48 protein-coding genes, 2 pseudogenes and 1 other annotated feature (1 of these 51 running past the window's edge) are annotated in these 57,671 nt (G+C 38.4%); of the genes and pseudogenes, 37 read left to right on the top strand and 13 right to left on the bottom strand.

Translation table 11 applies throughout. The annotated features are described in order from the left end of the window. Together ACFQRG_RS12550 and ACFQRG_RS12545 are read left to right on the top strand one after the other, a co-directional pair. A protein-coding gene (locus tag ACFQRG_RS12550; RefSeq protein WP_380966457.1) for an MFS transporter crosses the window boundary here: on the top strand, positions 1–277 show its 3' end. The gene continues 1,049 nt to the left of window position 1, outside the view; the window shows 277 of its 1,326 coding nt (coding positions 1,050–1,326); its start codon lies beyond the left edge, outside the window; its stop codon occupies positions 275–277. 162 nt (positions 278–439) lie between these two features. Beyond that, complete coding sequence (locus ACFQRG_RS12545; RefSeq protein WP_380966455.1) at positions 440–778, top strand: hypothetical protein; 339 nt, start codon at positions 440–442, stop codon at positions 776–778. A 79-nt stretch (positions 779–857) separates the two neighbouring features. On the opposite strand, the gene ACFQRG_RS12540 is transcribed toward ACFQRG_RS12545, so the two are convergent. Continuing rightward, positions 858–1,607 carry a MerR family transcriptional regulator gene (locus ACFQRG_RS12540; RefSeq protein ID WP_380966453.1) on the bottom strand — a complete coding sequence of 250 codons (750 nt, stop codon included), beginning with the start codon at positions 1,605–1,607 and terminating at the stop codon, positions 858–860. Positions 1,608–1,751: 144 nt separating this feature from the next. Then, positions 1,752–2,001 (top strand) — a binding site (T-box leader). A 56-nt stretch (positions 2,002–2,057) separates the two neighbouring features. Here ACFQRG_RS12540 and ACFQRG_RS12535 point away from each other — a divergent pair. The 3 genes from ACFQRG_RS12535 (at position 2,058) to ACFQRG_RS12525 (ending at position 5,639) form a co-directional block, all read left to right on the top strand. Beyond that, positions 2,058–3,605, top strand: coding sequence for a 2-isopropylmalate synthase (locus ACFQRG_RS12535; RefSeq protein ID WP_380966451.1), 1,548 nt, complete (start codon positions 2,058–2,060; stop codon positions 3,603–3,605). A gap of 167 nt (positions 3,606–3,772) precedes the next feature. After that, positions 3,773–4,291: a DinB family protein gene (locus tag ACFQRG_RS12530; protein WP_380966449.1), complete on the top strand. Its 519-nt coding sequence runs from the start codon at positions 3,773–3,775 to the stop codon at positions 4,289–4,291. Positions 4,292–4,460: 169 nt separating this feature from the next. Then, positions 4,461–5,639, top strand: coding sequence for an MFS transporter (locus ACFQRG_RS12525; RefSeq protein WP_380966447.1), 1,179 nt, complete (start codon positions 4,461–4,463; stop codon positions 5,637–5,639). 19 nt (positions 5,640–5,658) lie between these two features. Here ACFQRG_RS12525 and ACFQRG_RS12520 read toward each other — a convergent pair whose 3' ends face one another. Next, a complete protein-coding gene (locus ACFQRG_RS12520; protein ID WP_380966445.1) occupies positions 5,659–6,417 on the bottom strand; it encodes a TrmB family transcriptional regulator in 759 nt (252 codons plus the stop codon). A gap of 470 nt (positions 6,418–6,887) precedes the next feature. Here ACFQRG_RS12520 and ACFQRG_RS12515 point away from each other — a divergent pair, with 470 nt between their 5' ends. The 10 genes from ACFQRG_RS12515 (at position 6,888) to ACFQRG_RS12470 (ending at position 20,392) form a co-directional block, all read left to right on the top strand. Continuing rightward, the gene (locus ACFQRG_RS12515) at positions 6,888–7,718 is read left to right on the top strand and encodes a 5'-nucleotidase, lipoprotein e(P4) family (RefSeq protein WP_380966442.1); all 831 of its coding nucleotides are present in this window, start codon (positions 6,888–6,890) and stop codon (positions 7,716–7,718) included. A gap of 85 nt (positions 7,719–7,803) precedes the next feature. Further along, a complete protein-coding gene (locus ACFQRG_RS12510; protein ID WP_380966440.1) occupies positions 7,804–8,643 on the top strand; it encodes a 5'-nucleotidase, lipoprotein e(P4) family in 840 nt (279 codons plus the stop codon). A gap of 21 nt (positions 8,644–8,664) precedes the next feature. Beyond that, positions 8,665–9,600: a nucleoside hydrolase gene (locus tag ACFQRG_RS12505; RefSeq protein ID WP_380966438.1), complete on the top strand. Its 936-nt coding sequence runs from the start codon at positions 8,665–8,667 to the stop codon at positions 9,598–9,600. Between the two features lie 110 nt (positions 9,601–9,710). Beyond that, positions 9,711–10,892: a NupC/NupG family nucleoside CNT transporter gene (locus ACFQRG_RS12500; RefSeq protein ID WP_380966436.1), complete on the top strand. Its 1,182-nt coding sequence runs from the start codon at positions 9,711–9,713 to the stop codon at positions 10,890–10,892. 297 nt (positions 10,893–11,189) lie between these two features. Further along, positions 11,190–12,941 (top strand): bifunctional metallophosphatase/5'-nucleotidase, encoded by a 1,752-nt coding sequence (locus tag ACFQRG_RS12495; RefSeq protein ID WP_380966434.1) that lies wholly within the window; start codon positions 11,190–11,192, stop codon positions 12,939–12,941. Between the two features lie 418 nt (positions 12,942–13,359). Beyond that, positions 13,360–14,961, top strand: a complete 1,602-nt coding sequence (locus ACFQRG_RS12490) for an APC family permease (RefSeq protein ID WP_380966431.1) — start codon at positions 13,360–13,362, stop codon at positions 14,959–14,961. 159 nt (positions 14,962–15,120) lie between these two features. After that, entirely contained in the window at positions 15,121–15,951 is an 831-nt protein-coding gene (locus ACFQRG_RS12485; protein ID WP_380966429.1) for an aldo/keto reductase, read from the top strand. Positions 15,952–16,395: 444 nt separating this feature from the next. Further along, positions 16,396–17,070, top strand: coding sequence for a stalk domain-containing protein (locus ACFQRG_RS12480; RefSeq protein WP_380966427.1), 675 nt, complete (start codon positions 16,396–16,398; stop codon positions 17,068–17,070). 201 nt (positions 17,071–17,271) lie between these two features. After that, entirely contained in the window at positions 17,272–18,915 is a 1,644-nt protein-coding gene (locus tag ACFQRG_RS12475; RefSeq protein ID WP_380966424.1) for an AMP-binding protein, read from the top strand. A 259-nt stretch (positions 18,916–19,174) separates the two neighbouring features. Further along, a complete protein-coding gene (locus tag ACFQRG_RS12470) occupies positions 19,175–20,392 on the top strand; it encodes a M20 family metallopeptidase (RefSeq protein WP_380966422.1) in 1,218 nt (405 codons plus the stop codon). Positions 20,393–20,644: 252 nt separating this feature from the next. Here ACFQRG_RS12470 and ACFQRG_RS12465 read toward each other — a convergent pair whose 3' ends face one another. The 3 genes from ACFQRG_RS12465 to ACFQRG_RS12455 form a co-directional block, all read right to left on the bottom strand. Further along, positions 20,645–20,833 (bottom strand): hypothetical protein, encoded by a 189-nt coding sequence (locus ACFQRG_RS12465; protein ID WP_380966420.1) that lies wholly within the window; start codon positions 20,831–20,833, stop codon positions 20,645–20,647. Positions 20,834–21,131: 298 nt separating this feature from the next. Next, entirely contained in the window at positions 21,132–22,802 is a 1,671-nt protein-coding gene (locus ACFQRG_RS12460) for an ABC1 kinase family protein (RefSeq protein WP_380966417.1), read from the bottom strand. Between the two features lie 19 nt (positions 22,803–22,821). After that, the gene (locus ACFQRG_RS12455) at positions 22,822–23,145 is read right to left on the bottom strand and encodes a phasin family protein (protein WP_380966415.1); all 324 of its coding nucleotides are present in this window, start codon (positions 23,143–23,145) and stop codon (positions 22,822–22,824) included. 496 nt (positions 23,146–23,641) lie between these two features. Between ACFQRG_RS12455 and ACFQRG_RS12450 the strand changes: the two genes are divergently transcribed. Beyond that, a complete protein-coding gene (locus tag ACFQRG_RS12450) occupies positions 23,642–23,815 on the top strand; it encodes a hypothetical protein (RefSeq protein WP_380966413.1) in 174 nt (57 codons plus the stop codon). A gap of 266 nt (positions 23,816–24,081) precedes the next feature. Beyond that, positions 24,082–25,002 (top strand): S66 peptidase family protein, encoded by a 921-nt coding sequence (locus ACFQRG_RS12445; RefSeq protein WP_380966411.1) that lies wholly within the window; start codon positions 24,082–24,084, stop codon positions 25,000–25,002. 53 nt (positions 25,003–25,055) lie between these two features. Here the strand turns inward: ACFQRG_RS12445 and kynA are convergent, their stop codons facing one another. Genes kynA through kynU form a run of 3 tightly spaced genes read right to left on the bottom strand, consistent with a single transcriptional unit; the run spans position 25,056 to position 27,846 of the window. Then, positions 25,056–25,910, bottom strand: coding sequence for a tryptophan 2,3-dioxygenase (kynA, locus tag ACFQRG_RS12440; protein WP_380966408.1), 855 nt, complete (start codon positions 25,908–25,910; stop codon positions 25,056–25,058). A 2-nt stretch (positions 25,911–25,912) separates the two neighbouring features. After that, positions 25,913–26,542 carry an arylformamidase gene (kynB, locus tag ACFQRG_RS12435; RefSeq protein ID WP_380966405.1) on the bottom strand — a complete coding sequence of 210 codons (630 nt, stop codon included), beginning with the start codon at positions 26,540–26,542 and terminating at the stop codon, positions 25,913–25,915. A gap of 17 nt (positions 26,543–26,559) precedes the next feature. Next, complete coding sequence (gene kynU, locus ACFQRG_RS12430; protein ID WP_380966403.1) at positions 26,560–27,846, bottom strand: kynureninase; 1,287 nt, start codon at positions 27,844–27,846, stop codon at positions 26,560–26,562. 249 nt (positions 27,847–28,095) lie between these two features. Here kynU and ACFQRG_RS12425 point away from each other — a divergent pair, with 249 nt between their 5' ends. From ACFQRG_RS12425 to ACFQRG_RS12395, 7 genes and pseudogenes are all read left to right on the top strand, one after another. Beyond that, the gene (locus ACFQRG_RS12425; RefSeq protein ID WP_380966400.1) at positions 28,096–28,719 is read left to right on the top strand and encodes a TetR/AcrR family transcriptional regulator; all 624 of its coding nucleotides are present in this window, start codon (positions 28,096–28,098) and stop codon (positions 28,717–28,719) included. Between the two features lie 68 nt (positions 28,720–28,787). Next, complete coding sequence (locus ACFQRG_RS12420) at positions 28,788–30,155, top strand: sodium-dependent transporter (protein ID WP_380966397.1); 1,368 nt, start codon at positions 28,788–28,790, stop codon at positions 30,153–30,155. Positions 30,156–30,304: 149 nt separating this feature from the next. After that, positions 30,305–31,579, top strand: coding sequence for a metal-dependent hydrolase family protein (locus ACFQRG_RS12415; RefSeq protein ID WP_380966395.1), 1,275 nt, complete (start codon positions 30,305–30,307; stop codon positions 31,577–31,579). Between the two features lie 189 nt (positions 31,580–31,768). Beyond that, a pseudogene (locus tag ACFQRG_RS12410) lies at positions 31,769–31,981 on the top strand (GyrI-like domain-containing protein); the annotation flags it as partial. An 81-nt stretch (positions 31,982–32,062) separates the two neighbouring features. Next, positions 32,063–33,160 (top strand): hypothetical protein, encoded by a 1,098-nt coding sequence (locus ACFQRG_RS12405; protein ID WP_380966392.1) that lies wholly within the window; start codon positions 32,063–32,065, stop codon positions 33,158–33,160. Next, complete coding sequence (locus ACFQRG_RS12400) at positions 33,085–33,735, top strand: IS200/IS605 family accessory protein TnpB-related protein (protein ID WP_380966390.1); 651 nt, start codon at positions 33,085–33,087, stop codon at positions 33,733–33,735. The genes ACFQRG_RS12405 and ACFQRG_RS12400 overlap by 76 nt, the downstream gene beginning before the upstream one ends. A gap of 273 nt (positions 33,736–34,008) precedes the next feature. Further along, positions 34,009–34,158, top strand: a pseudogene (locus ACFQRG_RS12395) (GyrI-like domain-containing protein); the annotation flags it as partial. 150 nt (positions 34,159–34,308) lie between these two features. Here ACFQRG_RS12395 and ACFQRG_RS12390 read toward each other — a convergent pair. From ACFQRG_RS12390 to ACFQRG_RS12380, 3 genes are all read right to left on the bottom strand, one after another. Continuing rightward, positions 34,309–35,544 carry a hypothetical protein gene (locus tag ACFQRG_RS12390; RefSeq protein WP_380966388.1) on the bottom strand — a complete coding sequence of 412 codons (1,236 nt, stop codon included), beginning with the start codon at positions 35,542–35,544 and terminating at the stop codon, positions 34,309–34,311. Next, complete coding sequence (locus tag ACFQRG_RS12385; RefSeq protein ID WP_380966386.1) at positions 35,534–36,520, bottom strand: DUF58 domain-containing protein; 987 nt, start codon at positions 36,518–36,520, stop codon at positions 35,534–35,536. Before ACFQRG_RS12385 ends, ACFQRG_RS12390 begins: the two co-directional genes overlap by 11 nt. 209 nt (positions 36,521–36,729) lie before the next feature. Continuing rightward, on the bottom strand, positions 36,730–37,674 hold the full coding sequence (locus ACFQRG_RS12380; protein ID WP_380966383.1) for an AAA family ATPase: 945 nt from the start codon (positions 37,672–37,674) through the stop codon (positions 36,730–36,732). Between the two features lie 322 nt (positions 37,675–37,996). Between ACFQRG_RS12380 and ACFQRG_RS12375 the strand changes: the two genes are divergently transcribed. The 3 genes from ACFQRG_RS12375 to ACFQRG_RS12365 all read left to right on the top strand — a co-directional run bounded on the left by ACFQRG_RS12375 (position 37,997) and on the right by ACFQRG_RS12365 (position 40,974). Next, positions 37,997–38,500, top strand: coding sequence for an RNase A-like domain-containing lipoprotein (locus tag ACFQRG_RS12375; protein ID WP_380966379.1), 504 nt, complete (start codon positions 37,997–37,999; stop codon positions 38,498–38,500). Next, the gene (locus tag ACFQRG_RS12370) at positions 38,501–38,773 is read left to right on the top strand and encodes a contact-dependent growth inhibition system immunity protein (protein ID WP_380966377.1); all 273 of its coding nucleotides are present in this window, start codon (positions 38,501–38,503) and stop codon (positions 38,771–38,773) included. It abuts the gene before it with no gap. Positions 38,774–38,925: 152 nt separating this feature from the next. Further along, a complete protein-coding gene (locus ACFQRG_RS12365) occupies positions 38,926–40,974 on the top strand; it encodes a catalase (RefSeq protein ID WP_380966375.1) in 2,049 nt (682 codons plus the stop codon). A gap of 273 nt (positions 40,975–41,247) precedes the next feature. Here the strand turns inward: ACFQRG_RS12365 and ACFQRG_RS12360 are convergent, their stop codons facing one another. Further along, a complete protein-coding gene (locus ACFQRG_RS12360; RefSeq protein WP_380966373.1) occupies positions 41,248–42,081 on the bottom strand; it encodes a sulfurtransferase in 834 nt (277 codons plus the stop codon). 236 nt (positions 42,082–42,317) lie between these two features. Here ACFQRG_RS12360 and ACFQRG_RS12355 point away from each other — a divergent pair, with 236 nt between their 5' ends. Next, on the top strand, positions 42,318–43,697 hold the full coding sequence (locus tag ACFQRG_RS12355) for a DUF2254 domain-containing protein (RefSeq protein ID WP_380966371.1): 1,380 nt from the start codon (positions 42,318–42,320) through the stop codon (positions 43,695–43,697). Positions 43,698–43,962: 265 nt separating this feature from the next. Here ACFQRG_RS12355 and ACFQRG_RS12350 read toward each other — a convergent pair whose 3' ends face one another. Next, positions 43,963–45,438: a UbiD family decarboxylase gene (locus tag ACFQRG_RS12350; protein WP_380966369.1), complete on the bottom strand. Its 1,476-nt coding sequence runs from the start codon at positions 45,436–45,438 to the stop codon at positions 43,963–43,965. A gap of 133 nt (positions 45,439–45,571) precedes the next feature. Between ACFQRG_RS12350 and ACFQRG_RS12345 the strand changes: the two genes are divergently transcribed. The 9 genes from ACFQRG_RS12345 (at position 45,572) to ACFQRG_RS12305 (ending at position 57,178) form a co-directional block, all read left to right on the top strand. After that, positions 45,572–46,468, top strand: coding sequence for a LysR family transcriptional regulator (locus tag ACFQRG_RS12345; protein ID WP_380966367.1), 897 nt, complete (start codon positions 45,572–45,574; stop codon positions 46,466–46,468). Between the two features lie 227 nt (positions 46,469–46,695). Then, positions 46,696–47,577, top strand: coding sequence for a class A beta-lactamase (bla, locus tag ACFQRG_RS12340; protein ID WP_380966546.1), 882 nt, complete (start codon positions 46,696–46,698; stop codon positions 47,575–47,577). 674 nt (positions 47,578–48,251) lie between these two features. After that, on the top strand, positions 48,252–49,244 hold the full coding sequence (locus ACFQRG_RS12335; RefSeq protein ID WP_380966364.1) for a LacI family DNA-binding transcriptional regulator: 993 nt from the start codon (positions 48,252–48,254) through the stop codon (positions 49,242–49,244). Between the two features lie 347 nt (positions 49,245–49,591). After that, the gene (locus ACFQRG_RS12330) at positions 49,592–50,110 is read left to right on the top strand and encodes a cyclophilin-like fold protein (protein ID WP_380966362.1); all 519 of its coding nucleotides are present in this window, start codon (positions 49,592–49,594) and stop codon (positions 50,108–50,110) included. Positions 50,111–50,131: 21 nt separating this feature from the next. Continuing rightward, positions 50,132–51,307: an MFS transporter gene (locus tag ACFQRG_RS12325; RefSeq protein WP_380966360.1), complete on the top strand. Its 1,176-nt coding sequence runs from the start codon at positions 50,132–50,134 to the stop codon at positions 51,305–51,307. Positions 51,308–51,800: 493 nt separating this feature from the next. Beyond that, entirely contained in the window at positions 51,801–53,051 is a 1,251-nt protein-coding gene (locus tag ACFQRG_RS12320; RefSeq protein WP_380966358.1) for an oligosaccharide MFS transporter, read from the top strand. A gap of 59 nt (positions 53,052–53,110) precedes the next feature. Then, complete coding sequence (locus tag ACFQRG_RS12315; protein ID WP_380966356.1) at positions 53,111–54,571, top strand: glycoside hydrolase family 32 protein; 1,461 nt, start codon at positions 53,111–53,113, stop codon at positions 54,569–54,571. 226 nt (positions 54,572–54,797) lie between these two features. Then, positions 54,798–56,252 carry a sigma-54 interaction domain-containing protein gene (locus ACFQRG_RS12310; RefSeq protein WP_380966354.1) on the top strand — a complete coding sequence of 485 codons (1,455 nt, stop codon included), beginning with the start codon at positions 54,798–54,800 and terminating at the stop codon, positions 56,250–56,252. Between the two features lie 341 nt (positions 56,253–56,593). Continuing rightward, the gene (locus ACFQRG_RS12305; protein ID WP_380966352.1) at positions 56,594–57,178 is read left to right on the top strand and encodes a cysteine dioxygenase family protein; all 585 of its coding nucleotides are present in this window, start codon (positions 56,594–56,596) and stop codon (positions 57,176–57,178) included. The last annotated feature ends 493 nt before the right edge of the window (positions 57,179–57,671 follow it).

Below are 57,671 nucleotides of genomic sequence, written 5' to 3'. Positions count from 1 at the left end.
TGCTTTGGCATTCCTGCCAAGTTCGTTGTTTTGGATTATCATCCTTGATACCGAAACGGTTAAAGCCGGAACCTATACCGGCCTTATGCATTTCTTCTCAAACATAGCGGCGATCGTCGCGCCGACTTTGACAGGTGTTCTAGTTATGGATTACGGTTATTCGGCTATGTTTATCGCGGCATCGATTGTCACTCTTATTGGTGCGCTAGTCATGTTTTTTGTAAAACCGGGACATTCGGTAAATAACAGTCAGGTATTGAAAAAAGCTGATTTATAGAAATAAGAATAACAAAGGAAAAGATTGAGGGGTCTCCCTTGATCTTTTTTTCATGTTTTACGGTTTGGCTTGTTCTCCACACTGATTATTTTTGTCTGCGCGGTTATCGCGTTTGCGTTGTATCTGCTGTCATTAGTGGAACAATTGACTGGATGGTGGGGTGTGAAATTACACTTTTTTCATTTACCTTATTTGAGTGATGGGCCAGCCATCGAACAGCTGTTAATCACTTTTATTTTAATGATGCATATGTGTTTTCTAGGCTTTACAGTAAGCAGCTTGTTGCAGCGTTTTGGCCGCAATGGCATGTATGTTTTATCCATCGCTGCCCTTCTATTTTTCACCATCATAGGGTTCCTATGTACGTATTTTCAATGGTGGGGAAATATTTTAGGTTGGCTAAGTTATCATTCCGTTTTCTATATTATGATGTGGACGATACCAGTTATTGTTATCTATATGATCGCATCGTATTGCCTGCCTCGTAGAGCAACCTTGTGACAAAAATTGAATGATGCGAAATTTAAAATGAACGTAGGCGTCCAATTTAATTTGGACGCCCTGTTTTATAACAAAAAAATTAATAGTTAGATGCAAATGCTTCAGCGGCAATACAAAGATAATAGGAAAGTCCAGTTGCTTGAGCCTCAAGCATGTTGCGGTGAAAATCATCATTTAGAAAAAATCGTGTTGTTTGTGCGAAGCTTTCGGCAGTTGTCTCGTGGCCATGATGAGTTAAGAAGTTGATGTGCTGATGAATAAGTGTTTGCACTTTCTTATCATCGAACTTTAATCCGTCATTAAGTCCTTGAGCCATTCCGTTCATAAAACGTTTAGCTTCAATTGCCGATTCATTCATTGATTGAACATCAATTGAATTTTCCTTAAGCAAATCGTAGTCGTAAGTTTCCTTTAAATATTGATTTTGTTCGGATAACGCCTCAGTCCACTCTTCTTTACTGTCAAAGCCTTTAAACATTGCAGATTTGTCCATAACTTCTCCTTTCGCGGTGTGACTAATCGACTCATCAATTGTCTGTACTAAGCGCTCTAATCTCCGCATGCGTGAAAGAAGCAGCTTTTTCTGGCCAGACAAAATTAATAACCGATCCGGCTCACCGTCTAATATTTGCTTAATTTCTTTGAGGGGAAAGTCGAGCTCCCGGTAAAATAAAATCTGCTGTAATCGTTCCAGTTCTTTTATGCCATACAGACGATATCCGGCTTCGCTTACCTTGCATGGCAGTAAAAGGCCAATTTTATGATAATGATAAAGGGTTTTTATCGTTACGTTTGCCAGTTCTGAAAGTTCTTTTACCGTATAGAGCATTTGCATTCACCTCACTTATGACTTTAAAGGGTGACCTAAGGTTGGAGTCAACCGTTCATTTGAAAAAATGATAAGAAAATGATTTCTTTATTATTGACAAAAGAAAGAAAGACTTATAAACTTGTTAGAAAATAAGAACAATGGCTAATAGCAATGAAGAGGAGTAATATAAAGGCCCTTATTATCCAGAGATCGATACGTTTGCTGAGAGTATCGTAATAATCCTTTATCACTCGCCTTGGAGCTGAATCTCTGAAATGAGCAGTAAGAGATAACCGTCTAACACCCGTTATTGTGTTTGAGTTTCGGATACTCAATGAGACTGTATACTGTGAGGTATAGAGTGAAAAAGGGTGGTACCGCGTTAGGAATTAGAACTCCTGTCGTCCCTTATGCAATTGCATAAGGAGATGGCGGGGGTTTTTTATTTTCATAAGAGGAGGAAACGATATGAAGAAGATTCATGTATTTGACACAACACTTAGAGATGGTGAGCAATCCCCTGGCGTTAATCTTACGACAGATGAAAAGGTGAAAATTGCCCTTCAGCTTGAGAAACTCGGTGTGGATCGGATCGAAGCAGGATTCCCGGCTTCATCACCTGGAGAAATAATAAGCGTTAAGGAAATATCAAGACAAGTAAAAAATGCAAGTATCGCTGCTCTATCAAGGGCAAATAAAAAAGACATTGAAGCTGCAAGAGAAGCGATAAAAGGTGCGGCAACACCTTGCTTACACATTGTTCTTGCAACTTCACCCATACACCGTAAATATAAACTAAACATGACTAAAGAGCAAGTGCTGGAAACAGCAGAATCAGCCATTCGTTACGGAAAGAAATACTTTGATAACTTGGAGTTTTCACTTGAGGATGCAAGCCGGACAGAGATCGATTTTATTTACGAGGTCGTTCATATGGCGATTAAATCCGGTGCAACGGTCGTCAATTTGCCTGACACAGTCGGTTATGCATCTCCAGAAACCTTCGGGACAATGTTTAAGAAAATTAAGGAAAATGTCCCCGGCGTTGAAAATATTCTATTAAGTACTCATTGTCATAATGATTTGGGAATGGCAACGGCTAATACATTAGCTGCAATTTATAATGGCGTAGATCAAATCGAAGGAACTATTAATGGCATTGGCGAAAGAGCGGGAAATACAGCCATTGAGGAAGTGGCGCTCGCCCTCGAAATGCGAAGCGATATTTATCAAGCGAAAACAGATATCGTGTTGAACGAAATCTATCCAACAAGCCGAATGGTCAGTAAATTGACTGGCATGATGGTACAGCGTAATAAAGCCATTGTCGGCGACCATGCCTTTTCACATGAATCCGGTATCCATCAAGATGGTATGCTCAAAGAGCCAACGACTTACGAAATTATCCGCCCCGAAATGGTTGGCGTTTCATCAAGTACACTTGTATTAGGAAAGCATTCAGGTCGGCATGCCTTGAAAGCAAAAGTCCGCCATTTAGGATATAACCTATCCCAACAAGAACTAAATGAGCTTTTCCAGAAATTCAAAGCGTTAATTGACAAAAAGAGATATGTATTGGATGAAGATATTCGTTTGTTGATTGATGAGCAATATGTGAATGAAGAAAGCATGTTTACTTTATCTGATCTTTCTATCGCATATCCAGGCAACGAATCTGAAATTACGGTTGCTTTAACAGACAGGCATCAACAGACAGTCCAAACGACAACAAGGGGAAATGGTGCAATTGACGCCCTGTTTCAGGCTATTGATCAATCTATCAATACTGAATTTATCCTTGAAGATTATAAGATCCAATCAAATAGCGCGGGAAAAGATGCCATTGGAGAAGTCCATGTCATTTTAGATAATGATGGGAAAAAGTATAGAGGAAGGGGCTTTGATACAGATATTATAAAAGCGAGTGCGAAAGCTTATCTTGCTGCGGTCAATCGTTTTTATGAGGAGCAGGGAAAACAACCAATAGAAAGTAATGCTTATAAGTTTTCGATATAAACAACAAACGTTTTATGCAAGATTGCTAATCATTGATAAATTTCCGCCGATTGTAAAAATACCCCTTCACTTAATCTGTTATTATGAGATAATCATAATAACAGATTTTTTTATAACTATACAATTTTCCGAATATATAAATTGTTAATCCAAGGAGGGAATTTCAAATGAAACATCAGGCATTACAACAGTATGATTATCATTTATGGGCAAATAAAAGGGTTTTTGAGCATATCAAGGAATTGCCAAGTGACATTTACCATAAGGAAATTCAAAGTGTGTTTCCTTCCATTTCAGAGGTGCTGGTTCATATTTATACCGTCGATACTTTGTGGTTAAGCGTGATGTCCGGCGAAAGCTTTGATCAAATTAAAGCATTGGTAGAACGTCTCCAAGGGGAAACCAAAGGTAAGACTATCGAAGAAATGGAGACAATGTTTTCAGGCATATCCAAACAGTACAAAGCGTTCTTTGACGGTCAAAAGGATTTGGACAAAGAAATAACTTGTGAGCATCCTCAATTTGGACGGCTGGAAACCCGTTTGTCTGAATTGGTCCAGCATGTTGTTAATCATGGTACATATCATCGGGGGAACATCACTGCGATGCTGCGGCAATTCGGCTATTCAGGAGTCCCAACCGATTATATCTTTTATTTGTATGAAGTGAATTTAAAAAGCCTTTAACTGAATAACTATATTTTTAATCAAAAAGATGTTTACTAGTCGGTAAGCATCTTTTTTGATTTAGGTAAAATATTGCCTCCAATTTTATCCTCTAAATAAATATTTGATCTTGTGATATTATGTTCAAAAGGTTACTATTATAGTGGTAATAAAATAGAGGGGGTATACAGTGAATTTTAAAGTCTACATTCTAGCTATAGCTTCATTTGTTGTTGGGACAGTCGAATTGATTATTGGAGGAATATTAGATTTATTAGCTAAGGACTTGCAAGTTTCTATAAGTACGGCAGGCGGGCTTATTACATTATTTTCAATCGTATTTGCAATTTCTGCACCAACTCTGTTAGCGATAACTTCAAAAATAGAAAGAAAGAAGTTATATGTTTGGTCATTATTTATCTTTTTCATCGGCAACGTTATTTCATCATTTAGTCCTAATTACTCAGTATTGGTGCTGGGAAGAATTATATCTGCATCGAGCGGGTCTCTTATCGTTGTTTTATCTATCACAATGGCTTCCGCCGTTGTTAAAGAAGAATATAGGGCGAGGGCAATCGGAACAATTTTTATGGGGGTCAGCGGATCACTTGTATTAGGCGTTCCCCTTGGATTAGTGATCGGCAATGCGTATGGATGGCGTGCGCCATTTATTTTAATTTCTATTTTGACATTAATTTCAATGATTGGTGTTTTGGCTTTTCTGCCTAAGACACCGGCAAAACCAACAATACCGTTGCGGCAACAATTAATTACGCTGAAGCAGCCGAAAATAATCAGTGCCCAATTAACAACAGTCTTTATGCTAACGGGACATTTAACCCTGTATGCTTACTTTACGCCTTTTTTAAAAACGGTGTTACATTTAAGCGCCAATTGGGTGAGCATTGTTTATTTGATTTTTGGCATATCGGCAGTAATGGGCGGAGGCATTGGAGGATGGGTTTCTGATAAGTGGGGTGTTGTAAAAAGTATTTCAGCTATTATTCCGACGTTTGCTTTGATTATGTTCATTATTCCATCATCGACAGTTTCGCTTTATCTGTTTTTAGTCGTTATGGTGATTTGGAGCATGTTAAGTTGGGCGCTTACACCGGCTCAGCAAAGCTATCTTATCAAAACCGCACCTGAATCTTATGAGATTCAACAAAGTTTAAATACATCTGCATTACACATAGGAATTGCGCTAGGTTCGGCAATCGGCGGCTTTGTTATAGAAAATCATTCTGTTTTATATAATGCTTGGACAGGCGGCTGTTTTGTCCTTATCGCTTTTATCTGCGCTGTTTTTTCTATTACAAGAGCTTCTGGTTCTTTAGCAGCCTCCCCGCAACAAAAGGAATCTGCATGACATGATGCAGATTCCTTTTTTAAAACCTTAACCTCTTAATAATATTTCTAATTTCTTTATCCTTTATTAACAAGTCGAAGTGCTTTTCAGTAATATGAGCGAGGGCGACATCATGATAAAAGAATTCAGTAAATATCTTGACGAACGGCGTGGACATTGTCTTTATGGCTTGCCAGGATTCGCCCTCAACACCTGCGAAAATGACATCTCTATCATCGGTGATGATTAATCGGAACCGTTCTAATATTTCATTTACTTCAGTTGGTATCAGAACATGGATGTTCGATAATTTTGTTTTTAAATCACCGACTACAAGGCCTTCAATATCTACACCGTTTTTTTCTTTTTCCTCTAAAATAGGCAAGTATTCTATAAAATCGTCCTTCCAGGCTGAGATACGAATAGACTTTTGGGCATCCTTAATGAGTTGTTTGCTTTGCGCCTGAATCGAGGCATCAACCTTTAAACTCCAGACGCGGTCATCTGTATATAATTTCTTAGATGTATTTCGCTTTAAATGATTAATATTGTCCTGAAATTCTGCGGTTAACTTTTCGATGGCAAGGGGTAAGGGTAATGCAGTATAGAGCTTTTTCTTTTCCGACACAGAGTCTAATACCATCCCTTTTTCGATCATACGGGACAGAACTTCGTATATTTTTGCTTTAGCAACACCGGAATATTTAACAATTTTAGTGGCGTCTAATGGTTCCTCACTAGACACGAGAACTTCATAAACTTTGCTTTCATACTGTGAAAAACCGAATTTTTGTAACATATTTTCTCCTATCCGTCATCATACGATTAGAGTCGTCTATCAAATATAATAAATCAAAATTAAAACCAATTCCAATTTAAATAAAACTCTAAGGTTCATATTCTTTACAATCAGAAACAAAGCCTAAAAACTCATCGAAAAATTTCGATTTTTTATTGACAAGGATTAAGGATTAGAGGTAATCTATAAAAAAGTTACTTGTTTAGTGGTAACTAAATTAAAAATAAATTAGCTATTATTAATAGTGCTCTTATTAATTGGAGGTGATTTTCGGAAAATATGTAACCGGTTACTTTTTTTACACCTTTAATTTTATCGACAGCCTTTATTTGTATTTTAAACGGTTTTAATTTCAAATTTCGTTCTATGAATCTAAAACTACTAAGAATTATAAGTGGTTTTAACTGTACTAAAGTTTAGTGAAAGCGATGCCGCTTTTGAGAACGCAAATGAGGAGGAGAAAATAAACAATGAAAAAAATTGCTGTGTTAGGTGCAGCCTTAATTTTAAGCTTTTCTTTAACTGGATGCAGTACCCAATCTCAAACAAGTGCCCAAGCTAAGCAGCCGACAAAATTATCAACTGCTCAAAAAATTGCTGAAGAAGATGTGATGTCTATTGACTGGTATCAAACGTCAGGTGAAGCTAAGGCGCTATACCATCAAGGATATAACATTGGAAAAATGAAATTAGATGAAGCTTTAAAAAAGGGTACAAAGAAAAAGCCTGCTATCGTGCTTGACTTGGATGAAACAGTATTGGATAACAGTCCTTGGGATGCATTGAAAATCAAAACCGGAAAAGATTTCCCATACAAGTGGAATGATTGGGTAAATGCTGCAAAAGCAAAAGCAGTTCCAGGTGCGGTGGACTTCCTAAACTATGCTAATAAAAAAGGTGTCGATATCTATTACGTTTCTGACCGTTCAACAGATCAATTAACTGCGACTATTAAAAACTTAAAACGTGATAATATTCCACAGGCAAATAAGGATCACATCATGCTAAAAAGCAAAAATGATACAAGTAAATACAGCCGTGATGATCAAGTAGCCAAGAACCATGATATTGTCTTGTTCTTTGGCGATAACTTATCAGACTTCCCTAACTTTAAAGGGAAATCGCTAAAAGACAGAAATCAGACTGTAGAGGATCAGGAAAGTAAATTCGGTGACAAATATGTCATTCTGCCAAATCCAATGTATGGGGATTGGGAGAGCGCACTGTACAGTTCTAAAGATCCAAGCAATTCAGAAAAAATAAAAGAACGTAAAGATCAACTTAACTATTTTCAGCCATAAAAATGAATAATGTGTAACCGGTTTCCTGCTGTCTAACTTAAAGAGTAGGAAAATTGATTTAATAAAGGAATAAGGAGGCGAAGTGATGAAAATCAGGAAAAAGTTTTTAAGTATGAGTACAGTTGCAGTAATGTCTTTTTCTCTAATGGCAGCAGTTAGCACGCAAGCTCATGCACAAGAGTATTCTTCAAACTCTAAAGAACAGGCTACTAAAACATTTGCCGAAGAGCCTGTAATGGCCGATGCTTGGTTTCAAACATCAGGAGAAGCGGAAGCGCTGTACTACCAAGGGTATAATATTGGCAAGATGAGACTGGATGCGGCTTTAAAAAAGGGTACAAAGAAAAAGCCCGCTATTGTCCTCGACTTGGATGAAACAGTTTTAAACAACAGCCAATGGGAGGCACTGTTAGTCAAAACAGGAAAGGGGTATCCATACGAATGGGATAAATTTATGAAATCAGCAGATTCAACGGCCCTTCCTGGAGCGGTCGATTTTCTTAAGCACGCTGATAAAAAGGGTGTTGACATTTACTATATTACTAACCGTGCTGAAAAATATTTGGAGCCAACCATCAAGAACCTACAAAAACTTGGCATTCCGCAGGCAAATAAAGACCATGTATTTTTACAAAAACCTAATGAGCATGGGAAACAGTCCCGACGCGCTCGTGTTGCCAAGGATCACGATATTCTATTGTACTTTGGCGATCAGTTAACTGACTTCCCGGGTTTTGATGGAAAATCTCTTAAAGATAGAAATGTTGCTGTAAATGAAGATGGAAATAAATTTGGTAATAAATTTATTATCTTCCCGAACCCGATGTACGGTAAGTGGGAGGATGCGTTGTACGGTTATAAAAACAAGAGTGTAAAACAAAAGATAGAATTACGCAAAGATCAATTACAATATTTCAAACCATAAGCTGGAAAGGAAATGAAAATAATGAAGAATGTTATTTTAGATGTGGATACTGGGATTGATGATGCACTAGCTCTCTCATATGCTGTTCATTCTCCAGAGTTAAATATTTTAGGTGTCACGACTACTTTTGGGAATATATCTGCTTCGGAGGCAACAAGAAATACTTTACAGCTATTAAAGGTGCTTGGTGCTGAAGATATTCCCGTTTACCAGGGTGTCAATCAAACTTTTGCAGGGCATGAACCTGCTGATAAAGCAACCTCGATTCATGGGGAAAACGGGATCGGCGATGCTCAGTTACCTGCCGCGGATAAAAAGGCAGAAGACATGATTGCCCATGATTTTATTATTTCTTCTGTTCATAAATATCCCAATGATATCACAATAATTACAACCGGGACTCAAGGGAACTTGGCAAGGGCGATTCAAAAAGATCCTCAAATTGTTCATTTAGTAAAAGATGTTATCTTAATGGGCGGCGCTGTGACAGTTCCAGGCAATATTACCCCTTACGCCGAGGCAAACATTTACCATGATCCTGAAGCGGCGCAATTTACTTTCCAATCCGGCATTCCAATGACATTTGTTGGCTTAGATGTCACAATGAAAACATTGCTTAAACGGACTGTATTGGACGAATGGCGAGAAAAAGACACGCTTCTTTCCCGTTCTTTAGCAGATATGTGCGATTTCTATATGGACGCTTATGCTAGAAACAATCCTGAATTAAACGGGTGCGCACTGCATGATCCATTAACAGTCGGTATTGCTATAGACCCTTCGTTTGTGAAAACTAAAACAATGTCCGTCAATGTTAAAACAGAAGGTGCAGAAAAAGGGCAAACAGTCGGCATTGAAAATCCGGAAGGGAACATTAAAGTGTGTCTTGAAGTTGATGTTGACAGGTTCGTAGAGCACTTTCTGGATTGGGTTTGTCTAAGTTTGATTAAGAATTGATATAGACAACTGACAATACGGGATAAAAAATAATAGAATCCGAGTTTTTCATGCCTTTCTAAATGAGATAAATAAGTCTTTGAGAACTTTATTTTATCAGGGGGATCTTTATGAAATACGTTATGTTTATCGTAGGTTTACTTGTTGTATACCTGCTTGCGCTTCTTGTAAGCACTGATCGAAAAAAGATAAAATATAGACCAATTATTGTCATGATTGTTATTGAATTAGTTCTTTGTTTTATATTATTAAATACGAAATTCGGTGCATTTATTGCAAAAGCTTTATCTGATTTCTTCGCGAATTTGTTAGCAACTGCCGGAGCGGGGATTAACTTTGTGTTTGGCGGGCTGGCCAATAAAGGACAAGCACCTTTTTTCTTAAATGTATTACTGCCGATTATTTTCATAGCGATCATCATTGGCATTTTACAATACTTTAGAATTTTACCGCTTATTATCAGGGGCATTGGCTGGTTATTAAGTAAAGTCAATGGATTAGGGAAATTAGAGTCTTACAACGCTGTTGCTGCAGCCATCGTCGGTCAAGGGGAAGTGTTTATCACTGTAAAGGATCAACTAAGCAGGCTGCCGAAAAATCGTTTATATACACTTTGCGCCTCATCAATGTCAACGGTATCAATGTCAATTGTCGGTTCATATATGAAAATGATTGAACCAAAGTATGTTGTAACCGCAATTGTTCTTAACTTGTTCAGCGGATTTATTATCGTTCATATTGTTAATCCGTATTCAGTAGATAAAGAAGATGATATTTTAGAAATTAATGAAGCAGCGAAAGAATCATTCTTTGAAATGTTAACAGAGTATATTTTACTCGGGTTTAAAATGGCGGTTATCATTGCCGCGATGCTGATTGGTTTCGTTGCGCTCATGGCCGCGATAAACAATATTTTTTCGTTTTTCTTCCATATCACGTTCCAGCAAATTTTAGGTTATATTTTCTCACCATTGGCATTTGTCATGGGGATACCTTGGCACGATGCTGTACAGGCAGGCAATATTATGGCTACCAAGCTTGTCACAAACGAATTTGTTGCTATGATTGATTTAACAAAAGTTCAGCATCATCTGTCCGCGCGTACAATTGGCATTATTTCAGTATTTCTTGTTTCATTTGCAAATTTCTCGTCCATTGGGAACATTGCTGGTGCAACGAAAGGGATCAGTGATAAACAGGGGAATCAAGTGGCCCAATTTGGCTTGAAACTTCTGTACGGCGCAACATTGGTCAGTGTATTATCAGCAATCATTGTAGGCGTTGTTATATAAAGGGTATATCTATTATTTTGGCTATTGCGGGTATGATTCACTTTGAAAGCAATATATCGCTTCAACATCATATCCGCAATACTATGTATAGGAAAAATTAATCCAATGTACACAGTTTATCAATCTAAAATTAATAGAATTCCTTAAAATATATATTGAGAAAGCCTTGCAATAAATATTTTGAATATTATTATTGGCGAAATATTTAATTAATATATTAAACTATTATACTATCGTATTTATTAGATGCTATTGGTATCTATTAAATAAATAAATATTGACTGGGGGAAAAGAAGAGTGAAAAAAGTATTTTTAGCTATTTTACTTGTATTTTCACTGTCGGCTTCACCTGCTGTATCACATTTTACAGCACATGCATCTGCACATTCACATGGGCATGAGCATTCGAAAGGGAACAACAAAAAAGATGTTGATTTCCAAATGCTTGCTGTTAACGACTTTCACGGTAATTTGGATACTGTTGATGATGTTGATGTCAACGGCAAGACCTATACAGTTGGAGGTGCTGCCTATTTGGCAACACACTTAAATCAGGCGGAAAAGGATAACAAGCGCCAAGCCAAAAAGGAAGGGCTTAAGTCTGATACTATTCGCCTTCATGCAGGAGACCTTGTCGGTGCTAGTCCGCCGATTTCTGCATTGCTTCAAGATCAGCCGACAGTAGCGGCTTTTAATGCGATGAAATTTAAAGTCGGCGTTCTCGGAAACCACGAATTTGATGAAGGGATACCAGAGTTAAAACGTCTTTTATATGCGACTAGCGTCCATCCTAATGTTAGAAAGTATACAAAAGGCTTTAATTATCATTACAAAGGCATTGACAAAGACTTTGATTGGTTATGCGCAAATGTCGTTGATAAAAAGACAGGAAAACCAATCTTCCCGCCTTATACCATTAAAAAGGCCGGCGGTGTAAAGGTTGGATTTATCGGTATCGATACGCTGGAAACTTTACAAACTACTTTACACAAAAATATTAAGGATTTTAATTTCCTTAATGAAGCAGATACAGTAAATAAATATGTGAAGGTATTACATAAGAAAGGGGTTCACGCGATTGTTGTTGACGGTCACATCCCTGCGGATAACAAAGACGGGCAAATTGTCGGTGACGCTGCAGATTTAGCCAAGAAGGTCAGCAGTGATGTTGATGTTATTTTTGCGGGACACAATAACACCAATGTCAACGGCTATGTAGATGGAAAATTAATTGTTGAAGATCTTAAGTATGGAGAAGCTTACGGTGATGTGAGAGGGAAACTTAATCCTAAAACTCAAGACTTTGTAAAAGGATCCCTTAAAGCGAACGTGGTTCCAAATACAAGAGATGTCAAACCAGATCGTAAAATTCAAAAGATTGTCGATCAGGCAAAAACCATTACCGATAGAGTAACACAAAGCGTTATCGGTTATACAAAAGATGGTGAGACAATTGGCAAAAAGAATCCAAGAGAAGGTGAGGATCCTTTGGGAGATCTCGTTGCCGACAGTCAACGCGACGCGACCGGAGCACAAATTGCCTTAACTAACTCAGGGGGCATCCGGACTGGACTAGTGCCGAAAAAGAATGACAAAGGTCAGTATGAAGTGACATGGGGTGCTGCATACTCCGTTCAACCGTTCGGAAATCAATTGGGCGTTTATAATTTAACAGGCGAACAAATTAAAGAAGCTTTAAACCAACAATGGCAAAATCCTGATGAAATGATGTTTATGCAAGCTTCAGGAATTAAATATACTTATGTCGACGGCAGCAAAGTCCCGGACTGCAAGCAAAAATATTGTGTTAAAGATATGTATCTTGCTGACGGGACAAAAATGGATATGAATAAGACTTATACTCTAGCATTAAACGACTTTTTGGCCACTGGCGGAGATGGCTTTACCGCTTTTGAAAAAGGAAAGTTAGTAAATCAACCTGGTATAGACGATACTGATGCGTTTATTAATTACATTAAAAAGTTAACCTCTGAAGGTAAAATGATCGATCCAAAAACCGACGGGCGTGTAACACAGGTTGATGCGTAAAAAAGACCTATCGAAAAAAGAGGATATCAATTGACTAGAAGAGCCCCTAAATAATCTGTTATTTGGGGGCTCCCTCCTTTTTCAACATATATTTAAAAAGATTTAAGCGAGCTAATTTCCAAATATTTTTCGACTTTATTAAAAAAAATTAGACAGCGTTTTCAAAAATTATGTTATAATAGTAATAAAGTATTGTAAGAAAATAGACACATATTTTAAAAGGAGAGGTTGCAAAGCCGGGATTTCATAAAGGTAGTTTATATAACAGAATATTAATTACCTTGATAATATTTTACCATTCTTAAGTCCTTCAATTATTAATATCATCATAATATTTACATTTATCTGTTTAACCTATGGCTTACTCACACAATAACACCATTTATTTAGATTTGTTATAGAAAGGAAGAACCTGTATATGAAAAATAATATGCGACGGGACATAGGGACCTTTGCGTTGACTATGACCGGTATTGGTTCAATTATTGGTTCAGGCTGGCTCTTCGGAGCATGGAAGGCCGCAAAGCTCGCCGGTCCTTCAGCTATTTTTGCTTGGGCTATTGGAACAATCATTATTTTGCTGATTGGTCTGACATTTTCAGAACTGGGCTCGATGTTTCCAGAAGCAGGCGGCATGGTTCGTTACGGTCATTATACACACGGCTCGCTCGTAGGTTTTATTGCCGGCTGGGCCAACTGGATCGCGATTGTTTCTGTTATTCCGGTTGAAGCGGAAGCCTCAGCCCAATACTTAAGTTCCTGGAACTTTGATTGGGCTCACAAGTTATATAACGGCACAGAATTGACGGCGCCGGGACTTTGGATAGCTGCCGTTTTAGTTGTTGTTTACTTTTTGTTAAACTATTTCACTGTTCAACTTTTTGCACGGGTAAATACCGCAATTACTATATTTAAATTTATTATTCCTGGATTAACAATTATTGGCTTGCTTATTGCCTCTTTTCACGGCAGCAATTTTACGTCTCACGAAACAGGCGGATTTATGCCATTCGGCTGGTCCGGCGTCTTTACGGCGGTTGCTACATCGGGTATCGTATTTGCGTTTAATGGATTCCAGAGTCCGATTAATATGTCAGGTGAAGCACGCAATCCGAAGCGTTCAGTACCGATTGCCGTTATTGGGTCAATCTTGATTGCAGGTGTTATTTATATCCTTTTACAAGTGACTTTTATCGGTTCTGTAAAACCAAGCATGATTGCTCACGGCTGGGGAAATATTAATTTAAATTCACCATTTGCTGACTTGGCAATGGCCTGGGGATTAAACTGGTTAGTACTGTTGCTGTTTGCTGACGCCTTCGTTTCTCCATCGGGAACTGGTATGACTTATACAGCTACAACAGCACGAATGATTTATGGAATGGAGAAAAATGGATACTTTCCAAAAGTTTTTGGCAGAGTTCATCCGAAATTAGGTATTCCGCGCCCAGCTATGTGGTTTAACCTTGTTGTTTCGTTCATATTCTTATACTTGTTCAGAGGTTGGGGTTCACTTTCCGAGATCATTTCGGTAGCGACAGTTATTTCTTATTTGATTGGTCCGATTTCTGTTATTACGTTGCGCCGGGTTGGGTCTAATTTAGACAGACCGCTAAGATTAAAAGGCATACACATTTTGGCTCCGATAGCCTTTATTGCCGGTTCAATGATGCTTTATTGGTCAAGATGGCCGCTGACTGGCGAGGTTATCATCGTTATGCTGATAGGTTTGCCAATCTATTTTTACTATCAAGCGAAAGCGAAATTCAAAGGATTTGCTAAGCACTTTAAAGCAGGACTTTGGGTTATCGTATATCTGTTATGGATGATGCTTGTTTCCTTTATCGGCGGTAAGGAATTTGGCGGATTAGGCATTATTCCGGCCGGTTGGGACTATGCGGTTATCGCCGTTTCAGCATTAATTTTCTATGTATGGGGAATTAAGAGCGGCTGGAAGACACCGGAAATTGAAGAGAAAGAACGGGAAAGTGAAGAAAGCCCGCAAACAAATATGATGTAATCAAAATGCTCCGCAAAATGCGGGGCATTTTTTCTGCATAAGCACTTTTCTTGAATTCCTATGGTCATATGTTATGATAACGCCTAAAGAAAGAAGTTAAATATTCCATTCTAACTATCGAGAGATACATAAACCATATCGAAAAAGGAGGCTATAGAAATGGCAAATAGTATAACAGATGTAACGACATTATCTAATGGTGTAAAAATGCCTTGGTTAGGATTTGGTGTCTTCCAAGTCGAAGAAGGTGAAACAGTTGAAAGCGCAGTTAAACATGCTCTTAAAACGGGGTATCGCAGTATTGATACAGCCGCTGTTTACGGAAATGAAAAAGGCGTGGGCAACGCGATTCGAGAATCTGGTATTGAAAGAGATAAATTATTTGTTACGACGAAAGTGTGGAACAGTGCTCAAGGTTATGATTCAACACTTCAGGCCTTCGAGGAAAGCCGTGAGAAGCTTGGGCTTGATTATGTAGATCTATACTTAATCCATTGGCCTGTCGAAGGAAAATATATAGATACGTGGAAGGCTATGGAGAAGCTGTATCATGAAGGGAAAGTCCGGGCTATTGGTGTCAGCAACTTCCATGAGCATCATTTGCAAGATTTAATGAAAAACACGGAAGTAAAACCAATGGTTAATCAAATCGAGCTTCATCCGCATTTAAATCAGGAACCATTGCGGAATTACTGTAAGGAAAACGATATTCAAGTGGAAGCATGGAGCCCATTAGCGCAGGGCAAGGTACTTTCTGATTCGGTCATTACAAAAATTGCCGATAAATACGGCAAGAGCCCGGCACAAGTGGTTATTCGCTGGGATTTACAGAACGGTATTGTTACGATTCCAAAATCAGTCACCCCTCACCGTATCGAGGAAAATGCCAATGTGTTTGATTTTGAGCTGACAAATGAAGAAATGAATCAAATCAACGCGGTAAATAAAGACGAACGGACCGGACCGGATCCGGATAACTTTGATTTTTAATTGGTGTAAATAGGAAGGAGTCAGGCTGCAATTAGAGGCCTGACTCCTTTTTTAATACGTAGGGAAAGTATAAATTGGCAGCGATGTTGTCAGCTCGACGAAGCAGCCAATTTTAAGTTCCTAGTATAAGGGGAACTATGCAGTTGCCTGCGCCCTAAGGCTTGGCACCAGCTAAGTTTTCTTTATTAAACGTTTGATTAAATTGTTTTTCTTGATTATTTTTCTATATTAAAAAACGTTATGCGTTTGCAGTTAGTCATTCCTTAGTTAATAGCAAGATGTTAACTGGAAAAACGGATAATTATATAATAAATCTTTAAAAATAGTTATAAATAAATAGGATGAAAGTCTATTTTATAAACATATTTCAAATTTACTAAAACTAAAGTATAATTTTATTAACTATTCATACATATTTAAAAAATAAATATGAGGGGAAAGAGAATGAAAAAGAAATTAACGATTTCATTGATTTTATCTGTTGTTTTGTGTTTGACTTTTTCCGCGGGGGTATTTGCAGCGACGAAGTACAAATTAATTGTTGATGGAAAGGAGAAAAAAACTGAGGTAAGAATGATCAATAACACAGCCTATGTTCCTTTAAAACAATTTGCCTCAGATTTAGGTGCCAAAGTCAGCTACGACAGTAAACATAAAACCTATAATGTAACGAGTAAGGACTATAAGCCGCCTGTGAAAACAACAAAAAAAGTCTATTCAGTAAAAGTAAATGGACAGTCGGGGCCGATGAAAATTAAAATATCAAAAGTAACCTTAGATCCAGCCTATAAGTATGATAAATATTCATCGGCCATCAGAGCTGTTGTTATGGACGTTCAGGTAGAAAACACATCAAAAAAGACGATCAGCTGGTATCCGGATCAGGGGATTATGGCATTAAATACGAAAGAGCAGGTCGATAATGCCATTCTCTATTCAGACGAATTAGGCGGGGATTATCATGGTCAAGTCGTTAAAAAGGGAAGAATTGTTTTTAAAGTAAAAAGCGATTTAAATAGTATTAAGAACTTTAGATATTATATCGATGGCGCAATGGATAAAAAAACATTGGATTCTGTTGGCAAAGATATTACATTAAACGTTACATTAAGAAAATAATAATCGTTCCCGCAAAAGTTTCTTGCGGGAATTATCATTTATAAGAGAAAAACTTCTTTTCAGACACCATGGCGGAGTCGTTAAACCAGCTTATAGCCGTTAACTGAAAATTCACAATTATAATTGACTTAAAGTGCCTTATACCGTAATATAGTTCCAAAAGGCTGCATAAGCAGTTTAAGAGTTTTTAAGGAGGGTTTTATGATAGCGCATACAATGGATGTGACGTTAGGTCAATTGCTTGAGCAAATAGCAGAAAGACAACCCGATCATGATGCTGTTGTTTATCCTGATCGGGGCCTGCGTTATTCCTATAATGTTTTTAATCAGTTATGCAGAGAAACCGCCAAAGGTTTGATGAAACTTGGCATTAAGAAAGGCGAACATATTGCTATCTGGGCAACAAACTGTCCGGAATGGGTGACAACTCAGTTTGCAACTGGCAAAATGGGTGCTGTCCTGGTAACAGTGAATACGAGTTACCGTGTAACTGAACTGGAATACCTATTAAAGCAATCTGATTCGACAACACTGATTTTAATGGAATCATACCGGGGAACGTCCTATATTGATATGCTATATGAAATCGTACCGGAATTAAAAAAAGCGGAACCGGGAAAACTTCAATCCAAAAAGTTTCCATATTTAAAAAATGTAATCGTTCTTGGAGAAAGAAGATATCCTGGCATGTTCATGTGGTCTGATATTTTAAAATTAAAAGAAGAAGTCAGCGATGCTGAACTGGACAAAAGAATGGCATCGCTTGACCCGGACGATGTCATCAATATGCAGTATACATCGGGAACAACCGGTTTTCCGAAGGGTGTTATGCTGAGCCATATCAATTTGGTGAACAATGCTGCGAATATTGCGGAATGCATGAAACTCACTGCAAAAGACCGGATGTGCATCCCAGTTCCATTTTTCCATTGTTTCGGTTCAGTGCTTGGAACGCTCACATGTGTGACTGCAGGGGCAACAATGGTGCCGGTTCAGGAGTTTGATGCAAAGCAGGTTTTAATGGCGGTTCAAAAGGAAAAATGCACAGCGCTGCACGGTGTACCGACAATGTTTATCGCTGAATTAAATGACCCTGATTTCGATAAGTATGATTTGTCTTCTTTACGTACGGGTATTATGGCGGGTTCTGTTTGTCCAATTGAAGTGATGAAGGCAGTAGTAGAAAAAATGGGAGCGCGCGAAATCACCATTGTCTATGGCCAGACTGAATCTTCTCCAGGCATTACGCAAACGAGAACGGATGATCCGCTTGAAATAAGAGTATCGACGGTTGGCCGCGCCCTCCCGAATGTCGAGGTTAAAATAGTAGATCCGGTAACGAAAAAAGAAGTCTCGCATGGTAAGCGGGGTGAGTTATGTACCCGCGGTTACCACGTGATGAAGGGTTATTATAAGAATCCTAAGGCAACCGCTGAGGCGATTGATGAAGAGGGATGGCTTCATACGGGTGATCTTGCTATTATGGATGAAAATGGATATTGTGATATTGTTGGCAGATTGAAAGATATGATTATTCGCGGCGGGGAAAATATATATCCGCGGGAAATTGAAGAGTTCCTTTATCAGCATCCGAAAATTCTCGATGCACAAGTTATCGGTATACCGGATGAAAAGTATGGGGAACAGGTTATGGCCTGGATCAAACTGAAAAAAGGACAAACAGCAACAGCAGAAGAGATACGGAACTATTGCCTTGGGAAAATTGCAAGTTACAAGGTTCCGCGCTTTATTGAGTTTTGTGAAGAATACCCGATGACTGCTTCCGGGAAAATTCAAAAATTTAAGTTGCGTGAACTGGGCAGAAAACTTGTTAAACATCATTAAGTCAATATTAAGGGAGATGCCAAATATTAAGGACCCAAGGAATTTAAAGGGGTCCCTTTTTTGGTTATTCAAAAATTGGCAGTATAGAAACCCCATTACAAAGGTTGAAAATTGTCCGATAAGTGGTAATATAACTATAGTTATTAAAACTATTAAAAGAGTTGTTCCTTTGAACTTCGAGTAAGTGGAAGCTCGTCATAAACTAGTAGATTAACATATTATCTGAAGATTAATAACATCAAAAAGGAGCTGGATGAAAGTGGAAAGGTTATATGAACAGTTAGATAATATTTATAACGAAATAGTAGATATTCGCCGGTATCTTCACCAAAATCCGGAATTGTCTTTCGAAGAGGTCAACACTTCTAAATATATTGCTGATTATCATAAACAGTTAGGTCATGAAGTTCGGACCGGTGTAGGAGGAAACGGTGTTGTAGCTACTCTAAGGGGAGAAAAAAGCGGGCCGACTGTTGCATTAAGAGCTGATTTCGATGCTCTGCCTATTCAAGAGGAAAATGATACGCCTTATAAATCAAAAGTGGACGGAGTTATGCATGCATGCGGCCATGACGGGCATACGGCAACATTGTTAGGACTGGCTAAAGTATTAAATAGTATGAAGGATGAGATTGAAGGCACTGTTGTGTTTATTCATCAACATGCTGAGGAGCTTCCGCCGGGAGGCGCTATCGCAATGATTGAAGACGGTTGTCTTGACGGCGTCGATGTTATTTTTGGGACACACCTGCAGGCTCAAAACCCTCTTGGTGAGATCGGGTATCGCTCTGGAGCCCTGCAAGCTGCACCTGACTGTTTTGATATCAAGATTCAGGGAAAAGGCGGACATGGCGCTAGCCCTCATGAGACAAAGGACAGTATTGCTATTGGAGGACAGTTAATTAGCAGTCTTCAACAAATTGTCAGCAGGAGAATTGACCCATTGGATTCAGCTGTCGTATCTGTTTGTAATTTTGTAGCCAAAAATCCTTACAACGTCATTGCCGACAGTGCGGTATTATCCGGTACTGTAAGAACGTTCAAAGAGAGTGTCAGGTCATTTATTGAAAAGGAAATTGAAAAAATTGTAAAAGGTGCATGTCTCGCAGCAGATGCTTCATATACCTATAAATATACACGAGGGTATCCGGCAACTGTTAACCATCCGGAAGAGACAGAATTTGTGGCTGACCTTGCTAAGTCGGTACCGGGCGTAAAGGTAGTAAGAGAACATGAGCCAATTATGGCCGGTGAGGATTATTCTTATTATTTGCAGCATGTTAAAGGGACTTACTTCTTTACTGGTGCGCAAAATCCGGAATGGGAAGAAACATTCCCTCATCATCATTCGAAATTTGATATTGATGAACGGGCACTTTTGATAGCCGCTAAGGTTCTCGGCAAAGCGACGTTAACCTATTTGAAAAACGGTTCGGCAAACTTAAAATCAAAAGAAAGCGCCGTTCCAAGATCATAGGTGGAAAATATTTAGGTTAAATGAAGAATTCAGGAGGAAAGCTGTTGTGAAGCGTTTGCGCTTAGTAACAGTTTTTCTTTTTTTGCATTTTAAGAGGGTTACCCGCTTTAAAAGGGTAAAACAAAGACTTTCACTATTAGACTTAGCTACAAAAAATAAAAAGTGTGTAACCTTAAATGATTTTACTTAAAAGGCTACACACTAACTTTGATCGATATTTACTTTCTTATACACAAAACCATCCTCTCAGAATTAAGCAATATCCGGATACTTGACGCCTTTGAATTCTACATTAACGAAGGATGACTTTTCTTTCTCATATTTTTTGCTTAATTGTTGCGCTTTATCAAAGGCTTCAAACATGTGCTTAGATTCAATGACTTCATTCCATCGGACAGGATGGTCATTATCTGTTTCGAATAAAAACACATACTGTTTCATTTATATCACCTCCTAAAAAATCTATATTATATTAGGCAATCTATAAAGTAATATCAATCTGTTGTTATTCATTATACTTAGCTGTGCCATCAATGTAAACCCTTTCAAAAAAATAACGTTGACAAATTTGTTACGATTGAATTATGCCTTGATTTTGCTTGTCCTTTAAAGAAAACTTGCCTCTGCGTCGAATTTTCATCTGTTCTGCAAATTTATACTTAAAATATTATAAAAAAGGCGTACTGTGAACGTTAAACTCGTCACAGTACGCCTTTTATGTTTGAACCGTTTGACTGATTCAAAACCTTCCGGAGCGAAAGATAGAGAAAATTAACCATAGGAACATGAGAATAGCAATAACAACGGCTATACCGATCACCGGGACATTGGATAAAAAGGTATTGCCAAACGTTGAGGCAATAATTAAACCGACAATAACAATGCTGAAAGCGAGCAGAGTGACACTGAATGATATTCTGTTGCCTATCCTGTCGAGCCTTAACAGCAATTTATCAATTTGCGGCAAATTCATTTCAAAATGGGTTTGTCCTTTGTTTACCTTTGTCAATGTATGCCTAAGCTGTTTCGGCAATTGAAAAATGATTGATGCAAGTTCAGTGATTTCAACCCATTTTGTAGGTAAATTTTTTATTGGATTGACACGTTCTAATAACAGCTTTTTTCCATATGGTTCGGCCAGATGAATCAGGCTCAGCTCTGAATCGAGATCGGTAATGAATCCCTCGATGGTCATTAATGCCTTGCCAAGCATTGTATAGTCTTTCGGGATGGTAATTCTGTTTCTTTGCGTTGTATTAAAAAGATCTGCGATGGCATCTCCAATATTAATTTGACTCATCGGAATATCATAATATTTATCCTTTAATGCATCAATATCATTTTTAAGTTTATTTTCGTCAATATCATGGGGCATATTGGCCATTCTTTGAACAGTATGTAAAAGGGTATCAGTGTCTTTACTCATTAAACCAATGATTAGAGATGCAAAGTTTTCTTTCATTTCATTGCTTAAAACGCCAACCTGGCCAAAGTCGATATAAGCAATTTTGTTACCCGGTAAGAAAAACATATTTCCGGGATGCGGATCTCCGTGATAGATTCCCTTAATTAAAACTTGATCTAAAAAAGAGTGTACCAGGCGTTCGGCAAGAAGCTTTTTATCAAATTGATCAGATGATAAATCCTTTAATTCAATAAACTTTTTCCCATCGATATATTGGGATGTTAAAACTTTCTTTGTCGAGTAGTCCCAATAGATAGAGGGAATGATGATATTATCATTATTCTCAAACATCTGTCTGAACTTTTCAGTGTTTCTCGCTTCTTGGGAATAGTCCATTTCATTTCTGATAGCCAAGGCAAGTTCGTCAACAATGTCTCTTAATTGATAGTGTTTTGCCCAAGAATAACGGCTTTCAACAAGCCGGGCTAAGTCTCTTAAAATTTCAACATCAATGTTTACCTGATCTTCAATATTAGGACGGCGAACTTTAACAACGACATTTTCACCGGATCTTAACGTTGCCTTATGCACTTGTCCTATTGAAGCAGCGGCGAGGCATTCTTCATCAAAGGTTTCGAAAAGGTCTTCACAAGGAGCGCCAAGTTCTTCCTTGATGATTTGCTTAATGACGGAACTATTAATGGGTCTTACCGCGTCTTGAAGCTTTTCTAATTCCTTTGTCAGCGAGGCGGGTATCATGTCCCTCCGAATACTTAATAATTGTCCGAACTTAATAAAGGTAGGCCCGAGTTCTTCCATTGATATTCTTAACCGTTTCCCGAGCGGCTGTGCATTCCCTTTATTTAAATCGGATTCTATTCTTTTCGGGAGGGACAATAAGTGAAATAGGCCGACTTCCTTAACAATATACCCGAACCCGTTTTTTACGAGAACCGTTGTTATTTCCCGGTAGCGGTTCATGTGCCTCATTCTTCTCATGATCATGATTCTCACCTACAGCTGTTTAGTCCTCTTTATTTGTATTTTGAATGATTGTATCCAATTTCCTTTCCAATGCTTCTAAGCGTTCGTTCATTTCATTCATATCTTCCCTACTGACAAAACCGATTTGCTTTAATGAAGATGTGATTTCTTTGCGGAATTGTTCGTTCCATTCATTTTGCTTGCCTTTTCCTTTCTCTTGGAGCTCGCTGAGAATTCCCTTTGCTTCCTGAGGCGCAATTTCTTTCTTTTCGACGAGGTCATTGACGTATTTTTCAACTCTTTCTTTACTCGCTACGGCAGCGCCTAATCCGAGAAAAAAGCCTTTTTTCAGTAATTCATTCATAACTGTCATCCTTTCAAATTGCTTTTAGTTATCTATACCCGAAAATGGTATGCATTTATCATACATTTTTTGTAAAGTTAATCAAAACTATAAGAGGGATTTATTTTCTAAAAGACGACTCATTTATTACTTTATTTATAGAAGCTGTTTTAAAGAACGGGTTGTTTCATCTTTCTAAATGATCATTTTCATTATTATTTTAAAGTTTTTACAAATTAACTGATAAATAGTATTATAGCAACAATTGATTTAATTGTGGATGATGTCAAAAGTACTAAAAATTCATTTTATCCTAATAAGAATAATTCTATGCATGTTTGCTGTAAATTTGGGCATAAGTTTGCAGACAAAAATTCTGAAGAAATATAGGATATTTTGTTCTTTTTGAAACGAAATTGAAATTTATCTAACGCTAATTTAATTTAAAGTTACGGACCCAATAGGGTTTAGGAAGCCGAATTTATCAAATATAGGAAAGAGTGAAAGGAGCAATGTTTTGAAATCAATCATTCTAATTTTTCTCATAATCATTGAGGCACTTCTTGTAATTGTTCCTGAATATGTAAGAAGTAAAACTGGAATGAAAGTAAAGCATAAAAAATCTTGGCTGCTTCTAGTGTCTATACTTGCTCTGGCCATTGGGGTGCTGCTGGCAGCTTGTATTTCTTAAAATATAATGCATTATAAAAATTTATTATTGCTCTTTCGAAAAAAGATAAGATCATTTTTTAGTTATAGAAGTGTCATTTTTACAATACATTTTCTATAAGAGATATTTAAATAATCCGGGAAAAAGGTGATGAAATGAATTTACATATGCACGTATGCGCCGGTCTTATTTAATGACGCATCACCAACTTCTCGTTGCAAAGCAGCAATGAAGCTTTCAAGCGATTGCTTGGCTTTGCACCTTTTTCGGAAGGGAAGGTACAACTTATGGCAACACCGCCGCCTATTTTAAAGCCAGGTGATACTGTAGGCATCGTAACGCTGGGAAGTCCATTAGAGGCTGCTACCATAAATGCGCGAATTGATACGCTGAAAAAATTAGGGTTTAATGTGGTATTAGGCCAATATGTATATTCCCGTAATGGTTTTCTTGCCGGGACTGATCAGGAACGTGCTTATGATTTGATGAGCATGTTTGCCAATAAGCAGGTTAAAATGATTTTGCCGTCAAGAGGCGGAGAGGGGGTTGCCGGCATTCTCCCTTACCTGGATTACAACCTCATTCAGGCGAATCCTAAAATTGTTACAGGCTACAGTGATATTACTGTATTACAAAATGTATTGTATCAATACACAAATCTTATTACCTTTCAAAGCCTTTTGCTTATAGACTTCACGGAGTATGCGCCTCCTTATAATTATGACGAGTTTTTTGCCGCGACCTCAACAATATACTACCGGCACATACATAATCCGGCGGGAATACCATTAGTGAGCAGAGTGCCAGGCAATGTCACTGGACCGATTGTAGGCGGGAACCTTACGTCATTTGTTGACACATTAGGAACACCCTTTGAGATCGACACAACAGGTAAAATACTATTTTTTGAAGAAACCCATGAACCTATTAATAAAGTATACAGGTTATTGAACCATCTTAAGCTGGCCGGGAAGTTCGACGATTGTATTGGTATTATTATGGGGGAATGTACGGGTTGTCAGGTTTCTTACGGCAAGTCATACGATGATTTGATAAATGAGTTTGTTGTTCCGCTCGGCAAGCCGCTTATGACTAATCTTACATCTGCCCATGGGACTTATAAAGCAGCAATACCTATAGGGGCAATGGTTAATTTGGATACACAAAATAATACAATAACTGTGCTTGAGCCGACTGTCAGTTTATAAAAAGGGTTAAAACGATTGACTTAGCAATCGTTTTAGCCCTTTTTCTCTACATACTATAATTTTGTGCGCAGATCCCAAAGTTCGGGGAAGAAGCGGTGATCAAGGACTTTTTTTAGATAATTGACGCCTGATGAACCGCCTGTTCCGATCTTGTGGCCGATGATTCGTTCCACTGTTTTCATATGACGGAAACGCCATTGCTGAAACCAGTCTTCTATATCGACGAGTTTTTCCGCAAGCTCATAAAGATCCCAGTATTTTTCCACGTTGTTATAGACTTCAAGCCATGCCGCTTCAACAGTTGGATCCGCCTGATAAGGCTCGCTAAAATCTCTTTGCAGCAGGTCCGGGTTAATCGCAAAACCTTCTTTTGCGAGGGCATGAATAGCTGCATCGTATAAGCCGGGCGCATGTAAAGCTTTATCTAAACGTTGATGAAGTTCAGGATCCTTTTTATAAATGGCAAGGACATGCGGTGTTTTATATCCAAGGGCAAATTCTATCATTCTATATTGATACGATTGAAATCCGGAAGCTTGGCCGAGCTTATCCCGAAACTGGATATATTCTGACGGAGTTAATGTCGATAAGACATCCCAAGCCCTTATGATTTGCGATTGAATTTTAGACACACGGGCAAGCATTTTAAAAGCTGTTGAAAGATCACCCTTTTGAATGGATTCAATGGATGCATTGACCTCGTGAAGAATTAATTTCATCCATAGCTCACTGACTTGATGAATAATAATAAAGAGCATCTCATCATGGTGTCCGGATAGTAGCTTTTGGCTTGATAAAAGGCTGTCTAAATGAAGGTATTCACCGTAGGTCATGCGGTTAATAAAGTCAGTATGAATACCTTTTTCGGTTACTATTTTATCATTATCTTTGAAGCTATTTTTCGTCATAGTCAGTCTCCTTTTTGAATCGGTTTGATCACAGCGCGGACCGGACTTCCGTCAGCGGCTTCCAAAGGCAGGGGCTGTGCGATAAGTTCATAGTCGCCTGGCTCCACATGATCAAGCACGACATTTTCTAAGATGTGAACTCCATGATTGAATAGTGAGTAATGGGCGGCCATATCTTTGCTGTCAAGAGGGTCTACCGACGGCACATCAACACCGATCAACTGGATGCCTTTTTCTTTAAGAAACGGCCCTATGCCTTCTCGTAAATAAGTAATCTTATTTGGAAAAACATAAGGATTAGACGGTGCTGTCCGTAAAAGCAGACGGCTTGTGCCTGCTAAGTCATAGTTTGCCAGCTCTTTAGCTCCGATACTTTTATGTTGGGACACATCAATGATTCGTGCAGGACCGATATAAATGTTAATATCCAGGTCAATGACTTTCCGCCCTTCATTGTCAAAATGAAACGGCGCATCGATATGGGTTCCTGTGTGCAGGCTCATCGTTATTTTTCCGATATTGACTGATCCGGTTTGTTCTTTTGTCCAGGCCGCTTCATAGGAGAAAGGTGTGTCATCAGGCCATGTCGCAATATTATTGTTTAATGGCTGTGAAATGTCGATCCACTTCATGCTGTGATTACCTCCAATTAAGCGACAACATCTCTTGTATTTTCGAACTTTTTATATTGTTCTTCTACCATAATCTTCTTGAGTATTTGAACGGTATTCCAGACCTCTTCAAAAGTATTATAGAGAGCAATAGGTGCAAGACGAATGCCGTTTGGCGCACGAAAGTCCGGGATAACATTATTTTCCTTTAATGCTTTACAAATGCGGGCTGCTTCTTGATGTTCTAAATAAATATGCCCTGTCCGCCGGTCATCTTCAAGCGGGTTTCCAATTGTAAAGTCCATGTCTTTTAATTCATGTGCGATAAGATCCATCATGTATTGTGTCATACTTAGAGACTTCTGACGGAGCCGGTCAAGACCTGCTTCTTTAAAAATTTCTAAGGAGCCAATTAAAGGCGCAAGACTAAGCAGATGCGGGGTTCCCATTTGGTAGGCGCCTGCATCATCGGCAGGGGTCAGTGTATGCTCCATATCAAATTGCTTATCTTTATTGGAGCTAAACCAGCCTGTAAGCCCGGGTGTGCGATGGAAATGTTTTTTGTTAACATAAAGTCCGGCAACGCTTCCCGGCCCGCCGTTTAAATATTTGTAATTACACCAAAAAGCAAAATCAACATCCCATTCAGTGAACTGATGAGGGATCGAGCCGATCGAGTGACACAGGTCAAATCCGATCAATATACCGCGCTTGTGGGCTTCCTCAGTCAGACGCTTCATATCAAGGATTTGCCCGCTTCGGTATAAAACGCTTGGCAGAACAATAAGGGCTATATTTTCTGTCATCGCAGAAATGATATCTTCTTCGTTTAGAGTTCGCCCATCACGGCTCTTAACTTGGACGAGATGCTCATCAGGGTCATAGCCTTTAAGCTTCACTTGGCTTTGAAGTGCATAAATATCGGTAGGGAATGTTAATTCATCAGCAAGAATTTTTGTTCTGGTTCCTTCAGGCTCGTAAAAAGTTGACACGAGTTGATGCAAATTAACAGTGGTGGAACCGCTTACAACAACCTCATTAGCTTCGGCGCCAATCAGCGGAGCAATTAAATCCCCTAAACGTTCAGATAAATAGAACCATGGATGCTCTCCTTTGGTCCAGCCGTCAATACCAAACTGTTTCCACGAATCAAGAATTTGCAAAAGAGAAGCCTCGGCGCGTTTGGAAAGTAAGCCTAATGAATTGCCATCTAAATATATCGTACCTTCTTTTACATAAAATTCATCACGGAATGAAGCTAACTCGTCCTCTTTATCTAATTGCAGTGCATATTGATAAGATGGATCAAATGTGTAAATCCCCATAAAATCAACCCTTTCTTTTTTTGTTGGGGTCTGACCCTGTGAACTGTGGATAATGTTAATAATGTGGATAACTGTGTCAGACCATGAAGAAGGATAAGGTAAAGTGCAAAAAGCCCCCTAGTACAAAATATTTGCTGAATTCAATATACTATGAAAGTGACATGATGTCAATGACTCCATATCATTGACGCTGTATCATTTTTTGCCTAGAATAATCAAAAAAGTCACTTTTTAAAAAGGATGAGTAAAATGAATAAAGAAATTGAGCAACCCTCAACAAGAAAATTAAAATCCATTCAAACAAAAAATAGACTGCTGGATGCCGGTCGTGATATATTTATCAAATACGGCTTTCAAAAAGCTACAATCTCACAAATTATTAAACAAGCGGAAACAGGATATGGTACAGCGTATGTCCATTTTAAGAATAAAGATGATATTTTAATCGTGCTGATGGAAGATGTCATGGATCGATTTTATGTGATTGCCGAACTGCCGTTTAAGCCAAAGACAAAGCAAGAAGCGTGCAATCTGATTCAAAAGCAAGTACGTTTATTCCTGGAAATGGCTAATAATGAACAGCCGATGATGCAGGTGATTGAAGAAGCTATCAGGATTTCCGGGGACGTTTATAACAAATGGCGATCCATTCGGGAGCGATTTATACAGCGAATCGCCAAAGACATCGCCTATTCTCAAAAAAATGGACTGGCCCGGCTCGACGTGGACAATGACCTTGTCGCCCGGGGATGGTTTTATGCAAATGAAATGTACTTATGGGATATTGTCAGAAATGAAAACTCCTCCACTACAGAGGACATTGTTCATAACCTGACCGAGATATACACAAGCGGGCTATATTTTGGGGTCTGACCCTGTGAACTGTGGATAATGTGGATATTGTTAATAACTTAATAAGCCCGGATAAGGAGGAGATAAGATTGAAGCAGCAAAGAGAGCAATGGTCATCAAAATTAGGCTTCCTTATGGCGGCGGCCGGATCCGCGATTGGGTTAGGCGCGATCTGGAAATTTCCTTATGTTGTAGGAACAAGCGGCGGCGGGGCATTTTTTCTCATCTTTTTGTTGTTTACACTTTTTATTGGATTACCGATGCTTTTAGCGGAATTTATCATTGGCAGAGGGTCGCAAAAGGATGCAATAACAGCTTATCGTACGTTTGCACCAGGCACCCGCTGGGACTTGATCGGAATAATGGGGATTATATCCAGTTGTATCCTCCTTGCCTTTTACAGTGTAGTCGGCGGCTGGATTATCATATATCTTGTAGAAGCGATAAGCGGCCGTTTATCTGGTTTGGACAAGGGTGAATATAGCCATCTGTTTAACAGCTTGATAGCCAATCCAACCGTTGCCGTCGCAGCCCAGTTTGTATTTATGCTTATTACAATTCTTATTGTTGCAAAAGGTGTACAAAAGGGGATTGAACGGGCAAGCCAAATTATGATGCCTGCTTTATTTATCGCATTTATTATTCTGATCATTCGTTCCTTGACTTTAAGCGATGTCGGGGAAGGCATTAAATTTTTCCTGTATCCTAACTTTTCCAGCCTTTCTTCTAAGGCCATTTTATATGCACTGGGCCAATCATTCTTTGCGTTAAGTGTCGGTTTCTCTGTTATGGTCACGTACAGTTCATATTTATCGAAAAAGGAAAATTTGCCGAAGTCAGCGACAATCATTGTTATCATGAATATATTTATTTCACTTTTAGCTGGTCTGGCCATTTTTCCGGCTGTTTTTTCGTTTGGATTTAAACCGGCAGCCGGCCCGGGTCTATTATTTGTTGTCCTCCCCGCGGTATTTGACAAAATGCCGTTTGGTATGGTCTTCCTCGTCATCTTCCTTTTGCTGTTCTTGTTTGCTACCTTTACTTCCGCATTTTCATTATTGGAAATTATTGTTGCTGCTATTACCAAAGGAGACAATACAAAAAGGAAAAAGGTGACTTGGATCACGGGAATGATTATTTTCATCATCGGTATTCCTTCTGCATTATCATATGGTGTATTAAGCGATTTTAAGATATTTGGTAAAACACCATTTGATCTGTCCGATTATCTTTGTTCTAACATTTTACTGCCGCTCGGCGCTTTGTCCATTGCAATTTTTACCCCTCTAAAAATTCCGAGGAAGAAATTGTGGGAGGAGTTTAAAGCAGGCATGACGGGCGGGAGGCGCTTGTTTGCACTTTGGTTTTTACTGATCAGATACATTGTACCGATAGCCATTATCATCGTCTTTTTAGATGTCATAGGTGTATTTAAATGGTTTGGACTTAATTTTTAAGAAAATATAATAGTAAAAGGTGAGCATATATTAAGACTTATAATATGTTCACCTTTTTTTAATCTATCAAACCCTATTGTTTCCCGACTAATTAAAATAGTATAATTAAATTAAACTAGTCTGAAAATATACAATGGAGGCATGTAAAAATGACATATACATTAATTAAAAACGGAACGTTAATCGATGGCAACGGCGGACAACCATTAGCAAACGCAGCAGTATTAATCAAAGATAATCGAATAGAGGCTGTTGGAAAGCTGAGCGAAATCAAACAGCCGGATGAGGAAGTTGAGGTTATTGATGCACAAAATGGCTATATTCTTCCTGGGTTTATAGATACTCATGTTCATATGATGATGGATCAATCCAATCTGCAAAAAAGTCTTTCAACCCCTTTTTCGATGAATTTCTACAAAGCTCTCGGACATATGAAGCGTACTATTAATGCAGGTGTCACTTCAGTACGTGACGCTGGATTTACGGATGTCGGCGTTAAAGAAGCTATTGATCAAGGCTTGATTCTTGGCCCGCGTATGCAAGTCAGTATTATCCCGCTTACAATCACAGGAGGGCATGGGGACTCTTGGACGCGTTCCGGGATTGATTTAACGAGGTTGAGTTATCCTGGTATGCCGGATGGTATTTGCGACGGACCGGAACAAGTTCGCCAAAAGGTTAGAGAAGTATTGCGTGCGGGAGCAGACATCATTAAAGTTCATGCAACAGGCGGTGTCATGAGTCCAACTGACCATCCGGAATTCACGCAGTTTTCCCAAGAAGAGCTGGAGATCATGGTTCAAGAGGCTGCATTCCGCCGCGGCATTAAAGTTATGGCGCATGCTCAAGGGGCAGAAGGTATTAAAAATGCAGTTCGTGCCGGCATCCACTCTATTGAACATGGTATCTTCTTAGATGATGAAGCGATCGAATTAATGCTTGCGAAAGGCACTTATCTCGTTCCGACGCTGCTTGCACCTGTAGCAGTGCTTGAAGCAGGTGAAACCAGCGACGATATGCCTGAACACGCGCTTCAAAAATCCCGTGAAGTCATTGACTTTCACCGTGAAAGTATTGCCAAAGCATATAAGTCCGGAGTCAAAATTGCCATGGGTACGGATGCCGGCGTCATGCCGCATGGAACAAACTTGCGAGAATTAAATCTCATGTGTCAAATAGGCATGTCGCCAATGGAAGCTATCGTTGCGACAACAAAAGTTGCCGCTGAATGCCTTGGCTGGGATGACAAATTAGGTACTGTTGAAACAGGAAAACTGGCAGACATTATCATTACGAAAACTAATCCGATAGAAAATATCAGCTCACTTGAGGATACGAATAATATAGTAACAGTTATTAAGGACGGCAATATTGAAAAAGATCTGTTAAAAGAAACAAGCGGTCAATCAGCTTATTTGGTTTAAACAGTTTACTTAACTTAAATCGATTGGTTATTAGTTTAACAGGGATTTCTACAAAAAAGCAGAGACACTCTCTGCTTTTTTTCGTGAATATTTACATTCTTAAAAGATAACTCCTGCATTTTCCATTTTAGACTTTTAAAAATGTCATTTACGAATTAACCTTATGCATATGGATAGCCCCTGCAACATCACTATATTGGTGTAGCAACAACCAAAGAATGTCCCGTTAATAATCTGGCGGTGCTGGAAGTACCAGCCTTAACATGGGCTGTATTCGAAGCGAAGGGGTCATTTCATGATACACTCCAAGATATATGGGGACGTATTTATCATTTAACCGAGAAGATCCCTTCCTCAAGCTTTGCTAGGTGGGGGATGAATCGGATGTTTTGGGGCTTTTGACATTCCTTTCTTGCCTTTGTTTGCTGTATCATCTATAATAATCCTAAGGGTTAGAACATATGTTCCCATTGGGAGGCAAAAATGAAAAAGACTTATTTTTCGAAAAGAATCTATAAAAACGAGCTGTCTTGCTACCTTATTCATGAATTAAATGGTGTCCTGCAAACATTCAACCATGCCAAGCGTTTTGCGTTCCATACTTTGGTCCGGGAAAAACGTTGGGACCGTCAATTAAATAAAGAAAGTCTACATCAAGTGTTAAAGAAAAAATTTGGCCTGAATGATTACTATGCCAATAGTGCCCGTCAAGAGGCTGCGGCTCTCTTCACGGCTTTAGCAGAGTTACAAAAATTATATACCAAACAAACGGATGAAAAAATAAAAGATATAAAGAAAAAATTAAAAAAAGAACGAACAAAACTAACAAAGTTTTTTAGAGTCAAGGACAGTTTAATCAAAGGAAAACTTCATCTGCCTAAAAACAGCCCTTTTTTGAAGATAAACAATATAATTGCCCTTCCTTTAAAGAATGAAACCCAGATTTGGTTAAATGATTATTTGTTTGAACACCAGTATCTTGATGTTCAAATTAAACATACAAAGTCGCGGATCGGACGTTTAGTCTTTCGTCTCTACCGTCTGGAAGAAAGGAAACAAAAATATAAAACTCATATACCCAGTTGCGTATTTGGCGGTAAAAAGTTGTTTAAGTCACAATTTACTATAGAAGAATATCAACGAAACCATGAAAAATGGCAAGAAATCTTTCATCAAGCACGGACGAAACAAATGATGATTTCTGGCCGGAAGGATGCCAAATCTGGAAATTTTGTTTTCCAGTACAATATAGAGAATCAGGCATTGCACTTCACCTCAATTAGAGGTAAAGCTTTTACTATCCCGTTCGTTTTGTTCCCGTATGGACAAGAGATTATCAACAACGTGATTTTAACCCAACAAACCTGTAAAAACAAAAAAAAATTGATGGCAAACCAATCTCTTGGTCAATTGAAGATCACAGAGACTACTATATTATTAAATGTTTGGTTGAGGTTATACCCAACCCATATGTTAATTTCAGTACTTCTGATGGCGTTATCGGCGTGGATTGTAATGTTGACCACTTTGCTTGGGCTGACCTCACAAATGACGGCAACTACCTTGAAAGCGGAAAATTAAAGTTTTCTATCAAAGGTAAAACAAGCGGTCAAATAACAAAAATCATAGAAGCCAAAGCCATCGATTTAGTCGATATAGCCGTTCAAAAAAACAAACCCATTATTCTCGAAACTTTGGATACGACGCTATCGAAAACGGGTAATAGATATGCCAATAAGAAAGCGAACCGTTTAAAGAGTCTATTTGCCTATAAAAAGATGATCATTGCGGTCACGAGCCGTGCAGAAAAAATGGGCATCGATGTGATTCAAGTTAATCCGAAATATACGTCCGTCGTCGGGAAACTGAAATATATGCGCAAATTTGGTATATCTATTCATCAAGCCGCCGCATTCACTATAGGAAGGCGAGGTCTCGGATACAAAGATAAACCACCAAGGATCTTTCATCAATATATCGATCGTCATAATATTCATCATTGGCGTCATTGGCACACGTTAAACAAAAAGCTAAACGTTCGAACTCATCTTTTTTACACACTTTTCAATGTCAATACCCCTCATCAAAGTATTAACCTGCATGATCACAATCTCACAGAAAATGAACGCAAAAAATTATTTAAGGCATTAGCTTGATATCAAAGCACCATTGTACCAGTCTTTTACTCTAGTCGCCGGAGCAGATGGCTATTCTAGGAGCTGGGTGCATTATAATGAGTGCTGTATGAAACCTCTATACTTATTTGAAGATGGTGAACCTTCTTGTGCTTGCTTAAAAAGAAGACACAAACTGGTCATTCGAAGAAATACGTCGGATAATAGGTATGGTTGTACCCTCTTGTTGAACGGAGGGGGTTCCAAGTTTCTCTAACTGGAATCTCCCACCTCAAGCTAGGCTAGGTGGAAGTAGTTCAATCCGAATGGTTTCCATCCTCAAATTATGAACAAATAGAAGGTCCTGAAATTCTGTGGAATGAGAATAAAGATATAACATCACCGACTTTTAAGAGCGAAATATGGATACCGATTGTAAAAAGCAATAATAATCAATGGACTTAGATGTAATAAATAAGTTTTGTATCGGCCGTTACGCTGACTTTGACACTATCAAATTGAATATCGAAGCGTTAATTATTTAATGAAGAAACCGATTTCCCTTAACTTTTGGGGAATCGGTTCTGTCCAATTGGTGAGCGGTACCTCAAAGGATTATTTATTCCCATTCACATGATTCGTTTCAATGTTTATCTGATTTTTAAAATCCTCTTTCATCTGTTTTAATGTCGCGTTATAATCGACCAATTCCTCTTTAGTCAGCTCTTTTCCGCCATATCGTGTTTTATCATAGAAGTCTTTCACGCTGCCTGATGATCTTAAAAGACCGGTCCGACTTAACCATTCATCAAGTGATTCATGCGAATAGCGCCCTAACCCAATCTTGCGAGCAAAGTTTTGCATCTTATACATACCTAATCTGACTGGATCTTTGGGAGGGTGGTGGCGTCTTTTTCTATTTATAGACCGTTTCTTTACATCTATATTAATGGTGTCACCAATCAAATGACTGTGTGCATTCATCTGTCCATTATCCAAAAGCAGTTTTCGTTTCCTAAGAAAAAGCATAATGATTATAGCCAAAGCGATGAGTACACCAATAATCATCCAAGAAAGGTAACTTGGCGGATGGTAGGCTATCACATACCGTTTGATCAACATCGGATTGTCACTAACGTGTAATACTTGCTTGAGCCTTTCTTCCTTTTCCTTAGAAACAAACGGTGTCACCAACCAATTAAACAAGACAGATGTCCCTTCAATAATCAGAAAAGCTATCCCTTTGACGAGGAACTGAATGACGGCAATCAGCACAGTTTTTAAAACGAGCACGAGACCCGCAGCTGCCAACGCTACAAAGAAGAAACCTAGCATAAACAAAGGCAGTCCTTTAGACATACCGCTCATTTGGTTTTGGCATGCAATTATCAAAGTCGTTGTTAAAAATTGAAAGGCTAAAAGAATGATAAAGACGAATCTGTGATGAAAAGCGCCTTGAACGAGAAAGTGAATAAATAAATAATAGAAAATGGCTAAGACCGTATAGCCAAAGAACAGTTGCCAAATAGATGCTGATGTTTTCTCTGCAAATAATCGAATCGATCGAAAGTAAAAAAGAACGCCGATAATTAAAGTAAGCAAAAGGTGAAAATCAAAAATCACGTATCCCACGATCATAGGTACTAAGGCTATTCCAAAATAGACAGCCATTGAAACGCTTGGAAATTTCTTTCGTACCAAAGTAAATAATATGGCATAAATAACCGCAAGTATTAGTAATGGTAAAAACAGCTGCCAATGTCCGCTATAAAATGGCACAAACAACGTATAAATAAAAATCCACTCAAAAATAACAGCCGCCCACAAAAAGACAGATTGATTATTTCGCAACTGCCTCTCCCCTTCCATAAAGCGGGGCTAGCACCGGAGAACCCTCAATACTATTAACCTTATAAATGACATGACCCCTTTTCGACCATTTTCTATAAAAGAGGTGATTTTTATCATGATCATTTCCCATATAAAACATCATAATGACCCTTTTATCGATCATAGCTTTATCGATTTCATTCATCGCTAAATTGACCTTCGTCCGGATTTGACCCAGATTGATAAAAGCAAGCAAATCCCAGGCTTTGATAAGCTGTTGAATACCGGAGTCTACAGGGATTGACACCGTCTCACCGGACCCTTTTATTTTGATATTCACGAACACATTATAAGTCATTCCCCGATTCTCAGCGAATTGGATCATAAAAGCAGCTATTGACAGCTGTCGTTCTAAGTCCTCTTTAGCCATATAATTGTAGTTCGGTTCAATGAGCAGAATGATTGTCCATGTCATGCCAATCACTTTTTCAAACAGCTTCGTTTGTAATTGTCCTGTCCTGGCACTGGCTTTCCAATGGATATACCGAAACGGGTCGTTGAAAGAATAATTTCTCGTTCCCATTAGTGCTGTATGATCATTATAAATGGAGCCAGCCATAGGCAGCTTTCCTTCGACTGCCAGCATCATGTTGGTTAATCCCCTAATAGCAAGCGGTCTTGGGTGGACAATGACCTCTTTTTTCACCAATTGGTTGAAAAATAGGTTGGCAGATATAAGATTAAAAGGATCTTTTATGGTGACTTCCAAGGTCCTTATCTTAGCAATCCCTCGTTTTTTCGCTATCATAGGCATGGTCATAGTGATCTTTTCCAATGGACCCAAAGAAAAATCCGCTGTGAATTTTGTGCCATTCTCCGCATCTTCTTCTCCTATTTCGACTGCACCGTCCAAGGCAATCCGGCATTTAGCATAAAACAGAGGCAGTCTTGCCCCATTGACAAAAGTGAAATGAAGCTGACCATGATCACCTTGCATGAGTCTAATCTTCTGTCTATCATTTACAAAAAGCAGTTTGTTAATGATATATTTAAGGTACATCCTCGGAACGACACCCAAAATAACCAGACAACTCCCCGCAAAAAAAAGGCTCGTATATTGGAGCAGAATAGCACAAATCATTGCTCCGAAACCAACAAAGTACATGAAAGTTATCATCTTGGGATATTGTATGTATCGATGCCAAGTCATTTTTTTAAAGCTCTATCTTCCAGCGGTACTTCGATTCTAGTTAATATGTTCTCAATGATTTGACGTTTTGTTGTTCTCATCTCACCTTCCATCGTTAATACTAACCGGTGTGTCAGGACATAAGGTACCATTTTTTTAATATCTTCAGGTGTGACAAATTCCCTTCCCCGGGCAAAGGCTCTTCCTTGGGCTGCTTTCATCAGTGCCAGTGTTCCTCTTGGACTGACACCCGTTTCCACAAATTCTTCTTCTCTTGTCGCTTGAACAATAGCAAGCAAATAGTCTTCAACCACATCTTCAATATGAATATGCCTTACCTGTTCCTGCAAGGTTATGATATCTTGTAGTTCGAACACCGGTTTTACGAGAGTTAACGGTTCTTCGGTTCGATGAATTCTCATCATCTGTTTTTCTTGATCCGAGGTTGGATAACCCGATTGTATTTGAATAAAAAAACGATCCATTTGCGCTTCAGGCAATGGAAAAGTCCCTTGTGATTCGATTGGATTTTGCGTCGCGATAACCATAAATGGCTTGGGCAGCGGAATCGTTTCCCCCTCAATCGTCATTTGCTTTTCCTCCATGACTTCAAGCAAACTTGACTGTGTTCTAGGTGTTGCCCGGTTAACCTCATCCGTTAATAAAATATTTGTCAAAACCGGACCCGGCTTGATTTCAAATTCTTGTGTTTTCGGATTAAAAAATTGAATGCCGATAATATCCGTCGGAAGAATATCCGGCGTTAACTGAATCCTTTTGAATACGCCGTTAATTGATTGTGCCAGTGTCTTGGCGAGCATTGTTTTTCCCGTACCCGGTACATCCTCCAATAAGACATGCCCGTTGCAAATAAGGGCAATCATTAACATTTCAACTGTTTCTTCTTTACCCACCAAAACTTGACGAACATTATTTTGCAATCGTTCCAGACTTTCTATCATCTCTTTGACCCCCATATCAAAAGAACATCCATAATTTATTGGTTTCGTCACAGAAAAAAGAAAATCCTTTGTAAAATTCGTTTTTTAATACACAATCTTCCAGATATAGGATTAGGACTTCCAACAGATGTAACAAATAAGTTTTGTATCGGCGATTACGCTGACTTTGACATCAACAAGTTGAATATCGAAGCGTTAATTATTTAATGAAGAAACCGATTTCCCTTAACTTTTGGGGAATCGGTTCTGCCTTTCTTCAATCCTGAATCATTTCTTTGTTAAGAATTCGTTTTTCTTGTATACTTTTCACGAGGTGACAGTAATGAAGTGGATTCGTTTGCTTTGGGTTGCTTTGCTTACTGTTGTAATAATAAGCGGATGTAACCCAACTGTTGTAAAACATAGTGAAAATAGTAAGACTCAGCATGTAAGTAACAATATTCTTGATGAGATGGAAGGAAAGAATGGACATACTTTGGAAAGGCATGCAGGCAAGTCAGACAATGAACTGGAAGATCGGCTTCACAGGGATCGCCATATTACAGCTGCCAGTACATACTATAACAAAGAAACAGCGACCAAAGCTGTTCAAGATACCCTGAGAGTTCATGATAGAGAAATCAATCATTGGCTTTACAAATCGCACCGTAATCGTCTTGTGTTAAAAACCCATCATTCTTTTGCGGCAGGGAAATCGGTACTCCGGTCAGACATGCGTGTCCATGACCATTTGCATGATACATTAACAGTCTTGCAAAAGGATCCTTCCAGTAAGCTAAAGTACAAAATTATAACTTCTTATCCAATTGTAAAGGGAGGGAGTTAGATGTATCCTGAATTTCAATATTTTTTGGAAGCGTATTGTACACAAAGTATAGAGACGGAAGAAGTATGGGACGTCATCGGCCAATTTAAGAAAAATGAAAATCCGGAAGTTCAAAGGTCACTGCTTGCTGAATGTCAAGAAATCTTGAATCATGGTGACTTGGCGGCAGCGAGAGAGATGATTCAAGAACACGGATATAGGCAATTTTCTGATGAGAAAACGACAAACTGGTTAAAACATATTGTAAAGAAACTGCAAAAGGAAAGGGCGTGAATTAATTCACGCCCTTTCTTTTTTTAAATTGTAAAATTTGAGATTAGATCTTTGAAAGGGGTTATTTTAAATCATGAAAAATTCAGTTTGATTTAAATATTATAAGGGAAGCAGTATATAGTAGGAGGCTATAATACAAGGAGGAAATTCATATGAAAGAGGAACATAAAGTCAATGAAAATAGCAAAATGGCCCAACTGGAGCAATTTAGAGCTGATGATAAAAGAAAAAAATTGACTACTAATCAAGGTGTGAAAATTGCAGAGGATGAGTTTTCATTAAAAGCTGGTGAACGGGGCCCAACTTTAATGGAAGACTTTCATTTTCGTGAAAAAATGACTCATTTTGATCATGAAAGAATTCCGGAGCGTATCGTCCATGCCCGCGGCTTTGCGGCTCATGGAGAATTTAAGTTATATGAATCAATGAAAAAATATACGAAGGCAAAATTTTTGCAAGATCCTTCTGTTAAAACGCCTGTCTTTGTACGCTTTTCAACTGTTGCCGGGTCTAAGGGATCGGCTGAGACAGTCAGGGATGCCCGCGGTTTTGCTACGAAATTTTATACCGAGGAAGGAAACTATGATTTAGTTGGTAATAATATGCCGGTCTTTTTCATTCAAGATGCCATGAAGTTCCCTGACTTTGTACATGCTGTCAAACCGGAGCCTCATAACGAGATGCCGCAAGCAGCAAGTGCCCATGATACCTTCTGGGATTTTGTAGCCAATAATCAAGAGTCGGCTCATATGGTGATGTGGGCAATGTCGGATCGGGCCATTCCGCGCAGTTTCCGGATGATGGAGGGATTTGGTGTTCATACTTTCCGTTTTGTTAACGAAGAAGGGAAAGCATACTTTGTGAAATTTCACTGGAAACCTGTGCTTGGGGTGCATTCACTGGTATGGGATGAAGCACAAAAGATATCAGGAAAGAATCCGGATTTTCACCGCCAGGATTTATGGGAATCTATTGAAAGCGGCGATTACCCGGAGTATGAACTGGGTGTCCAAATCATAGATGAGGAAGATGAATTTAAATTTGATTTTGATATTCTTGATCCGACAAAATTATGGCCTGAAGAAGATGTACCGGTAAAAATTATTGGGAAGATGACATTAAACCGTAATGTTGACAATGTGTTTGCGGAAACGGAGCAGGTTGCTTTTCACCCAGGCCACGTCGTTCCGGGTATTGACTTTACAAACGATCCATTGCTGCAAGGCCGTCTCTTTTCTTATACTGATACACAGTTAATACGTCTCGGCGGTCCAAATTTCCATGAACTGCCGATTAACAGACCAGTCTGTCCTTTTCATAACAATCAACGTGATGGATACGGCCGTCAAACTATTAATATAGGACAAACAAGTTATCAAAATAATTCACTTGCCCAAAACTCCCCATCTCCGGCAAGTGTTGAAGAAGGCGGATATGAACATTACCAGGAAAAAGTAGAAGGCCGTAAAGTCCGGAGGCGAAGTAAAAGTTTTAAAGATCATTTCTCCCAAGCGACAATGTTTTGGAATAGTATGAGCAAACCTGAAAAGCAGCATATTATTGATGCCTTTAGTTTTGAGCTTGGAAAAGTTAACAATCAATCCGTTCGCCAGCAAGTTGTTGATATGTTTGCAAACGTTAGTTTAGAACTAGCAACCGCATTTGCTGAGGCTATTGGTGCCAATCCTCCTAAAGAGGGAGGTTCAAAAATAATGAAATCATCACCGGCGCTTAGCCAAGATCATACAGTCAAAAGGCCGGAAACACTTAAAGTCGGTGTTATTATAGGAAATGGATTTAACACCGCTGATGTAACAGACATCCTAAAATCTTTACAAGCAAAGGGAGTTTATACTGAAATAATTAGTGAACAGCTTGGTAAAATAAAAGGATCTGATGACGGGGAATTTGATGTCAATCATACATTCTTAACGGGAGAATCTGTCTTATTCGACGCCCTTTATGTTGTCGGAGGGAGCGGCGTAAGTAAAAAATTCCGTCAATATGCATCTTGCTTCATTCATGAAGCATATCATCACTTTAAGCCAATCGGTGCTACACACGAAGGAGAAAAGTGGCTGAAAGCTGAGGGAATAAAGAACAGTCCGGGTGTAGTCATTGAAAAGGATATAAAGGGATTTAAAGAGAGTTTTCTTGATGCAATTTCTGCTCACCGTCATTGGGACAGACAAGAGATTTAAATAAAGTGAAACTTCCACCAGTGGGGTTTTTGTTCATCCCCACTGATGGTTAGTAAAGCTGCTATCAAGTTTTGAAGCGGGAGTCTTACGGACGCTTGCACCGTGATAAAATAATAAGCTGACGCCAAAAGGCATTCTTATGCATCTTTTGGCGTCAGCCTCTTATATTAGTTTGGAGTTTTTAAAGTTTGGAAGATACAGATTGTATATTGTCTTATTAGCCAGATCTATAACATTAATAAAGGACAAAAGGAACTGCCCGGGATCTTAAACTTATTTATCTATTGGCACACCTATCATGCTGCCCCACTCTGTCCATGATCCGTCATAGTTTCTGACATGATTGAATTTAAGAAGTTCATGTAATACGAACCATGTGTGGGAGGATCTTTCTCCAATACGGCAATAAGTAATGATAGGTTTGTCGGAAGTGATTCCTTTTTTGGCATATAACCTTTTAAGTTCCTCACGTGATTTGAAGGTGCCATCCTCGTTAGCAGCTTCGTTCCATGGAATGTTCACGGCTCCCGGTATATGCCCGCTGCGTTGCGCTGTTTCATTCATACCGCTTGGGGCTATAATTTCACCGGTGTATTCTTTCGGGCTGCGGACATCAACGAGTAGTTGAGAGTTTTTAACGGCTGTCAAGACATCAGGCTGCAAAGCTCTTAGAGAAAGATCAGCACTTTTGGCTTGATATTCAGCAGGGGTTATTTCGGGTACATCGAGTGTATAAGGGCGGTTTTCCATTTCCCATTTTACCCGTCCGCCGTCCATAAGTGCCAAATTTTCATGACCGTAAAGCTTTAGCTGCCAATAGGCATAAGCGGCAAACCAATTGTTGTTATCTCCGTACAGCACAATAGTCGTATCTGGTGAGATGCTGGAACGGCCTAACAACTGTTCCATCTGTCCGCGATCAAGAATGTCTCTTCGTATTTGATCGTTTAGCTGAGTTGTCCAATTCCAAGCAATTGCCCCTTCAATATGCCCGGAATCATATGCATTTGTGTCAACATCTACTTCCACCACTTGCACATCAGCATCATTTTTGTGCTCTTCAACCCATTCAGTTGAGACAATAGGGCTCTGTAAAACTTCAACCATCTTTTAAAAGCCTCCTTATAAATAAACTCTATAGTGTCTTTTCCACAATGCAACTTTTACTAAACATATTTCATCTCCCACATACCCTTTACCCGCTAAAGCAATAAAAGGATAGAGTCTGAGACAAGCTATTAACTCCGTGCAGTAAAAATAATTGAAGTTTTATTAAAAAGCTGCAAGGGAAAATATTCTATGAATAGTTAATATCAACAGTTAAATAGATAAGGAGGGTGAAAATGTTGAGGGACGGGATTTTACCGTATTCAATAAAAAAATACACGAATATGTCTAAAAGGGAGCGGTGGCATGAGATTTATACAAATCTTTGGTTTACACCCATTCTTTATGCCTTTCTTTCATTTATATTAATTGCGGTAACAATGATGTTGGACTTCTCATTTGGAGCGGGACAGGCAGTCTCTCCATTCTTATCGGTCAGTTCTCAACTGACCAATACGATTGTCAGTACGTTGACAACAGCCATATTGTCAGTTTCGACGTTTACTTTTAACTCAATTCTTGTTGTATTTACGACCTTTTCGGGGCAATTTTCTCCCCGAGTGTTAAAAAATTTCATCGCAAATAAAGCGACACAAAGGGTATTGGGAATATTTACTGGGAGTTTTCTTTATGTTGTCATTTGTTTCTTTTTTATTGACACTCAAAGTACATCAAAGTTTTTCACCATTCCATTGACGGCTATCTGTTTGGCGGTTTTATCGGCGGGTACTTTTATCTTTTTCATTAACCATTCAGTGAAATGGCTGCAGGTTAACCATATGACTGAAAATATGAAGGCAGAATCGGTCAACATTATTCAAAACTCATTACAGCAGGAGCTTGATCCTTATCGTGTTGAAGAAACTGATGCTATCAGTGCCGAATTTCCGGAATGCCCCGGTCATCAAGTCGTCGCGCCACGATCAGGTTACATACAAGTTGTAGATTTTATCAACCTTATTGAGGAAGCTAAGAAAGATAACCTTCTCATTAAAATGGAGGTTAAAGTGGGAGACTATAATTATGCTTCCACCCCGATGTTAAAATATTGGAAGAAAGATGCTTCAACTGTCGATGAATACAAATATCAAAAGTTAATCAGTGTAGGTAAACATCAGACCGAAATTCAAGACATTGAATTTAGCATTAATAAGTTAGTAGAAGTTGCGATCCGTTCATTAGGTAATAATGATCCCAAGACAGCTATTAATACAATCTATCAAATTGGAGATCTGTTGGTACTTATATCACAGATTGGGTATTTTGCACCTTACTTAAAGGATAAATGCGGTGAGCTTCGGATCATTTTAAAAGATTTAAGTTTTGAAGATTACTTGCACGTTGGCTTTGGCTGTATCCGTCACTATTCAAGAGATAATGTGCTTATTACAATTGAAATGCTTAAGGCATTGAAATTAATGGCACAGTCAATTCATCCTAATCATTATCAATCACTTTGGGATTTTGCTGCCGGAACTGCGGAAGGCCTTGAATCAGATTGGTTATTCAATTTTGATAATCGGTTGTTTTATAAAGCTCTATTTGATTTAGCGGAGATTACTAAAAATGAGCATGAATATAAAAAACTCAAACAAAAGGTATCTTGTGAAGTATGATTGATCAAAATTTCCCTCTTCTTCAAAGTGACCGAATTATTTGGCGGGATAATTTAGAAGGGGATAGCTTTATTTCCCTTTTTGTAAAGCCTTTTTTCACTCATAAAATGGCTCATCCGCGGATTTTCCAAAGAATACGCTTGTAATTCCAACTAGATAGATTAATAATTTTAAGCGAGTTAAAATTAAAATTTAAAGGGCTTCCTTAAAGGAGGCCCTTACTTCTTATGCTCTCCGAAAGCTGCTCTAGAATTAGACTCAATTATTAAACATCATAACCATATTCCTTCCAATTTTCAATGATATGATGACGTAAATCTTCTGGATAACTTCTAAATGATGCTTCAATAGGCTGCTCATCTTCAGTCCACTCATTTAAAGGCAGTAAGCAATTATATATGACCTTTGTTGTAAGTGCTTCTTTCTTTTCCTTTTCATCAAGGTATGCAACAAGCGGTAAAACTTTTTGGTTAGGTATATCTATTCTTTTATCTGGACGTTGACGGGTAGCTAAGGCCCACACAACTTGATTAATATCACTAGGATCAATATCATCATTTACAACAATAATTTTTGGGATATATGAACCGCCTCTGGAAGCGAAAACCGTCTCACCAATGGCACGAGCCAGCTTTTCACTCTCATATCCAGGTTGACGATGGTCTGCAGTGACAACAAGCCAGTGTACGGCAGACTCAATCGGAATAAAGCAGTCTTTTACAGGCAATCCTTGGTTTCGCAGCTCAGATTGGATGCTGGCAGCAATAGCGAAACCCCAATTGGTGTTATTTTCCTCTGGAGGCATGCCGGCGACAACGACTGGCATGATTGGATGATTTCGGTGTGTCATAGCCGTAGCGTGAAAGCGGGGCACATGTTTTCTTTGTCCAACCCAGGTATAACCGCCGTATTCACCCATAGGACCTTCAGGAATCATATCTCCCAGGGAGACAGTGCCTTCAATAACAATCTCACTTGTGGCGGGTACTTCCAAATCACTTGTTTCGCATTTGACAACTTCGATGGGCTCGCCATACCAGCCTCCGATCATTTCACCTTCGTTAACATGATCAGGAAGCGGATAGCCGGCGATCATGGCAATTCCAGGATCTACACCAAGACATAAGGCAAACGGCATCTCTTTCCCTATTGATTTCCATTCTCTATATATCTTCCCTATATGTTGAGATGGAACAAGAACGCCTGCCATTGTTCTGGGGCCGTCCAGCATAACACGTGTAATAGACCAGTTTACCCAAGAACCATCAGGTGTACGGACGATTAGAATCCCATAAGTATTAATATAACGCCCCCCATCACCAACATGAATAAATGGTACAGGTAATTTGGTTAGGTCAATCTCATCATTAAAGAGTTTGTTTTCCTTACACTCACCATCTGTAACTAAACGAGGGGAAATTGGCTTAACGTCAGGGAGATGAGACCATGCTTTGACCAGCTCCGCGGCAGTCGAATTAATCGGTAACCCAAGGGAAAGAGCCACTCGTATAAATGGATGTTCTTTGTTTGGACTCATTCCGACAGGGGCCCCTAATACCTCAAATCCAGGGATGCTGTCTTTCACGGATTTAAAGAGTGGTGCTTGTGCAGGCAGTTCATAGGCGCGCCGAATAATAGCACTCATCTCTAAATGCCAATCTACTTCCTGATTGACAATACAAATTTCTCCATGTTCTTTTAGGATTTCCACGTATTCACGAAAACTTTTAATAGGTTTCATATTCTAAGAACCTCCTTGTTAAAGCTATAACACCTCCTTTTTATGATACATTTAGATCGTGTTATATGTACAATATATAAAATAATAGGTAAATATATAATATATATATAACCTTTAAAGAGAGGTTGAGACCATGGATTTAAAAAAGCTTGTCTATTTTGTAACTATTGCTGAGGAAGGACAAATCACACGGGCTGCAAATCGGTTGCATATTGCCCAGCCTCCGCTAAGTATGCAATTGAAATCTTTAGAGGAAGAGCTCGGAGTCGTTTTAATTAAACGGGATAAAAGGGGATTCGAATTAACACCTGCTGGATTAACCTTTTATAAAAGAGCCAAAGAGGTTTTAAATGCGATTAATGGCATGGTAACAGAGGTAAAAGAGGAGCAGGATGGCATTAGAGGCAAACTGTCTATTGGTACAGTCATGTCTTGTGTACCCTACCTTCCGCCGCTGTTAAAAAGTTTTCAAAAAAAATATCCTGACGTTTCTTTTCAGCTTTGGGAGGAAGATTCCCGGAGAGTAGAAGATCTTCTGCAAAGTAAACAAATTGAACTTGGTATTGTAAGACTGCCTTTACAATCTCAAGACATTAAAAATATAAATAACCTTTCCATGTATCCTTTGCAATCAGACCCGCTTGTAGCAATTCAGCCGCCTGATTGGCATATTTTTAAGGATAAAGCTATTTCTATTAAAGAATTAGAAAATCATCCTCTTTTGGTACTGCATGGTCAAGGTGATTATAGTGTTTTTCATAAGTTTGTTGAGACATGTAACATCCATGGATTTAATCCGAAGATAATTTGTGAAAGTCCAGATGTGGCAACATTGATGAAATTAGCGGATTCAGGGATAGGAATTGCTATTGTTCCTAAGGTAGCCGTAGAATTAAGACTGCAAGAATCATTATCCTGTGCCGAAATTATGCCCCATATAAATTCAGATACTGCACTCATATGGATAGAAAATCAATATATGTCCAAAGCTGCACAAAACTTGAAGGAGATTATAATCAATTTATTTTAGAAAATCGGTTTTGGTTGGCATATAACAACGCATATACCAAATAAGGAACATATTGGCTGAATTGAATTTTAATATTATCCTAAACTATTATAAAAGGGTGAGTTTTTTGATAAAGTTTATACTGTGTACCCATTTAAATATTTTCAAGATGCAAGAAGGAGGTTAAGATTTTGGGAAAATCGTATCATACTATCTTCAGCGTACATAAATTTAAATTTGTTCTGCTTATGCTTTTAATAACACTCATCACACTCACAGGTTGCACGAAGGAGGGCAAATCCTCTGTTTCCCAGTCAAAAAAGCCGAACCAGACGACTTCGACTAATCAAAAGTTTGCTCAACTCGAGAACAAGTTTGATGCACATCTAGGCGTCTATGCCGTCGACACTGGTACGAACCGGACGGTCGCTTACCGGCCTGATAAACGTTTTGCTTACGCATCTACTTACAAGGCGCTGGCAGCAGGCGCAGTGCTGAAGCAAAACTCGATTGACAAACTCAACAAGGTCATCACCTACTCCAAGAATGACTTGGTCTCGTATTCACCCATTACAGAGAAACACGTAGATTCGGGTATGACCCTAAGGGAAATCTGCGAGGCTGCTGTCCGAAATAGCGATAATACTGCAGGGAACCTTTTATTGCGGCAACTGGGCGGCCCTGATGGATTCAAAAAAATACTGATGCAGATCGGCGATAAGGTGTCCAAGCCTAAACGTTTCGAGACAGACTTGAATGAAGCTGTCCCGGGAGATACCCGTGACACAAGTACACCTAGAGCACTTGCTGCCGACCTTAAAGCTTTCACAGTTGGCGACGTGCTCCCAACTGATAAGCGTAAGATTCTTGCAGATTGGCTGCGGGGGAACGCCACTGGAGACAAACTAATCCGTGCCGGCGCTCCTAAAGGCTGGGAGGTCGGCGATAAGTCCGGAGCCGGAAGCTACGGAACGCGAAATGACATTGCCGTCGTTTGGCCGCCGAATAGAGATCCCATCGTTATCGCAATCTTGTCCAGCCGCGATACGAAGAATGCCGCTTATAATGATGCACTTATCGCTCAAACCGCTAAGGTCGTATTCGACGCTCTAAAAACGAATGGCAAATAACCGAGCGTAACATCTCACCTTAATATCAAATAAAAGGGTACAAAACGGAAAACCGATTCTTTAAATAAAGGAATCGGTTTTTATAATAGTCTTATTAGGAGTAAAAAGCCTGCTGTACACATTAGGAATGACTCCTTTATACTTAAGATAGTCGTGTTGTACAGTTAACGATTGTGGATGGAAAAGTTGTTTTTGATCATACGGATCATTAATTGAAACATAATAAGAAAATATAAACGGAGGATTCCAAAACTGTGGAATCCTCCGTTGTATTTGAACGGGAATTAACTTGGATTGGTCAGCCTATCCAATAGATTCAAACATTTACCGACAGCGGTTTCTTCTGATATAATGTTTCCTATAATTAGTGAATCTCCTTTTGCGGGGTTTTTTGCCTATATCCCTGCATTAGGAGTTTTTTAAGTATAATAAAGTGAAGCTTCCATCAGTGGGGGTTTTGTTCATCCCCCACTGATGGTTAGCTGAACTTATCGGGATGTTAGCGAAGTTGCTACTTGAACAAACTTCGTGCAATTTGCGACGAGAAGGCATTACTTACCTGAATAAGCGACGGTTGCACCGGGATAAAACATTCCATTAAGTATTGTTATCGAAATAAAAGTGACTTTAGATATTTTAATAAATAGCAATCAAAAACAGGAGTTTTGTTCACAATGAAGCCAACTATTAAAGATATAGCCCGATTAGCCGGAGTTTCTCCAACAACCGTTTCACGTGTTCTGAACAAACGGGGATATATTAGTCAAAAAACGATTGATAAAGTAAATGAGGCTATGAAAGAACTTAACTACTATCCTAACGAGCTGGCACGATCCCTCTACCATCAGCAAACATATTTTATTGGCTTAATATTTCCGACGACAAGCAATCCTTTTTTTGGAGAACTCATGTTTCATATTGAAAACGTTTGTGCATCCCTGGGATATAAAGTTTTATTGTGCAACAGTTTAGGCTACGCCGATAAGGAACGCAGCTATTTAGAAATGCTGCAGAGAAATCAGGTCGATGGCATTATAGTAGGCGCACATAACAGCCAAATTCAGGAATATCAAAAAGTAAATCTGCCAATTGTTGCGGTTGATCGCTATCTCTCCGACAAAATACCGGTTGTAGCTTCAGATAACTATACTGGCGGAAAAACGGCAACGAAGTGGCTGTTAGATCAGGGATGCAAGAAGATAATCTTTATTACCGGTTCGCTAAAATTAGAGGCCCCCGCAAACAAACGGCGCGATGGTTATGAAAACGTAATGAAAGAAGCGGGAAAAACCCCAATGATATACGAATTGTGTGAAACTCTTGTTAGTGACAGCCGTATGCCAATGATTCAAAAAAAGATTCAAGAAATATTTCATGAGCATCCGGATGTGGACGGCATTTTTGCCAGTGATGATTTAATTGCGTCTATTGTTTTTTCAGAAGCAAAAAGAATAGGAAAGAGACTTCAGAAGGATCTGAAAGTTGTTGGATATGATGGGAGTGAAACGGTGCGTATTTGTTCACCTTATCTGACAACTATTAAGCAGCCAATTAAAGAAATAGCTGAGAAAGCCGTTCAGATTCTCATTCGTCAAATCAATGGTGAAACCAATGACCTTGAGAAAGAATACTTATTACCTATCGAGTTGATTGAGGGAATTTTATAAAAATAGTGGAAAGTAACTTGCAGGTTAGTTAAGGTGAAAATATTCATAATGTTAATTCTATATTAAATAGAAAAAGGAGAATACATCTAGTGTTTAAACTAGGTGTATTCTCCTTTTGTCTTAATATATTCCGCAATTTCAATTATCAGCAGCACCCGTAATGCTTCATAATATATATGTTTAAGAAATACCCACAAGGCATATCTTGATATAAGATATAAGCATTTGCTATATGCAAAAACCACGCTAGAATAAATAGCAAAGGAGTTAGTAACAGTTTCAAGATAATCCCTCTTTATTTATGTTATTTTCCAAGCAATTATGAGTAAAAATCAGGAGGCATATTGATGGGAAAAGGGTTTAAATGGATACTCTTGTCTATAATGGCCACTTCAATGCTTCTTACAGCTTGCGGCGGCAGTAATAATGAAAAAGGCACTAAGAGCAATGATACTGGAAAAATCATTGAGAACACTAAAAAATCCGAGGTGGAGAAGATGAAAACCATGAAAATTACGGTTGGCAGTAAAGTGTTCACAGCAAAGCTTTATGATAACAAAACAACACGGGCATTAATTTCACAACTGCCAATGACGGTCGATATGACCGAGTTGAATGGCAGAGAAAAATATTACCATTTGCCGAAAGATTTGCCCGTCGAATCGACTGAACGGCCAGAAACAATTCATGCGGGCGAGATTATGTGTTGGTCTTCAAATTCTCTTGTGCTTTTTTATAATACGTTCTCCAATTCGTATGGCGGGTACGCCAGGATTGGTTATATTGAGGATGTCTCCGATCTTGTGTCTTCCCTGGGCAAGGGGAATGTAAAGGTTACGTTTGCCATCAGTAATAAACAAAAATAATTGAAGATAGGAGTTATTTTTTTGTCTAAACGAAATAGTTTACTTATATTTATATTGACCATAGGGGCTTTCGGAATCATAAATACTGAAATGGGAGTTATAGGGATATTACCCTACATTGCTGATCACTTTCATATCAGTGTATCTAAGGCCGGGTGGATGGTGAGTCTCTTCGCACTTACTGTTGCAATATCTGGCCCAACGATGCCGTTATTATTTTCGGGGATAAATCGTAAGAAGGCAATGTTATTTGTACTTGGTATTTTCGTTTTAGGTAACATTGTCTCCATATTCACATCTAACTATGCCATTGCAATCATTGCGCGTGTGATTCCAGCCATTTTTCATCCAATCTATTTTTCGGCAGCTTTTACAATGGCAGCTAACTCAGTTCGCAAGGAAGAAGCTCCAAAAGCTGTTTCGAAAGTTTTTATTGGAGTATCTGCGGGCATGGTACTTGGTGTACCAATCGCAAGTTTTCTTGCAAGTGCAGTTTCGTTTCAAATATCAATGTCATTTTTCGCCATCGTGAACGCTGCAGTATTTATAGCTACTTTAGTTCTTTTCCCTTCTATGCCTGTTAAAGAAAGACTTTCTTATGGAAAACAGTTAAGCGTATTAAAAAAAACAATTACTTGGCTTTCCATTGTTGCTGTCATTTTACTAAATTCAGCAATATTTGGGGTTTATAGTTATCTTGCTGAGTTTCTTAAAGCCGTTACGAATACCTCTGGGACATTAATTAGTGTAATGTTAGTCATATTCGGCGGGGCAAATATTATTGGAAACATTGTGGCAGGGAAGTTACTGACTAAAGATGCCAACAAATTTGTAATATCTTTTCCTTTTGCATTGGGAGTCGTTTACATCATTTTATTCTTATTAGGACAATTTACTTTACCTATGGCTATTATTACTTTAGTTTGGGGAATATTGGCTGGTATAGGAACTAATATTAATCAATATTGGATTACGTCTGCAGCTCCAGAAGCTCCTGATTTCGCTAATGGATTATTTTTATCATCCGTTAACTTAGGCACAACATTTGGTACAGCTGTAGGTGGATTATTTATTTCAGAATTAGGTACACAATACGTCGTATTAGTAGGATTATTATCGTTGATATTAGGGTTGGTATTTATTTTACTAAGAAATTACATGCAAAATCCTGCCCATGCAAAGCAATTTTCTAGATAATTCAACATTCCCTAAGAGCTTCTTGTTCATTATTGATTTATTAGATTCCTAGGGTAAGGAAAAATCCGCCCTAGCCAAGGATTAATATATGGTCAGACTCAGTTGCCGACGGCTTGTAAAAAGTCGTAATCATAATCATAGATTTGCAAAATCCCTATCATTGATATATAAAAGTTTTGGTCTGATATAATCTTTCTAATCCCCTTCTTCCTTTTTTATACATATGGGGTGAAATCCCTTTTCAAGTTGACCGAAATATGTCAACCGGTTGACATATGAAACCGGTTGACATATAATATTTTTGGGAGCGCTGCCAAGTTATTTTATGTGTGAATAGAATTTTACAAACATTTAGAACTGTAACAACTTATCTTATGAAAATGTAATCTTAAACATAGTTTTTCTCTTTTTCTTAATATTGCTTGTAACCGATTACAATTTTGTTTCAAAAATTAACGGTCAATTGCCTTTAATAAGGAAGGAGCAAAAAATCATGAATTTGTTCAAAAATAAAAATTATTGGTTTACATCGGGTTACCTGTTTTTCTTTTTTGTTGCCTGGTCAGTATGGTGGGCATTTTATGCTATTTGGTTAAACAGGACGCTTGGCTTAACAGGTGTACAAACAGGAACATTATATTCGATTAATTCAACAGTGACTTTAATATTTATGCTTATTTATGGGGTAGTTGGGGATAAACTCGGAACAAAGAAAACGTTAGTGTGGTTTCAGAACATTCTTTTAATGGGGACCGGACCATTTCTAATCTACATTTATGAACCGTTATTACATTCTAATTTCTTACTCGGTGCTATACTTGGGGCGGTTTATCTAGGTGCAGCATTTATTGGAGGCGTTGGTTTTCTTGAATCATATTCAGAAAAGTTAAGCCGCAAATTTCATTTTGAATTTGGTGCGTCTAGAATGTGGGGATCTCTTGGATATGCAATTGGCGCATTTATAGCAGGCATTTTATCAAGTTATAACCCCCACGTGAATTTCTGGCTTGCTTCGGCAGCTGGTTTTGCTTTCTTCCTTATTAATTGTTTCTATAAAATTGAAATGAGTAAAGAAGAAAAAAAGGAAACATCCGCTCTTAATTTAAAAAATATTGTTAATACATTTAAACTTAGAAGATTCTGGTGCTTAATTATTTTCTTATTTGGAACATCATGTATCTATACAATTTATGATCAACAATTATTTCCGATTTTTTTTACTAAGCATTTTTCTGATGCAAGTACGGGTGATAAGTTCTATGGATATCTTAACTCTTTCCAGGTTTTTGTTGAATCAGCTATGATGTTTGTTGCTCCGTTTATAGTTAATAAGCTTGGGGCAAAGCGTTCACTTACATTAGCCGGTATTATCATGGGCTCGCGTATTGCCGGATCGGCATTAGTCAGCAGTGTTATTGGGTTATCTTTGATTAAGCTATTGCATGGATTTGAAACCCCGATTTTGGTTGTAGCCATTTTTAAATATATCGTACTTAATTTTGATTCAAGATTATCGGCAACGATTTATTTAATTGGGTTTCAAATTTCTGGACAAGTAGGGGTTATCGCCTTTTCATCCTTGATTGGCTCTTTATATGATAAGTCAGGATTTAATGTAACATTTCTTATTATCAGCTCGGTTGTCTTTATATTTACCATCTTTTCCGTCTTCTTTCTAAGTAAAAATAAGAAGATAGAAAAAGAGATTCAAAATAGTGCGGGGAACAAAGTATCTGCCGTTTAAATATGGTTTGTATAAATTTTTAGATAGTTTTTGGAATTAATATTGGGAGATGAAATAAAATGAAACTTAAACAATTGGCAAATGCAAATGATGCCGTAAGTGAGGCAGCAAAAAAAGTAAATCCACGCTATCGTCTTGGATATCATATCATGGCACCGGCAAACTGGATCAATGATCCGAACGGCCTTATCCAATTTAATGGAGAATACCATGTTTTCTATCAACATCATCCTTATAGCGCGGATTGGGGTCCAATGCACTGGGGGCATGTTAAAAGTAAAGACCTCGTTCATTGGGAGCATTTGCCTATCGCGATAGCTCCTGAAGATAACTGTGGATGTTTTTCGGGCAGCGCGGTTGATAATAATGGGGAGCTAACATTAATCTATACAGGCCATCACATCTTAGATCAAGAAAAAGATCTTTTCTATGAAAATCAAAATATTGCAGTCAGTAAAGATGGCATTCATTTTGAAAAATCACATAAAAATCCTGTTATTGCCGCACCGCCGGCTGACAGTTCCCATCATTTCCGGGACCCTAAGGTTTGGAAATATAATGACAAGTGGTATATGGTGGTGGGAAATTCGACGAAGGACGATGTTGGAAGGGTTATTCTATACAGTTCTTTAAATTTAAGAGAATGGGAATATATCGGTGTCCTGGCACAAGGTAACGAGAATCTTGGATATATGTGGGAATGCCCGGACTTCTTTGAGTTGGATGGAAAATATATATTAATGTGTTCTCCTCAAGGTATTGAGTCAGATGGGGATTTATATCAAAACCTTTTTCAAACGGGTTATTTTGTTGGTGATTATGACTACGAAACAAACGAATTTATATACGGTTCATTCACAGAATTAGATCATGGACATGATTTTTATGCTGTTCAAACATTCCTTGATGCTAAAGGCCGCCGCATTGCCATTGGCTGGATGGATATGTGGGAGTCAAAAATGCCAACGAAGGAAGATGGATGGTGCGGGGCCTTAACATTGCCAAGGGAACTAAGATTAGGGGAAAATAACAAGATCTTAATGAATCCGGTAGAGGAATTAACTTTATTGCGTGAATCTGAGCATCATGTGTGTACAAACCAATCTATTAACGGAAGTTATCTAGTTGAAACAAAAGATAATCTTATTGAACTAAAAATAGATTTTGACATGGCAAAAACAACTGCTCATACTGTAGGTTTGAAGATACGCAGCATTAATCAGGAAGAGACTTTATTATTTTATCAAAAAGAAAATCAAAAGCTGACACTGGATTGCTCAAAGTGCGGTAAAGAAAAAGACGGGAATAGACGTACAATTCTTGAATCTGACCAGGTGCTTTCTTTACGGGTGTATATAGACCGATCCTCAATTGAAGTGTTCGCCAATAACGGGGAGGCAACAATGACAAGCCGAATCCATCCAAAAGAAGAAAGACTGGGCATTGAATTATTTGCAGAAAATGGTGATGCGCATGTCATTGACTTTACTTATTGGAGCCTAAAAGATATTTGGAAGTAAAAATGCAAGGGAGCAGGTATTCTATGTACCTGTTCCTTTGCTTTCCTTTCTTAATCATTAAAGAGGGTTGGTATTGTTCCGTAATATTGCAATTAACAAGAAAGAAGGTATTTATGGGAGATAAAATTTAAAATTTTTAATTACTGCTTCATGTTAAAATATATATTATAAAACTATGTGTTGATTAACCAACGATATTTTGGGGATGCAGTGAGGTGTTTAAAAAATGGCCAGCATTTCAAAAATAAAAGACTTTGCTCAAGAGTACTCAGATAATCTGGCCCGGATATTAGGATTAGATGTTTCTATAATAGACCAAAACAATATAAGAGTGGCTGGCACAGGCTTTCATCAGCAATTGGTCGGAAAACCCGTACCGAAAGGATCATTTTTTGAAACAATTTTAAAAACCGGGCAGCCTGGAATGATTTTTGATCGGCGGAAGGATAGTCAAAAATGCCGTTATTGTATTTTCAATGAACAATGTACAGAATTGGCAACAATAGGATTTCCGATTGTTAAAAAGAATAAACCGGTCGGTGTCATCGGTTTTATCGGATTTACACCTGAACAAAGAAAAACAATAGTTGAACATTCCGGTGATTTATCTAAATATTTGAAACATATAAGCGGATTAATAGTAAACAAATTATTGTTACAAGAAATGATTGAAACAGGAGACTGCCAAATTCGTGAGCTGGACTCAACACCTTCAAAACGCCATACATTCGATTCAATCATTGGAAAAAATGCAGATTTTCTATCTCTTATTAAGAAGGCTAGAAAAATTTGCAAAAGCCCTAGTACGGTCATCATCAGGGGTGAAAATGGAACAGGAAAAGAGCTGCTTGCCCAAGCGATCCATTATGAAGGCAAGGAAAATCATAAACCCTTTATTCCGGTTAATTGCAGTGCAATTCCCGAACAATTATTGGAAAGCGAACTTTTTGGTTATGAAGGGGGCGCTTTTACTGGAGCAAGACGCCAAGGGAAGCCTGGGAAATTTGAGCTGGCAAACAACGGTACGATTTTTTTGGACGAAATAGGCGATTTGCCGCTTTCTTTGCAGCCTAAGCTTTTAAGAGTATTGGAAGAAAAGTGTATTGAAAGAGTGGGTGGCAATCAAATTATCCCCATAAATGTAAGGATCATATCGGCAACGAATAAAAATCTTGAATCAATGGTGAAGAAAGGAACATTTCGAGAGGATTTATATTACAGAATTAATGTCATACCCTTCCGCATCATGCCTTTAAGAGAGAGGCGCGATGACATCCCTTTATTTTTATCTCACTTTATAGAAAAATACAGTGTTCTGTTTAATAGAAATGTACCAAGAATTAAGGAAGGGTTAGAAAAATGGCTGATTAACTACGATTGGCCGGGTAATATAAGGCAGATTCAAAATGCGGTCGAGTATATGATTAACATGAATGAGTCTGGAATCCTTGATTTTGATGATTTGCCCGATTATATATTAGATGAGGCAAATCAAAAACTTAATAATCAAAACTCAATGGGATTGGCTGAAATGGTGTCCCAATTTGAACGAAAAGTATTATTGGAACGTATTTCAACCAATAAAGATAAAATAGATAAATCAGGAATAGCAGAGAGTTTAAATATCAGCCTGACTACTCTTTATCGTAAATTGGAGAAACATGGCATCCATTTGGATTAGCAGCAGTTAGGCTGCTCTCCTGCCTTAATTATTAAAGTTAGTACTGTCTCTTTAAAAAATCCCGAACTTTTATTAAAACCATCAAGTCAAAATCCCTTCAAACCACTCGTGTCTTTTGTATAGGTATTTTAAATAATTTAGCCTCCTTTTTCAGAAATGTAAGATCCTTTTTCAAACTTGCAAAAAGTAAGATCAAAGTCAACATAACATTTAAGCTGGACTTTCCCTACAAATCCCCATATATCAAGAAAAAATAATCATAAACCCTTCTTAATTATCATCTGCATAATGTTGGCATGATTATTGCATTTGATTAGGTATCAAATAAAGGAGGGCTTCTTATGGAACATCAAACCAATGGATACACGCTAGAAGATTTTGTAGGTGAAATGACCGCCATAGTGGAACAAAATAAAAGCGATGATGAACTGGTGGTTGATGCTGAAAGGCTAGTTGGTAAACTTGTTCAGTCGGATTCATGGCTTCCTCCAGCGAAAAGAAAGCCAAGTAACGATTCTTATGCACGGCACTCATTGTACTGTGATCCTAAGGATCGTTTTGAAGTCATTGCTCTAGTTTGGAAACCCGGACAGAGAACCGGGCTGCATGACCACGATGGAACTTGGGGAGCTGAAGGGGTAGTTGCTGGTCAGATTAAGGCGGAAAATTTCATACAATTAGAGGAAATATCGAGTAATGTCGTCAAACTGAAACATTCTAATACAATAGTTATAAGTCAACAATCTACCGGAAAACTCTTACCTCCGGCAGATTGCCATATCCTCGAGGCAGTGGGGGATCAAACTGCAATAACAATACATGTTTATGGAAAACAATTACGTAAATTCCGAGTCTTTTCTCCATTAGCCGAAGAAGGGATCTATTTAGCGGAAGAAAAACAAGTAGAATATACCCCGAAAAAATAGGATTGAACGGTAATTAAGGTTTTAAAATACGATAAAACCGATTCTCACAATGTAAAGAGAATCGGTTTTTTAAACCTTTTACAAACGATTTAAAGAATGATTTTTAAGTTAGCTAATCAGATCAATTTTTTAACTATAGGTGCCATATTGATAAATTTCAAAAATACTATTGATTTATTATTTTTTTTGTTTATAATAAATTAAGTCGCTAAGATAAAAAAATAACTAACAAAAAAAGTTATTGATTTTAAATTGATAATGTGATATAATAATAGAGTTGCTGTTGAAAAACAGTATTGATAAAAGATTGCGTCTGCGGTTACTCGACGCAAATCGAAGCGTAATCGAGTGGATACGCTCTTTGTTCCTTGAAAACTAAACAAAAGCCAAGCGTGATTGAAAGGGCAACTTTTCAGTAAAAGCTAAGGATCATAACGATTGAAAGTATCGCTGTTTAACAGCTTTAATAAGGATGTTCGCATCCAAACTTTAT

This window comes from Scopulibacillus cellulosilyticus (genome assembly GCF_042665295.1).
In the GTDB taxonomy this organism is placed as follows: domain Bacteria; phylum Bacillota; class Bacilli; order Bacillales; family Sporolactobacillaceae; genus Scopulibacillus_A; species Scopulibacillus_A cellulosilyticus.
This window is presented reverse-complemented; position numbering and strand designations above follow the sequence as displayed.

Excerpts from the sequence above, each read along its gene's own strand:
- ACFQRG_RS12540 (WP_380966453.1), bottom strand. The coding sequence starts at position 1,607 with ATGCTCTATACGGTAAAAGAACTTTCAGAACTGGCAAACGTAACGATA.
- ACFQRG_RS12535 (WP_380966451.1), top strand. The coding sequence starts at position 2,058 with ATGAAGAAGATTCATGTATTTGACACAACACTTAGAGATGGTGAGCAA.
- ACFQRG_RS12530 (WP_380966449.1), top strand. The coding sequence starts at position 3,773 with ATGAAACATCAGGCATTACAACAGTATGATTATCATTTATGGGCAAAT.
- ACFQRG_RS12520 (WP_380966445.1), bottom strand. The coding sequence starts at position 6,417 with ATGTTACAAAAATTCGGTTTTTCACAGTATGAAAGCAAAGTTTATGAA.
- ACFQRG_RS12515 (WP_380966442.1), top strand. The coding sequence starts at position 6,888 with ATGAAAAAAATTGCTGTGTTAGGTGCAGCCTTAATTTTAAGCTTTTCT.
- ACFQRG_RS12510 (WP_380966440.1), top strand. The coding sequence starts at position 7,804 with ATGAAAATCAGGAAAAAGTTTTTAAGTATGAGTACAGTTGCAGTAATG.
- ACFQRG_RS12505 (WP_380966438.1), top strand. The coding sequence starts at position 8,665 with ATGAAGAATGTTATTTTAGATGTGGATACTGGGATTGATGATGCACTA.
- ACFQRG_RS12500 (WP_380966436.1), top strand. The coding sequence starts at position 9,711 with ATGAAATACGTTATGTTTATCGTAGGTTTACTTGTTGTATACCTGCTT.
- ACFQRG_RS12490 (WP_380966431.1), top strand. The coding sequence starts at position 13,360 with ATGAAAAATAATATGCGACGGGACATAGGGACCTTTGCGTTGACTATG.
- ACFQRG_RS12485 (WP_380966429.1), top strand. The coding sequence starts at position 15,121 with ATGGCAAATAGTATAACAGATGTAACGACATTATCTAATGGTGTAAAA.
- ACFQRG_RS12480 (WP_380966427.1), top strand. The coding sequence starts at position 16,396 with ATGAAAAAGAAATTAACGATTTCATTGATTTTATCTGTTGTTTTGTGT.
- ACFQRG_RS12475 (WP_380966424.1), top strand. The coding sequence starts at position 17,272 with ATGATAGCGCATACAATGGATGTGACGTTAGGTCAATTGCTTGAGCAA.
- ACFQRG_RS12465 (WP_380966420.1), bottom strand. The coding sequence starts at position 20,833 with ATGAAACAGTATGTGTTTTTATTCGAAACAGATAATGACCATCCTGTC.
- ACFQRG_RS12460 (WP_380966417.1), bottom strand. The coding sequence starts at position 22,802 with ATGATCATGAGAAGAATGAGGCACATGAACCGCTACCGGGAAATAACA.
- ACFQRG_RS12455 (WP_380966415.1), bottom strand. The coding sequence starts at position 23,145 with ATGAATGAATTACTGAAAAAAGGCTTTTTTCTCGGATTAGGCGCTGCC.
- ACFQRG_RS12445 (WP_380966411.1), top strand. The coding sequence starts at position 24,082 with ATGGCAACACCGCCGCCTATTTTAAAGCCAGGTGATACTGTAGGCATC.
- kynA (WP_380966408.1), bottom strand. The coding sequence starts at position 25,910 with ATGACGAAAAATAGCTTCAAAGATAATGATAAAATAGTAACCGAAAAA.
- kynB (WP_380966405.1), bottom strand. The coding sequence starts at position 26,542 with ATGAAGTGGATCGACATTTCACAGCCATTAAACAATAATATTGCGACA.
- kynU (WP_380966403.1), bottom strand. The coding sequence starts at position 27,846 with ATGGGGATTTACACATTTGATCCATCTTATCAATATGCACTGCAATTA.
- ACFQRG_RS12425 (WP_380966400.1), top strand. The coding sequence starts at position 28,096 with ATGAATAAAGAAATTGAGCAACCCTCAACAAGAAAATTAAAATCCATT.
- ACFQRG_RS12415 (WP_380966395.1), top strand. The coding sequence starts at position 30,305 with ATGACATATACATTAATTAAAAACGGAACGTTAATCGATGGCAACGGC.
- ACFQRG_RS12405 (WP_380966392.1), top strand. The coding sequence starts at position 32,063 with ATGAAAAAGACTTATTTTTCGAAAAGAATCTATAAAAACGAGCTGTCT.
- ACFQRG_RS12385 (WP_380966386.1), bottom strand. The coding sequence starts at position 36,520 with ATGCAAGGTGATCATGGTCAGCTTCATTTCACTTTTGTCAATGGGGCA.
- ACFQRG_RS12380 (WP_380966383.1), bottom strand. The coding sequence starts at position 37,674 with ATGATAGAAAGTCTGGAACGATTGCAAAATAATGTTCGTCAAGTTTTG.
- ACFQRG_RS12375 (WP_380966379.1), top strand. The coding sequence starts at position 37,997 with ATGAAGTGGATTCGTTTGCTTTGGGTTGCTTTGCTTACTGTTGTAATA.
- ACFQRG_RS12370 (WP_380966377.1), top strand. The coding sequence starts at position 38,501 with ATGTATCCTGAATTTCAATATTTTTTGGAAGCGTATTGTACACAAAGT.
- ACFQRG_RS12365 (WP_380966375.1), top strand. The coding sequence starts at position 38,926 with ATGAAAGAGGAACATAAAGTCAATGAAAATAGCAAAATGGCCCAACTG.
- ACFQRG_RS12360 (WP_380966373.1), bottom strand. The coding sequence starts at position 42,081 with ATGGTTGAAGTTTTACAGAGCCCTATTGTCTCAACTGAATGGGTTGAA.
- ACFQRG_RS12355 (WP_380966371.1), top strand. The coding sequence starts at position 42,318 with ATGTTGAGGGACGGGATTTTACCGTATTCAATAAAAAAATACACGAAT.
- ACFQRG_RS12350 (WP_380966369.1), bottom strand. The coding sequence starts at position 45,438 with ATGAAACCTATTAAAAGTTTTCGTGAATACGTGGAAATCCTAAAAGAA.
- ACFQRG_RS12345 (WP_380966367.1), top strand. The coding sequence starts at position 45,572 with ATGGATTTAAAAAAGCTTGTCTATTTTGTAACTATTGCTGAGGAAGGA.
- bla (WP_380966546.1), top strand. The coding sequence starts at position 46,696 with ATGCTTTTAATAACACTCATCACACTCACAGGTTGCACGAAGGAGGGC.
- ACFQRG_RS12335 (WP_380966364.1), top strand. The coding sequence starts at position 48,252 with ATGAAGCCAACTATTAAAGATATAGCCCGATTAGCCGGAGTTTCTCCA.
- ACFQRG_RS12330 (WP_380966362.1), top strand. The coding sequence starts at position 49,592 with ATGGGAAAAGGGTTTAAATGGATACTCTTGTCTATAATGGCCACTTCA.
- ACFQRG_RS12320 (WP_380966358.1), top strand. The coding sequence starts at position 51,801 with ATGAATTTGTTCAAAAATAAAAATTATTGGTTTACATCGGGTTACCTG.
- ACFQRG_RS12315 (WP_380966356.1), top strand. The coding sequence starts at position 53,111 with ATGAAACTTAAACAATTGGCAAATGCAAATGATGCCGTAAGTGAGGCA.
- ACFQRG_RS12310 (WP_380966354.1), top strand. The coding sequence starts at position 54,798 with ATGGCCAGCATTTCAAAAATAAAAGACTTTGCTCAAGAGTACTCAGAT.
- ACFQRG_RS12305 (WP_380966352.1), top strand. The coding sequence starts at position 56,594 with ATGGAACATCAAACCAATGGATACACGCTAGAAGATTTTGTAGGTGAA.